We start from the raw sequence: 55934 nt of genomic DNA, 5'->3' as shown, positions 1-55934 counted from the left end.
TGGGCCGGGACGCCGGTTATTCGGCGTCGGTGTAGGTGCGCAGCAGTTCGGCGCGGGTCGGGTGACGCAGCTTGCGCAGGGCCTTGGCCTCGATCTGGCGGATGCGCTCGCGGGTGACGTCGAACTGCTTGCCGACCTCCTCGAGGGTGTGGTCGGTGTTCATGTCGATGCCGAAGCGCATGCGCAGGACCTTGGCCTCGCGCGGGGTCAGCGTGGACAGGATCTCGCGGGTGGCCTCGGTGAGGCTTTCCTGCGCGGCGGAGTCCGACGGCGAGGCGACCTTTTCGTCCTCGATGAAGTCGCCCAGGTGGGAGTCTTCGTCGTCGCCGATCGGGGTCTCCATGGAGATCGGTTCCTTGGAGATCTTCAGCACCTTGCGGATCTTGTCCTCGGGCATCTCCATGCGCTCGGCGAGTTCTTCCGGCGTGGCCTCGCGGCCCATCTCCTGCAGCATCTGGCGGGAGACGCGGTTGAGCTTGTTGATGGTCTCGATCATGTGCACCGGGATACGGATGGTCCGGGCCTGGTCCGCGATGGAGCGGGTGATGGCCTGACGAATCCACCAGGTGGCATAGGTCGAGAACTTGTAGCCGCGACGGTATTCGAATTTGTCCACGGCCTTCATCAGGCCGATGTTGCCTTCCTGGATCAGGTCAAGGAACTGCAGGCCGCGGTTGGTGTACTTCTTGGCGATGGAGATCACCAGGCGCAGGTTGGCCTCGACCATCTCCTTCTTGGCGCGGCGGGCCTTGGCCTCGCCGATGGACATGCGGCGGTTGATGTCCTTGATCTCGGAGATGCTCAGGCTGGCGTCGTGTTCGATCTCGGCGAGCTTTTTCTGCAGGCGTACGATCTCGTCCTCGTGTTCGGCGAGGGCGTTGGTGTACTTGCCCTTGGCCTTGCAGGCCTCCTTGATCCAGCCAAGGTTGGTTTCGTTCTTCGGGAAGCTGTCGATGAACGCCTTGCGCGGCATCTGTGCCTGTTCCACGGCCAGGTCCATGATGCGGCGCTCATGGCGACGGATCTGGTCGATGCGGCCGTGCAGCTGGGTGGTCAGCTGGTCGACCATGCGCGGCACCAGCTTGAACTCCATGAAATACTTGGCCGTGGCCTCGCGTGCGGTGGCGTAGGCCTCGCGGTTGCCCTTCTCGAAGGCCTTGTGGGCCTTGGCGTGCAGCTTGCGCAGCTTGTCGAAGCGTTCGCGGGCCTCTTCCGGGTCCGGGCCGGTGTCCACCGGCTCGGCGGCTTCCTCGTCTTCCTCGGCGTCCTCGACCTCGTCCGCGATGGCGTCGATGTCCGCGTTGGCCTGCTGCTCGGCGGCGGCCGCGGCGGCGGCTTTCAGCTCGTCCTGGGCCTTCTGGGCCTGTTCGGGGGTCACCAGGCCGCGGGCGACCGCCTCGCCGTCGGCGTGGTTGTCGGGGTCGATGAAGGACACGACCAGGTCGGTCAGGCGGCCGTTGTTCTCGACGATGCGGTCATATTCCCGGATCAGCTGTTCGATCGCGCCCGGGTGATGGGCGAGCGCGAACAGGACCTGCATCAGGCCCTCTTCGATGCGCTTGGCGATGCGGATCTCGCCTTCGCGGGTCAGCAGCTCGACCGTGCCCATCTCGCGCATGTACATGCGCACGGGGTCGGTGGTGCGGCCAAAGTCGGAGTCGGCCGAGGCCAGCGCGGCCACGGCATCTTCGGCGTCCTCGTCGGCGGAGACGGAGCCGTCGGACAGCAGAAGGCTGTCGGCGTCCGGGGCCTGCTCGTGCACCGCGATGCCCATGTCGTTGATCATCGCGATGATGTCTTCGACCTGATCGGAGTCGATGATCGAGTCGGGCAGGTGGTCGTTCACCTCGGTATACGTGAGGTATCCCTGCTCCTTGCCCTTGGCAATCAGTTCCTTGAGCTGGGATTGCTGCTCTTCACGATTCATTGCGGTAGTACTCCGAGGGAAGTCGAGTCGGCCAAAAAATAATCCTACATTGTAGCAGAAGATTCTTATATTGCTGGTTGCCTGACCGATTTTCCGGTCAACGGCACCTGACCGCCGCCGTGGCGAAGGCGACAGGCATGTCTCCAGAATGCGGGCAAATGCCGGCGCTTCAAGGGTCGGGGGGCTGGCTGTGGTCCCTACTCGACGTTCTCCTGGCGCGGCGCATCGAATTTCTGCAATTGCTGGGTTAGACGAGCCAGCTCGGCGCGTTGTTCCGTTCCCAGTTCGGCGCCAGGGCGGGTGAGTTCGCGAATCCGTGCACGATAGTGCTGGCGCAGCAGCTGGCGGGCGCAGTCGACGGCGGTCTGACGGGTTACGGCCTCTTCGCGATCGCCCAGCTCCTGGTGGGCCAGCGCCATCAGGCGCTGGAAATGGCGCTGGTCGCGAAACCGTTCCAGCAGCCCGGCGGTATGCCGTGCAGGGTGCTCGCGCAGGGCCTCGAGCAGTTCGCGCAGTGTGGCCGCCGCCACGCCGTGCAGCTCGGCCAGCTGGACGATCTCGGACTGCGACCAGTCCAGGTCGGGGTGCTGCAGTATGCGCGCCAGCAGGGCCCCCCACAGGGCGGGGGGCGTCTCGCCGCCGGCGGCGCGGGCCTGTGCAGGCGGCCCGCCGCGCGGCTCGTCCCGGACATCGTGCGCGGAGGGTGCCGGCGCCGGTTCGGTCAGGGCCTGTTCCAGGCGCTCGCGGCTGAGATGGGTCTCCTCGGCGATGCGTTCGACCAACTGGTCGCGGAACAGGGGATCGCGGGTGGTGGCCACCAGCTTCATCGCGGCATGTGCGAAGCGGGTGCGGCCCTCGGCGGTGTCGGTCGGGTGTTCCTCGCGCAGCAGCCGCACAAGCGTCTCGGACAGGGGCAGGGCGCCGGCCAGGCGTTCCTCCCAGCCGGCGAGGCCGTCGCGCAGCACCAGGCTGTCGGGGTCGTCGCCTTCGGGCAGGAACAGCACGCGCACCTCGCGCAGGCCCTGGATCGCGGGCAGCGCCTCGGCCAGCGAGCGCCAGGCCGCGCGGCGGCCCGCGGCATCGCCGTCGAAGCACAGGGTGATGCGCGAGACCTGGCGGAACAGGCTGTCCAGGTGGGCGCGGGTCAGGGCGGTGCCCATGCAGGCCACCGCGCGGCGAAAACCGGCGCGCGCCAGCCCGACCACGTCCATGTAGCCCTCGACCACCACGATGTCATCCAGCCGGGTACCGGCCTTGCGCGCCTCGAACAGGCCGTAGATGGTCTGTCCCTTGTGGAAGACCTCACTCTCCGGGCTGTTCAGGTATTTCGGCTCGCCGTCTTCGATCAGGCGCCCGCCGAAGCCGGTGATGCGCCCGCGCCGGTCGCGGATCGGGAACATGATGCGCGCGCGGAAACGCTCGCGGATGCCGCCGTCGTCGCGGCGCGCGGCCAGGCCCGCATCCACCAGCTGCTGCGGGGTGAAGCGTGGCTTGAGGGCCTCGATCAGGCCCGAGGGCGGGGCCCAGCCGATCTGGTAGTCGCGGGCGGTGGTGCCGTCGATGCCGCGGTTCTTCAGGTACTCGACGGCCTTCGGCGTCTGGCGCAGTTGCTGCACGTAGTAGTCGGCCGCCGCGTTCAGGGCCTCGTACAGCGGTGCGTGGGCCTCGCGCTTGTCATCGCCCCCGGCCTCGCGCGGGACCTCCAGTCCGGCCAGCTCGGCCAGCTGCTCGACCGCCTCGGGGAAGCTCAGGTTCTCGTACTCCATCAGGAAGCTGATGGCCGTACCGTGCGCCCCGCAGCCGAAGCAGTGATAGAACTGCTTTTGCGGGGAGACGTAGAACGACGGTGTCTTCTCGCCGTGGAACGGGCAGCAGGCGGCGAACTCGCGCCCGGCCTTCTTCAGGCTCACGCGGCGCTGGATCACCTCGACGATGTCGCTGCGCTCGAGCAGCTCGTCGATGAATGCCTGTGGAATGAGACCTGCCATGGGGGTGCCGCGTGCTCCTCGGGTCGTGCCGGTGATCAGCTTCGCATGATAGCCCGGAGCCGTAGGTGGTCGTCAGGGTGCGCGTGCTGCCATCACAGGTTCTGTGGGGCTGCAAATGAAACGGGCCCCGTGAGGGGCCCGTTTCAACGTTCCGCCGAAGGGTGGGGCGGGTCAGGCGGCCTGGCGCAGGTTGGCCAGCAGGCCCCGCAGTTCGGAGGCCTTGGGCTTCACCAGCCAGAACGAGCCCTGGTAGTCGTCGAAACGTTCCAGGATCTCGCGGCCCCAGGCGCTGTCCGTCTCGTGCACGAACTCGGTGATGAGTTCCTCGAGATAGTTGCGGTGCGCCTCCATCTCCTCGGTGTCGAGGCGGTGCAGGTCGATCAGCTCGTTGTTGATGCGGTCCGGGAAGTCGTTCTCCCGGTCCAGCACGAACGCGAAGCCGCCGGTCATGCCCGCGCCGAAGTTGATGCCGGTGTTGCCCAGCACCACCATCACGCCGCCGGTCATGTACTCGCAGCCGTGGTCGCCGATGCCTTCCACCACGGCGATCGCGCCGGAGTTGCGCACCCCGAAGCGTTCGCCGCACTGGCCGGCGGCGAACAGCTTGCCGCCGGTTGCCCCATACAGGCAGGTGTTGCCCATGATGGTGGTGTCCTGGCTGGCGAAGCCCGAGCCTTCCGGTGGGCGGATCACCAGCTTGCCGCCGGTCATGCCCTTGCCGACGTAGTCGTTGGCGTCACCTTCCAGGTACAGGTGCAGGCCACCGGCGTTCCAGACGCCGAAGCTCTGCCCGGCCGTGCCCTTCATGCGCACGGTGATCGGGGCATCGGACATGCCCTGGTTGCCGTGGCGTTTGGCGATCTCGCCGGACAGCCGCGCGCCGATCGAGCGGTCGGTATTGGCGACGTCGAAACGGTATTCGCCACCGGCCTTGTTCTCGATCGTCTCGATCATCTCGGCGACCATCTTCTCGGCCAGCTCGCCCTTGTCGAACGGCTCGTTCTTCGGCTCCTTGCAGAAGCGCGGCTTGTCGTCGAGATCGCCACTGGCCAGCAGGCCGTTCAGGTCCAGGTGCTGCTGCTTCGGCGTCTCGCCCGGCAGGATCTCCAGCAGATCGGTACGGCCGATCAGATCCGTCAGGCTGCGCACGCCCAGCTTCGCCATCCACTCGCGGGTCTCGCGGGCGACGAACTGGAAATAGTGCATGACCATCTCGGGCAGGCCGATGAAGTGGTTCATGCGCAGCACCTTGTCCTGCGTGGCGACACCCGTTGCGCAGTTGTTCAGGTGGCAGATCCGCAGGTACTTGCAGCCGAGCGCGACCATGGGGCCGGTCCCGAAGCCGAAGCTCTCCGCACCCAGGATCGCCGCCTTGATCACGTCGAGGCCGGTCTTCAGGCCGCCGTCGGTCTGCAGGCGTACCTTGTCGCGCAGGTCGTTGCCGCGCAGGGTCGCGTGGGTCTCGGTCAGGCCCAGTTCCCACGGGGTGCCGGCGTACTTCACCGAGGTCAGCGGGCTGGCGCCGGTGCCGCCGTCATAGCCGGAGATGGTGATCAGGTCGGCGTAGGCCTTGGCCACGCCAGCGGCGATGGTGCCGACGCCGGCCTCGGAGACCAGCTTTACCGAGACCAGCGCATCCGGGTTGACCTGCTTGAGGTCGAAGATCAGCTGCGCCAGGTCCTCGATGGAGTAGATGTCGTGGTGCGGCGGCGGCGAGATCAGGGCCACGCCCGGATTCGAGTAGCGCAGCTCCGCGATCATCTTGTTGACCTTGTGGCCGGGAAGCTGGCCGCCTTCACCGGGCTTCGCGCCCTGGGCGACCTTGATCTGCAGCACCTCGGCGTTGACCAGGTAGTGCGGGGTCACGCCGAAGCGGCCGGAGGCCACCTGCTTGATCTTGGACATGCGCTCGGTGCCGTAGCGGGAGACGGCCTCGCCGCCCTCGCCGGAGTTGGAGCGCCCGCCGAGGCGGTTCATCGCGGTGGCCAGGGCCTCGTGGGCCTCCGGCGACAGCGCGCCCAGGCTCATGCCGGCGGAGTCGAAGCGCGGCAGGATCTCGGCCTCGGACTCGACCTCGTCCAGCGCGATCGGCTCGATGTCGTCGCGGACCTTCAGCAGGTCGCGCAGCACGGTCACCGGGCGCTCGTTCACCAGGTCCGCATATTCCTTGTACACGCCGTAGTCGCCGGACTGCACCGCGCGGTGCAGGGTCTGGATCACGTCCGGGTTGTAGGCGTGGTACTCGCCACCGTGGACGTACTTTAGCAGGCCACCCTGGCCGGCGCTCTTGCGCGGGTTCCAGGCGCGCCTGGACAGCGTCTCCAGGTCCGCCTCGATATCGGCGAAGCGGGTGCCCTTGATGCGGCTGGTAGTGCCGGTGAAGCAGGTGTCCACGACCTCGTCGGCCAGGCCGACGATCTCGAACAGCTGCGCGCCGCGGTAGCTGGCGATGGTGGAGATGCCCATCTTCGACAGGATCTTGAACAGGCCCTTGTTGATGCCGCGGCGGTAGTTCTGCGCCAGGGTCAGCGGGTCGGCGTTCGGGATCTCGCCGGATTCGCACATGCCGTGCAGCGCGGAGTAGGCCAGGTACGGGTAGATCGCGGTGGCCCCAAAGCCGAGCAGGACCGCGAAGTGGTGCGGGTCGCGCACGGTGGCGGTCTCGGCGACGATGTTCGCGTCGGTGCGCAGCTTGGCGCGGATCAGGGCGTGATGCACCGCGCCCACGGCCAGCGCGGCCGGGATCGGGCGGCGTTCCGGGTCGATGCCGCGGTCCGACAGCACCAGAACCACGGCACCGCCGCGCACGGCCTCTACCGCGTTGTCGGTCAGGGCCTTCACGGCGTCTTCCAGGGAGCCGGCATGGACGTCGTAGTTCAGGTCCATGCGCTCGACGCGGAAGGCGTCTTCGGTCTGGTTGCACAGTTCGCGGAACTTGGCCTCGGACAGCACCGGGGAGTCGGATACCAGGCGGTGGGCGTGGTCCGGGGTCTCCTCGAACAGGTTCTGCTCGCGGCCGAAGCAGGTCTCCAGCGACATCACGATGCTCTCGCGCAGCGGGTCGATCGCCGGGTTGGTGACCTGGGCGAACTGCTGGCGGAAGTAGTCGAACAGCGAGCGGGTGTGGCTGGAGAGCACGGCGAACGGGGTGTCGTCCCCCATCGAGCCCACGGCCTCCTGACCGGCCTCGGCCAGCACGCGCAGGATCTGGTCGCGCTCCTCGAAGGTGACGTCGAACAGCTTTTCGTAGGTCTCCAGGCGCTCGGCCGGCATCGGCTCGCCGGAGAACAGCTGGTTGTCGTCCAGCTGGCTCTTCAGGTGCTTCACGTGGGCGCGCAGCCACTGGCGGTAGGGCTGGCGCGTGCGGTTGATGCGGTCGACGTCCTCGGGCTGCAGCAGCTCGCCGGACTCGGTATCCACGGCCAGCATCTGCCCGGGCTTCAGGCGGCCCTTGGCGACCACGTCCTCCGGGGCGTAGTCGTACACGCCGATCTCGGAGGCCAGGGTAATGTGGCGGTCCCTGGTGATCACGTAGCGTGCCGGGCGCAGGCCGTTGCGGTCCAGGGTGCAGGCGGCGTAGCGGCCGTCGGTCAGCACGATCCCGGCCGGGCCGTCCCAGGGCTCCATGTGCATGGAGTTGTATTCGTAGAAGGCGCGCAGGTCGGAGTCCATGTGCGCGACGTTCTGCCACGCCGGCGGGACCAGCAGGCGCATCGCGCGGAACAGGTCCATACCGCCTGCCAGCAGGACCTCGAGCATGTTGTCCAGGCTCTGCGAGTCGGAGCCTTCCAGGTTGACCAGCGGCTCCAGCTCGGCCAGCTCCGGCAGCTTCTCGGTGGCGAACTTGTGCTGGCGCGCGACCGCCCAGTTGCGGTTGCCCTGCACAGTGTTGATCTCGCCGTTGTGGGCGAGGAAGCGGAACGGCTGCGCCAGGCCCCACTGCGGGAAGGTGTTGGTGGAGAAGCGCTGGTGGAACACGCAGATCGCGGTCTCCAGCTCCGGGCGCTGTAGATCGCGGTAGAACACCGGCAGGTTCTCCGGCATCACCAGACCCTTGTAGGAGACCACGCGCGCGGACAGGCTCGGCACATAGAACACCGGGTCGTCGCCCATTGCGATCTCGGCGCGGCGGCGCACCACGAACAGTGCGCGCTCGAAGGCGTCGCCGTCCATGTCGGCCGGGGCATTGATGAACACCTGCAGGATGTGCGGCTGGCTCTGCATCGCCTCGGCGCCGCAGGCGTCTTCCGGATTGACCGGGACTTCGCGCCAGCCGGCAAGCTTCAGCGGGCCGCGCTCGATCGCGGCCTCCACGGTGGCGCGCGTCTCGGCGATCTTGTCCGGGTTGATGAACACCATGCCGGCGGCGAAGCGCTCGGCCAGTTCGATGCTGGCCTCTCCGGCCAGTGTGCGCAGGAAGGCCACCGGGGTCTTCATCAGCAGCCCGCAGCCATCGCCGGTCTTGCCGTCCGCGGCGATCGCGCCGCGGTGAGTCATGCGTTCCAGGGCCTTGATCGCCGTGTCCACCACCCAGTGGCTGGCCACCCCGTCCATGTGCGCGATCAGGCCGAAGCCGCAGTTGTCGCGCTCGAATTCGGGGCGGTACAGGGTGCCGTTCAGTTGGTTCTGTCGCATCGGTGAACTCCGGTCACGGCGCGCAGGATGGTGCGCGGGCGCGGTACGTTGGTCAGGGCCGTCCCTGGAAACATGAACACGGAAAAAGGCGCAGGAATATAGCCGAATCGCCATTCTCCCGGCAAACCGGGCCCGGTCAAATAGGCACGACACCCGCGCAGGTTAAGTTCGGGCGGTACGCGGCCGTGTGCCGCGGGCAAGGCCCGGTCGAAACGCCCGAAGGGTCGCGACCGGAAGATCGGAAGCGATGGAGGGCGGTTGTGGCCGGCCCTGATCCATGTGCAGGGTGTGCGGCGCATTCAGGGGGGCGATGGTGTTTACCCTGTGATCTTCCTGCCTTCAGGACTTCCTGTTAGGCGCTTTGCGGGCGCTCCTGTGCCTCGCACGGGGCGATCAGTCGCGGACGACGTTCTGCACGGAGCCGATGGAGCGAACCCACGGCCCGTCGTTACGTACCGCGGCCGGCAGATCCTCCACCGCCCGCTGGGCGGCCTCGCGATCCGCGAAGGCCCCGGCCAGGATGACCACGAAGTCGCGACCATTGACCCGGGTCGGGATGTAGCGGATCCCGCCCAGCTCGTGCCGGTCGGCGTAGGCGCGGGCGGTGGACAGGTTTGGCGCGGCCAGCAGCTGGATGGTGGTGGCGCCGCTGTCCTGATTGTTCAGCCAGGCGCGGTCATTGCTCAGGCGCTCCGCGTCGGCTTCGTCCGCGGCGGTCGTCGCCGGTTCCGGTTCCGGCTCCGGTTCCGGTGTGGACTCCGGTTCGGGTTCGGGTTCGGGTTCCGGCGCGGGTTCGGGGTCCGCGGGCTGTGCCGGGGGGTCCGGTTCCGGTTCCGGGGCGGGTTCCGGGTCGCGCGCGGGCGCCGAGGGTGCCTCGGTCGGTGCCGTGGTCGGTTCCGGCGCGGATTCCGTAGGCGCGGGCAGGTCCAGGGGATCGCCGAGGGCGAGCGTGTCGTCCGTCGCGGGTTCCGGTTCGACAGCGGGCTCGGCCTCGGTGATGCGGGGTTCGGGCAGGGGCAGTTCGATGATCTCGCTGTCGGCCGGAACGGATTCGGTTTCCAGTAGCTGCCAGGCGACGGGTGCCGCGATGCCGACGGCCACGGTCAGGGCGACCGCGGGCACGAACCAGCGCTGGTTCCAGAATGCGGTGCTCTCCGTGGCCGGCGGTTGCGGTATGCGGGTGTCGGCCTCGATGCCCTCGAAGCCTTCGGGGGGCTCCGGCGGCGCTGGCCGCTGGTCGCCGGTCGCCAGGGCCTCGGCGGCCGGGGTGAAGTCGCTGCGGCTGGTGTCGCGGGTGGCGGCCAGGGCCACGTCCGGCTCGGGGGCGTCGCTGACCGCCTCGTCGCGGGTCGCGGAGAACGTGGGTTCCAGGGGTTCCTGCGGGGTCGGCGCGTCGCGGGGCGTGTCCGCGGCCTCGGCCGCTGCCCCTGTGGCCACGCCCGCGCCGGCGGTTGCCGCGGCCACGGTATTGCGTCGCTCGCTGCGGCACTGGCGTTCCAGGAGGCTGTTGGCCTCGCGGTTGAGGTTGCCGGGCAGGCCCTGGCTGGTGGTCTGCAGGTGGTGGACGCTATCGGCGTCGAGCAGGCGCTCGGGATCGGCCAGGCCGGCGGCCTGCAGGCGGTGCCGCAGGTAGGCGGCCGTCTGTTCGAGGTTGAAGGCGCGCAGCCCGACACGGGTTACCTGGTCCTCGTCGGATGGGTCCGGCAGGTACAGGCGCCGGCGCAGCAGTCCGTTGGAGCCGACCAGGATGATGCGCGGCGCCCGCCCGTGCCGGGCGAGGATCTCGCTGCGCATGCGCATCAGGTTGTTGACGATGTCGGTGCCGACCAGGTGGGCGTCGTCCATTGCGATCACCGGGTCCGCGCCGTCGGCCACGCGGTTGCCCAGGAGCTCGGTCAGCGCGCGATCGGGGTCGTCGGCGTTCTGCGAGCGCAGGTAGCTGCGAATGGTGTTGTCCACCGATTCGAACTGGGTGTTGATGCGGGCACGAAACGCGATCAGCTCGAACGGCTCGGGCAGCATGGCCAGCAGCCGCATCAGCTGAAGACTGCGCCCGGAGCCGTTCTCGCCAGTCATCAGGACCACTGCCCCCGGCCCGTTCAGGGCGGCGCGGGCGGACTCGAGCAGGCCGTCCAGCAGCGGGTCGCTGTAGATGAAGGTCTCGTCGGGGGCATCCTCGAACGGCGGGGCATGCAGGCCGAGCTGTTCCAGGCATTGTTCGGAGAGCGCCATCGGTCGGTTTCTCAGGTCAGCGTGCCCAGGTCGAACAGGCGGTGGTGTTCGCGGATGGCATGGCGATCGGTCATGCCGGCGATGTAGTCGGCGATGGCGCGTTGCGGCCCGTGCGGGTCGTTCGCGCTCATGGCGTCGGCGTGGCGCTGGTAGTGCTCGGGCATCAGGCGCAGATCCGACTCGAATGCGGCGAACAGGTCCTGAATGAGCTGGCGGGCCTTGTGCATCACGCCGTGCACCTGGTGATGATGGTAGAGGTTCTCGCGCAGGAAGGTCTTGAGCTCGCGTGCCTGCTCGGCCATTTCCGGGCTGAACCGGATCAGCGCGGATTCGGCCTGGCGCACGGCGTCCGGGTCTTGCGGGCGGTGCCGGTCGATGGCCGCGCGGCTGGTCTCGATCAGGTCGCCCACGAGGGCATCGATCATGCGGCGCACGGTCTCGTGCTGGACCCTCCTGGGTTCCAGCCCGGGATACCGCGCCTGCACCGCCTTGTGGCAGTCGCGGAACAGTGTGACCTCGGAGAGCCGGTCCATCGAGAGGAGTCCGGAGCGCAGGCCGTCATCGACATCATGGTTGTTGTAGGCGATCTCGTCGGCGACGTTGGCGAGCTGGGCCTCCAGGCTTGGCTGCTCCTTCTGCAGGAAGCGCACGCCGATCTCGCCGAGCTGGCGCGCGTTGTCGGGCGAGCAGTGCTTGAGGATGCCCTCGCGGGTCTCGAAGGTCAGGTTGAGTCCGTCGAAGTCGGCGTAGTGGCACTCGAGCAGGTCGACGATGCGCAGCGACTGCAGGTTGTGCTCGAAGCCGCCGTGCGTGCGCATGCAGGCATTCAGTGCGTGCTGGCCGGCATGCCCGAACGGTGTATGGCCCAGGTCATGGGCGAGGGCGATGGCTTCGACCAGGTCTTCGTTCAGGCGCAGGGCGCGCGCGATCGAGCGCCCGATCTGCGCGACCTCCAGCGAATGGGTCAGGCGATTGCGAAACAGATCGCCCTCGTGGCTGATGAACACCTGGGTCTTGTATTCGAGGCGGCGAAAGGCGCTGGAATGCACGATGCGATCGCGGTCGCGCTGGAAGTCGCTGCGGTGCTGCGGCGCGGGTTCGCTGCGGGCGCGCCCGCGTGAGCGCGCAGGGTCGGAGGCGTACGCGGCCAGCCCCGGTGCGGCGACGCTGGGGGTGGCCAGGGCCTCAGGCGACACGGGCATGCTCGCGCAGGGTGTGGTCCAGTGCCGCGTCTTCGAACTGGTCGGTCAGCACCGCGTTGCCAATGCCGCGCAGCAGCACCAGACGCAGGCGACCGGCGGCGACTTTCTTGTCGATCGCCATCAGTTCGCGGAAGCGCTCGGGTGTGACGGCGTCCGGCGGTTCCAGGGCCAGCCCGGCGCGTGCGATCAGGGCCTCCGCGCGCTCGCGCTCAGCCGAGGTCATCCACCCCATGTGCTCGGACATGCGCGCGGCCATCGCCATGCCGGTGCCGACGGCCTCGCCGTGCAGCCAGGCGCCATAGCCCATGCCGGCCTCGATCGCGTGGCCGAAGGTATGCCCAAGATTGAGCAGGGCGCGGATGCCGCCTTCGCGTTCATCGGCGGCGACGATCTCGGCCTTGCAGGCACAGGAGCGCTGGATGGCATGGGCCAGGGCCGCCGGTTCCAGGGCACGCAGCTCGTCGATGTGTGCTTCCAGCCAGGCAAAGAAGTCGGGGTCGCGGATCAGTCCGTACTTGATGACCTCGGCCAGTCCGGCCTGCAGCTCGCGTTCGGGCAGGGTCTTCAGGGTGTCGGTGTCGATCAGGACCGCGCGCGGCTGATGGAAGGCGCCGATCATGTTCTTGCCCAGCGGGTGATTGACCCCGGTCTTGCCGCCCACCGAGGAGTCGACCTGCGCCAGCAGGGTGGTCGGAATCTGCACGAAGTCGATCCCGCGCTGGTAGATCGCGGCAGCGAACCCGGCAATGTCTCCGACCACGCCGCCGCCGAGCGCAACAATGCGGCTGCCCCGGTCCAGTCGCGCCTCGAGCAGTCGGGTCAGGATGGTCTCGACCGTGGCCAGAGTCTTGTGCTGCTCGCCGTCGGGCAGCTCGATCCACAGTGGCTCGCCACTGATCCCGCAGGCGGCCAGGCTGCGGCGCAGGCGCTCGCCGTACAGGGGCGCTACGGTGGTGTTGCTGATCACCGCGACGCGGCGGCCCTCCAGCGCGGGGCGCAGCTGCTGCGCCTGGTCGAGCAGCCCGGGGCCGATGTAAATCGGATAGCTGCGTTCACCGAGTTCTACGTTCAGACTTTCCATACCGGCCATCATAGCGTGCGCCCCGGCGGTGGCGTAAGCCGATCCCTTCACGGCCTGCGGATCGCTTCACGGACTTTTGCATTCGGCGCGGGTTGGATTACCATAGGGAGTTCTGCATGGTCGCCTGCTGTGTTTGGCGGCCGGTTTTGTCGTTTTTGATCGAGATGATCTGCATCTGATTCGGAGATTGTATGCCGCACGTACGAGTTCGCGAGAATGAGCCCTTCGAGGTTGCCCTGCGCCGTTTCAAGCGCACCTGCGAGAAGGCCGGCGTGGTCGCGGAAGTCCGCCGCCGCGAGTACTACGAAAAGCCGACCACCGAGCGCAAGCGCAAGGCGGCCGCGGCGGTGAAGCGCCAGCTGAAGAAAAACTCCCGCGACATGACCCGCCGGGTGCGTCTGTACTGAACCCCTGTCCGGGCCACTGGCCCGGAACCGAGGACCTCAAGATGTCACTCAAGGCCCGGCTGCAGGACGACGTGAAGCAGGCCATGCGTGCCCGGGAGAAAGACCGGCTGGGTGCGCTGCGCATGATTCAGGCCGAGATCTCTCAGTTCGAGGTGGACGAGCGCCGCGACGCCGACGACGATGCGGTCCTCGCGATCCTCAACCGCATGCTCAAGCAGCGGCGCGACTCCATCGACCAGTTCCGCAAGGGCGGTCGCGAAGATCTGGCCGAGCGCGAGGCGGCCGAGATCACGGTGATCGAGGCCTACATGCCCGAACCGCTGGGCGATGCCGAACTGGAGCAGATGATCGCCGAGGCGATTGCCGAGACCGGCGCCACCGCTCCGGGCGACATGGGCAAGGTGATGGGCATACTCAAGTCCCGGGTCTTCGGGCGCGCCGACCTGGGCGTTGTCAGTCAGAAGGTCCGCACCGCACTGGGGATTTCTTGACCGTTACGCTCGGGTGAGCGAAACGTTCCTTTCCTGAACGCAACAACGGGGAACCCGTGGCGTCCGCGCCTGCGAGTGTTCGCCGGAGCGAGTGATCCATGGCTTCCAATCCGATGCAGTTCCTGGACCTGCCGCGCCAGGACCCCCAGAAGACCCCGGCCGAGATCCGGATCCACGAATTCGGCGAGATCATCGGCCAGTTTGACCCGGCGACCGCGGGCCAGCAGGCGGGGCGCTGCCTGGCCTGCGGCAACCCCTATTGCGAATGGAAGTGCCCGGTCCACAACTTCATCCCGAACTGGCTGAAGCTGGTGGACGAGGGCAACTTGTTTGCCGCCGCCGAACTCTCGCACAAGACCAACTCCCTGCCCGAGGTCTGCGGCCGCGTCTGCCCGCAGGATCGCCTGTGCGAGGGTGCCTGTACGCTGAACGACGGTTTCGGCGCGGTCACCATCGGCTCGGTGGAGAAATACATCACTGACGAGGCGCTGAAGGCCGGCTGGCGGCCGGATCTGTCCGATGTGGTCGCCACCGGCAAGCGCGTGGCCGTGATCGGCGCGGGGCCGGCCGGGCTTGGCTGCGCCGATATCCTGGCGCGCAACGGCGTGCAGGCCGTGGTGTTTGACCGCTATCCGGAGATCGGCGGCCTGCTGACTTTCGGCATCCCGCCGTTCAAGCTCGAAAAGCAGGTGATCCGCACCCGCCGCGAGATCCTGGAGGGCATGGGCGTGGAGTTCCGCCTGAACACCGAGATCGGCCGCGACATCCAGATGGAAGCGCTGCTGGAGGAATACGACGCCGTGTTCCTCGGCATGGGGACGTACACCGCGATGCAGGGCGGCTTCCCCGGCGAGGACCTGCCGGGCGTGTACCCGGCGCTGCCGTTCCTGATCTCCAACATCCGCCAGGTGATGGGCTGGGAGCACGATGAAGGCGGCTTCGTCGACATGGCCGGGCAGCGGGTGGTGGTCCTCGGCGGTGGCGATACCGCGATGGACTGCAACCGCACATCGATTCGCCAGGGTGCGGCCTCGGTGACCTGCGCCTATCGCCGCGACGAAGAGAACATGCCCGGCTCGCGTAAGGAAGTGGTGCATGCCCGCGAAGAGGGCGTGCAGTTCGAATTCAACGTGCAGCCGGTCGAGATCGTCGGCGACGGCAAGGTCGAGGGCGTGAAGGTGGTGCGTACCCAGATGGGCGCGCCCGACGAACGCGGCCGCCGGCGTCCGGAGCCGGTGCCCGGCTCCGAACATGTGATCCCGGCCGACCGTGTACTGATCGCCTTCGGGTTCCGCCCGTCGCCGTCGGACTGGTTTGCCGACTACAAGATCGGCGTGGACGAGGGCGGGCGCGTGCAGACCGTCGGTGAACATGCCTTCCAGACCGGGAATCCCAAAGTGTTCGCCGGTGGCGACATGGTGCGCGGCTCGGACCTGGTGGTGACCGCTGTCTTCGAGGGCCGCGAAGCGGCCGAAGGCATTCTTGAATATCTCGGCGTTTGAGTCTCCTCTCCCATGTCCCAGACCCTGAAGAATGACCGCCTCCTGCGTGCCCAGCTGCGCGAGCCGGTGGACCGCCCGCCGATCTGGATCATGCGGCAGGCCGGGCGCTACCTGCCGGAATACCGCGAGACCCGCGCCCAGGCCGGCAGTTTCATGAACCTGTGCCAGAACCCGGAGCTGGCCTGCGAAGTCACGATGCAGCCGCTGCGGCGCTTCGCGCTGGACGCGGCGATCCTGTTCTCGGACATCCTGACCATCCCCGATGCGATGGGGCTGGGGCTGTACTTCGAGACTGGCGAGGGCCCGCGTTTCCGTGATCCCGTGCGTTCGCTCGAGGCGATCGAGAACCTGCCGGTGCCGGATCCGGAGCAGGAACTGCGCTATGTGATGGACGCCGTGCGCCTGATCCGCCGCGAGCTCAATGGCGAAGTGCCGCTGATCGGCTTTGCCGGCAGCCCGTGGACGCTGGCCACCTACATGGTCGAAGGCCAGGGCTCGCGCGACTTCGCCGAGACCAAGCGCCTGATGTACGGCGAGCCGCAGGCGATGCATGCGCTGCTGCAGAAGGTCGCCGATTCGGTGACCGCATACCTGAATGCCCAGATCCGTGCCGGTGCGCAGTCGGTGATGGTGTTCGACACCTGGGGCGGCTCGCTGACGCCACGGGCCTACCGCGAGTTCTCGCTGGCCTACATGCAGCGGATTGTCGATGGCCTGATCCGCGAGAACGATGGCCGCCGCGTGCCGGTTACCCTGTTCACCAAGGGTGGCGGGGCCTGGCTGGAGTCGATGGCGGACACCGGGGCCGATGCCCTCGGCCTCGACTGGACCATCGAGATTGCCGACGCCAGCCGCCGGGTTGGCGACCGGGTCGCTCTGCAGGGCAATCTCGACCCCTCCGTGCTGTATGCCCCGGAGGCCGTGGTCCGCGAGGAGACGCGCCGGGTGCTGGACGGTTTCGACCGTGACACCGGGCATGTCTTCAACCTCGGCCACGGCATCCACCCCGGCATCGACCCCGAGCGCGTCGCCGCGATGGTGGATACGGTCACGAGCTACCGTCGCTAATGGCTGCCGCCCGGCGATCGCCGGGGCGCGCGCTGCGTAGCTTGCGATGACGGTTTGCCGGGGGCTCGGCTCCCCGCTGCCTGTTTGCGCTCAGTCCGCCGCGGCGGACAACCCGGCGCTCTGCGCGGCATCCTCCAGCATCCGCTCCACTTCGTGGCGGGCCGCACGCGCCATCGGGCGCCCATCCACCGGGGAAGGCGGGGCCTGGCGTATCCCGTCCAGCGGGAATATGGTCAGTTCCACATCGGTATCGTCCGGGCCGCGAAACGCCAGAAAGGGGACGCGCTGTTCACGGCCCTGGCGGCTGCGGTAGCGGTGTTCCCCGGTCTCGCAGTGGATGCCGCGCTCGCCCAGTTCCAGGATGACTTCCTCGACCGTCTCGGCGAAGCCGTGCAGGTTGATCAGCGGCTGCGATTCCACCAGCCCCTGCAGCAACGGCCCCACCAGACGTGGTTCCAGGTGCCTCAGACGTTCCATGACCACCAGCGCGGCCGCTAGCCGGCTGCGATAGGCGGCCTGGCTGTCGGCATCGGCGAACAGGCGGCTGCGTTCGATCGCGGCGTCCTGGATCTCGAGGTTGCCGGGCATCTCGTGGCGGGCATCGACGCCGAGGTGTTCCGCCGCCTTGCGCTTGGCCAGGCCGAAGTCACGGATGCCGTCATCCAGCATAATGCGGGCCGCCTCCTGAGCGAGCTCCTGGCGTACGCGTGACGGGGCCGGCATCAGAACACCAGTTCGGGCTGCTCGGCGCCACCGCCGTTGTCGCCGCCGCCGGGGATGGCGTGTCCACGCTCGGGGATCTGGTGCGGCAGCAGCCACTGGTTGCGGGCGCCCGGGGTGTCGTCGCTGGGCGCGCGCCGCCCGTTAGGCAGGATCGCGACACGCACCAGGTCGTCCGGCCGTTCCACCGGCCGTTCCGGGCGATCGGCGAGGACGCTGCCCATGAAACGGGTCCAGATCGGCAGGGCGGCACGGCCGCCGCTCTCGCGCCGTCCCAGTTCGCGGTTGTCGTCAAAGCCGATCCAGGCAGTCGCGACCAGCTCGGCGTTGAATCCGGCGAACCAGGCGTCGCGGTAGCTATTGGTCGTGCCGGTTTTGCCGGCCAGGTCGGAGCGACCGAGTTCGAGGGCGCGGCGCCCGGTGCCGGCGGTGATGACGCTGCGCAGCATGTCGCTCATCTGCCAGGCGACCCCGGGATCGAGCACCGGAACCGGGTCGGTGTACTGCAGCGGACCGCCACTCGCCACCAGCGGCAGGTCCTGGCCGCGCGGGTTTTCACAGGGTGCGGCGCAGGCCCGCTCCGCCGCTGCCTCGTACAGTACCTCGCCGTCCACGGTTTCGATGCGGGCGATGATCCAGGGGCTGTTCAGGCGGCCGCCGCTGGCGAATACCCCGTAGGCATTGTTCAGCTGCAGCGGGGTGAGGGTGCCGGTGCCCAGCACCATGGACAGGTTGTTGGGCTGGTGGTCCAGGTCGAGCCCGAAGCGCGCGAGCTGTTCGTGGACGTTGCCGGTGCCGAGCGCGTCCAGCAGGCGGATGGAGGCCAGGTTGCGCGAATTGGCCAGGGCCTCGCGCAGCGTCGTCTCGCCGTGAAAGCGGCGGGTGTAGTTCTGGGGCCGCCATTCCGCGCCCAGCGCGGGATCATCGAACACCATGGGGGCGTCGATGACCATGCCGTCCGGGCGCTGGCCCTCGCGCAGCGCCATCGAGTAGACCAGTGGTTTGAATGCGGAGCCGGGCTGGCGCTGCGCCTGGGTGGTCCGGTCGTAGCGGTTGTCGAAAAAGTCGAAGCCCCCAGCGAGTGCGAGTATCGCGCCATCCTCCGGGGCCTGTGCGATCACTGCTCCGGTGACCTCGGGCTTTTGCGCCAGGCGCCAGCGTCCGTCGGTGTACGGACGTACGCGGATGACGTCGCCGGCCTCGAACGACGGCGAGCCAGCCCATTCCGTGTCGTCTGGCAGGATCTCCTGCTCGCCGATGCGGCCGCCGTCGACGCGCAGCGCCCCGGCCTCGGTCTGTCCGAGCACGACCGCGGGGAACAGCAGGCGCCCGTGCACGCCGATCGCGGTCAGGGCCCGTTCGCGGGCCTCGGTGTCGTCAAGGGTGGCCGTCGGCAGCCGCAGTTCCGGCCCGCGAAAACCGTGACGTTCGTCATATTCCAGCAATCCTTCACGCAGGGCGTGGTTCGCGGCCTCCTGCTGGCGCGAGTCGATGGTGGTGTGTACCTGGAGTCCGCGCCGATAGGCCTCGTCGCCCCACAGGTTTACGACCATCTGGCGGGCCATCTCGGCGACCCAGTGGGCATCGATCTCGGTGGCGGCGGTGTGTCGTTCCGAAAGGACCGGGCGGGCGAGCGCGGTCTCGAAGGCCTCCTCGTCGATGGCGCCAGTCTCCAGCATGCGCCGCAGCACGTAGTTGCGGCGAATCTCGGCGCGCTGGGCATTGGTCACCGGGTTGGTAGTCGACGGGGCCTTGGGCAGGGCCGCGAGCGTGGCGATCTCGTCCAGTTCCAGCGCGTCCAGGGAGCGCCCGAAATAGACGCGGGAGGCGGCCTCGATGCCGTAGGCGCGCTGCCCCAGGTAGATCTTGTTCAGGTACAGCTCAAGGATCTCGTCCTTGCTCATCTCCTGTTCCATGCGGATGGCCAGGAAGATCTCGCGCAGCTTGCGCTCGTAGGTGCGGTCGCGGGTGAGGAACACATTCCGGGCGAGCTGCATGGTGATGGTGCTGCCGCCCTGGGTGCGCTCGCCACCGGTGGAGATCACGTTCAGCGCGGCGCGCGCCAGGCCGAGGACATCCACGCCGGGGTGTTCATAGAAGCGTTCGTCTTCCGCGGCAATAAAGGCATCCCGAACCTGTTGGGGGATCGAGTCGATCGGGACGGGGATGCGGCGTTCTTCGGCGAATTCGCCCATAAGACGCCCGTCTGCGCTGCGCACCTGCAAGGGGGTTTGCAGGCGCACATCGCGCACCGCATCGGCCTCGGGCAGGGTGGGCGCGTAGTGGATATACAGCGCGGCCACGGCGATGGACAGGCCAATCCCGGCTGCAAGGATCAAGGCCAGCAGCGCCGCAACAATCTTAAGTACGGGGTTCATGACAGCAAAAAAAGTGAGGCCAAGATGAGAAGTCGCTTTCAATGCGACTTGCAACCTTGAAGTCGCGGTGTATATTGTGAACGAGCTAGCATACGTGATTGTAACGCTACCAGTTACTTGCGTCGGGGTATACAGGGGGATGTGTGCTGAGTCTCGGAAAATCCAAACAGGGGGTCCTGGGCGTGGACATCAGCTCGGCAGCCGTAAAGGTGCTGGAGCTGGCGCGACAGGGTAAGGGGTACCGGGTCGAGGCCTTTGCCGTCGAGCCACTGCCCGACGGTGTGATGGTCGACAAGGTCTGCCAGGACACCGAGGCCGTGGGCAATGCCCTCGCCCGGGCGGTCAAGCGCTCCGGCACCCGGCTGAAGCACTGCGCGATGGCGGTGCCATCGTCCGCGGTAATCACCAAGACCATCCAGATGTCGGCCGCGCTGGGCGATGCGGAACTCGAGGGCCAGGTCTTCGTGGAGGCGGATCAATACATCCCCTACACGCTCGAGGAGGTCAACCTGGACTTCCAGGTCCTCGGCAAGAATGAAAAGAACCCGCAGATGGTCGATGTCCTCGTGGTGGCCTCGCGCCGGGAGAATGTTGATTCCCGAGTGGCCATCGCCGAGGCCGCCAAGCTGACCCCGGAGCTGGTGGACGTGGAGGCCTACGCCATCGAGCACACCGCGGAACGGCTGATGGAGCAGATCCCGGACCGCGAGAGCAAGCCGATCGTCGCGGTGGTCGACGTCGGTTCCTCGGTGACCGCGGTGTATGTGGTCAGCCAGAGCGAAGGGGTGGTCTACACCCGCGAACAAAACTTCGGTGGGCGTATGCTTACCGAGGAGATCATGCGCCGCTACAGCATGAATTATCAGGAGGCCGGGTCCGCCAAGATGAGTGGCGATCTGCCGGCCGATTACGCCAGCTCCATCCTCGAGCCGTTCAAGCAGACCATGGTCGACCAGATCCAGCGCCTGCTGCAGTACTTCTACGTGACGCGCCCGCAGGACACCATCGACCACATCCTGCTCGGTGGTGGTTGCGCGGCCATCCCCGGCGTGGACGAATTGCTCGAACAGGCAGCCGGAACGCCGGTATCCATCGCCAACCCGTTCCGGGGCATGGCCCTCGCCAAGCGGGTCAACCAGGAACGCTTTGCCAATGATGCCCCGGCGCTGATGACGGCCTGTGGCCTGGCCCTGCGGGGGTACGCGTCATGATCAACATCAATCTGCTTCCCTGGCGCGAAAAGGCCCGCGAACAGCGGCGCAAGCAGTTTTTCACCGCCGTCGGGGGGGCTGCGGTGGTCGGGGTCCTGCTAGCCTTTGCCGGCTATAGCTTCATGGGCGCCTTGATCGATCATCAGCAGTCGCGCAACCAGATGCTTGAACGCGAGATCCGCGAGCTGGATCGCCAGATCGCGCGCATCCGCGATCTCGACGAACAGCGCTCAGCCCTGATTGCCCGCATGGAGGTCATCCAGACCCTGCAGGCGCGCCGCCCCGAGGCCGTGCATCTGTTCGACCAGCTGGTCGAGACCCTGCCGGACGGGACCTACCTGAGCGAGATCCGCCAGGAGGGCGAGAATGTCCGCCTGGTGGGGCGTTCCGAGTCGAACACGCGGATCTCTGCATTGATGCGGCAGATTGACGCCTCGCCGTGGCTGGGCAGCTCCAACCTGCAGATCATCGAGACCCGCGAGGAGGGTCGCCTCCAGGTGCGTGACTTCCGTCTGGATGCCACGCAGACCCGGCCGGATGCCGAAGAGGGGGATTCCTGATGGATCTCAAGGAACTCAACCAGATTGATTTCAACAACATCGGCGAGGCCTCCTGGGGCGTTAAGGGCCTGATCCTGGTCGTGATCGTCCTGCTCATCCTGGGCCTGTCCTACTACCTGTTCATTGGCGATCAGCGCACCGATCTGGAGCGTGCCGAGAACCGCGAGATGCAGCTACGGGACGAGTTCGAAGACAAGCAGCAGCGGGCGGCCAACCTCGGTGCCTACGAGGACCAGCTGGAAGAAATGGAGCGCATGTTTGCCTCGCTGCTCGAGCTGCTCCCGAGCAGCGCCGAGATCCCGAGCCTCCTGGTGGATATCTCCCAGACCGGTCTTCAGGCCGGCCTGGAGATCGAGCTGTTCGAGCCGCGTGGAGAGACTCGGCGCGACTTCTATGCCGAGGTGCCGATCCGGCTGCGCGTGCGCGGCGACTACGAGGAGCTCGCCGAGTTCGTCAGCGGGGTCTCGGCCTTGCCGCGCGTGGTCACCATGCACAACATGCATATCCGTCCCGGGGATGCCGACAGCGACCTGCTGATGGACGCCGTCGCTCGCACCTACCGTTACCTGGAGGAGAACTGATGAAGCATTCTTCCATGCGAACGGTATGGCCCGGACTGGCCGTGGCCCTGGTGGGCGGCATCCTGCTGACGGGCTGCACCCAGGACACGCGCGATCTGGAACAGTACATCGCCGAGGTCAACGAGCGGCCCGGCAGCGGGATCGAACCGATCCCGACGCTGGAGCCTCACGAGCCATATCTTTATCCGGGGCATACGCGGTCGCCTTTTGACTCCTCGGTCATCGCCCAGCCGGAACTGGCTGCGGCCGAAGGCCAGCCGGGTGACGCCGAGATCGATCGCGACCGCCCGCGGGAATTCCTGGAAGGCTTTCCGCTGGATTCGCTGCGGATGGTCGGTTCCCTGGAGCAGGCAGGGGTGCGCTTTGCCCTGATCCGGACTCCGGATCGTGGCATCCAGCGTGTGACCGAAGGGAACTACATGGGGCAGAACCACGGCGAGATCGTCGAGATCACGCCCACGCGGATTCGCCTCGTCGAGGTGGTCCCGGATGCGTTCGGCGGTCACGTGGAACGCGAGAATTCGGTGGCGCTGACCGACTAGCGGTTTGGGGGAGAAGAACATGATCACGAGCATTCGCCGCAAGATCGGCACAACCAACAGGGGATTCAACATGGGTTCTTCCATGCGCGCTTTTGCAGGCACCGTTGTGGCCGGCCTGCTGTTCATGGTGTCCCAGGGAGTGGGTGCCACCGAACTGGAAGAGATTCGGGCCGGTAGCCTGAGTGGTGACCGGGTGCAGGTGAACCTGCGCTTCTCGGACGCCCCGCCCGCGGACGTGCGCGCATTTGCGATCGATTCGCCACCCCGTATCGCACTGGACCTGCCGGAGGTTGGCAATGCCCTGCCGCAGCGTGAAACCGATCTGAACGTCGGCCCGATCCTGCGTGCCAGCACTGTCGAGGCGGGCAATCGCACCCGTGTGGTCCTGAGCCTGACCCAGGCTTCCGAATACACCACGCGGGTCGAGGGCAACAATCTGATCCTGACGCTGGGGCGTGGTGTCTCCGAGGCGGATGCCCAGGTTGACCAGGTGGTTGAGCGTGTGGGTGCTACCCCGGCCACAACGCGCAGCGCGCGTCCGATGGAGATCACCGGCATCGATTTCCGCCGGGGCGAGGAAGGCGAGGGCCGCGTGGAGGTCGATCTGTCCCGCTCCGGGGCCGAGATCAACGTCCGTGAACAGGCGGGCCGTATCGAGATGACCTTCCCGCGCGCGATGATCGACGAGCAGCTCGAGCGCCGCCTGGACGTCGTCGACTTCGCCACGCCGGTGCATACCATCGATACGGTTGCCGAACGCGACCGGGTCCGTATGGAGGTCGAGGCGCGTGGCGAGTACGAGATCCTTTCCTATCAGAGTGATCGCCAGTTCGTACTCGAGGTTGCGCCGATCTCCGAGGCCGAGCGCCGTGCCCGTGCCCAGGAAGAAGAGGAATACCAGGGCGAGCGCCTGTCGCTGAACTTCCAGGACATCGAGGTGCGGTCCGTACTGCAGCTGCTGGCCGATTTCACCGACCTGAATATCGTTGTCAGCGACACCGTGGGCGGCAACATCACCCTGCGCCTGAACAACGTCCCCTGGGATCAAGCGCTGGACATCATCCTGCAGGCCCGCGGCCTCGACAAGCGCATGCAGGGTAATGTGCTGTACGTCGCCCCGAGCCAGGAAATCGCCGCGCGCGAGCGCCAGGAAATGGAGGCGCAGCGCGACCGCCAGGAACTGGAGCCCCTGCGCACGGAGTTTGTGCAGATCAACTTCGCCCAGGCGGAACAGATCGCGTCCCTGATCCGCGGCGGTGACGGCGGTGAGTTCCTGTCCGAGCGCGGCAGTATCACCATCGACAGCCGGACCAACACCCTGCTGATCCAGGATACCCAGAGCCGCATCGAAGACGTGCGTCGTCTGGTCTCGACGCTGGACGTTCCGGTACAGCAGGTCCTGATCGAGACCCGGATCGTCATCGCCGAGGACACCTTCAACCGTGAACTGGGTGCCCGCTTCGGCATCAGTGCCACCCGCGGCGATCGCCGTACCCGGGCAGGTGCGTCCGGCTCGCTCGAAGGCGCCGATGGTGCTCGCGCCAGTTCGACGGGCGCCCTGGGCGGTCTTGCGATCGGCGACCGTCTGAACAGCTCGCTGCCGGCAGGAGGCAATGCCGGCCAGGCGGGCCTGAGCATCCTGCGCAGTGGTGTGCTGCTGGATCTCGAGCTCTCGGCCCTCCAGGTCGAGGGACGCGGCGAGATCATCTCAAGCCCGCGGGTCATTACGGCCAATGGCCAGACCGCCACGATCAAGCAGGGTGAAGAGATCCCGTTCCAGGAGGCGACCGCATCGGGTGCGACCTCGACCCAGTTCATCGAGGCCGTGCTTTCCACGGAGGTCACGCCGCAGATCACGCCGAATGGCAACGTGATCCTGGATATCAAGGTGACCAAGGACGAGCCCAGCCAGCGTGTGGTGCTGGGTGTGCCCGGGATCAACAAGCGCGAGGTGGAGACCCAGGTCTTTGTCGGCAACGGCGAGACCGTGGTGCTCGGCGGCGTCTACGAGATCGACAGCCGCACCAATCTGGAGAAGGTCCCGTTCTTCGGCGACATCCCGTTCCTCGGCAACCTGTTCCGCAATCGCTCCACGGAAAATACCAAGGCCGAACTGCTGATCTTCGTGACCCCGCGCGTGCTTGACTGAGTCCGCGTGATATCCCGGCTGCCGCAGGCACCGGGAGTTGATCCGAAAAGCCGGGGCCAGTCCCCGGCTTTTCTTTGTCGGGCCCAGCCAGTAGCCTTGCCCCCATGCAGAACATCGTACTGGTAGGCCCGATGGGGGCCGGCAAGAGCACAATCGGCCGCGGCCTGGCCGGCCTGCTGCGGCGCCCCTTCTTTGACACCGATCAGGAGATCCAGCGCCGGACCGGCGTGGATATCCCGACGATTTTCGAGTTCGAGGGCGAGGCGGGTTTTCGCAAGCGCGAGACGGCGATGCTGCAGTCCCTGTTGCAACAGGAGGGGGCGGTGATCGCCACGGGGGGCGGGATCGTGGAGCGCCCGGAGAACCGCGAGTTGCTGCGCGACCAATTCGTGATCTACCTGCGGGTCCCGGTGGAGGAGCAGTTCCGCCGCACCCGCCGCAACCGCAAACGCCCGCTACTGGCAGAGGCAGCCGATCCTCGGGCGCGGCTGCAGGAGCTGTTCGAGGCGCGCGATCCCCTCTACCGGGAGGTAGCGAGCCTGACGCTGGAGGGCAAGGGTCGACGGGTGCGTGACGCAGTCAAAGGGGTCTGCTCGGCCCTGCAGGTCCAGCGTCCTGACCTGTGCCAGCCCCGCTCCGGCGGCTAGCTTGCTCAACCTCCTGGGGAGACAGGACAAAAGCAGTCACAGGAAGTCTGGAAGAGCGGAAGAGTTATTTTGCCAGTGAAGCGCAAGCGCACCGGGCCCTGACCCAGCTTCCCGTCTTCCAGCCTTCCTGCGATCTGCTTTTGTCTTTCTGTGTGCGGTTCCCGCTGGGTTATCCAGTTCGTTGTCAGTGGCGGGTACTGCCGCCGCCATCGGGGACGAACATGCCGTCCTGGGAGGGCGGCGAGCGGCGCCCGTGCGAGGCGTGATGGAATTGCAGGCGCCAGCCCGCATCCTGGCGGCACCAGGTCTGGCTGATCAGGATGGTTCCGGTCGGTGCCACGTCTCCCGGCCGGGTGATGGCTTCTTCAATGACCAGGCCGAGGACCTCGGCGGTCTCCTGGCGCGCCACGACTCGCGGATCGATCCCGATGTTCAGCTCTCGCGCGAAGACCAGGAGCCAGCTCTCCATGACCTCGGCGACACCGCGGTGCGCCCGCGGGCTGCCCGGGTGGATGCAGACGATGTCGGGGCGCTCCGCCCACAGCGCCATCATCTGTTCGATGTCGGCGGCGCGGAAGGCCGCGTAATACGCCGCGAGGCAGCGGTCGCCATCCGCGGGCATCAGTGCATGCCTCCGACGGGGAATTCCGGGACCGGCTCCGGGTCCGGGCTCGCGTGGTGCAGGACCATGCGCCAGCTCTCCCCGTCGTGCCGGTAGCCGTTGGTCGCCAGCATCACGCCGCGGCGTTCGCCCTGTACGTAGAGATTCTCGCGCAGCACATGCAGGACCAGGTCTTGTCCCCCGATCACCGTGACCTGTGCGCGGTGTACGATTACGCCGCGCATGCCCGGCAGGATGTCTTCCCAGCTCTCGAGGATCACGTCCGTCCCCTGCAGGCGCTCACCGCCGGGATGGATGCACACGCACTCCGCGCTGTCGTGCCAGATCTCGCGCATGCCGTCGGCGTCTCCGGCCTGAAAGGCCTCGTAGAAGGCGGTTTCGACGGAATCGGGGGAGGGAAAGGTGGCCATGGGCAAAGCTGCGCTTGGGCGGAACGGGTATTGTCGCAGGCCCGGCCCGTGCTGACGAATGTGCCGGGCCTGTGGATGCAGTGATCATTCATCAGCGTGTCCACAGGAGCGTGACCTGGCGGGTCGGAACCGCCAGAATGGTGTGCCCCCACGCTCAGGAGTCGGCATGGCGCGTATTCTCGCCACTGGCATCGTCACGCTCGACCACACCCTCGATATCGCCGGCTACCCGCCGGAAGATGCCGAGATCCGGGCCCGGGCGAGCAGCACGCAACCGGGTGGCAACGCCACCAATACCGCCACCATTCTCGCGCAGTTCGGGCATCGGGCCGGACTGGCGGCGGTGATCGCGGAGGACGCATCCGGGAACGCCCTGGTCGATCGCCTGCAGGGGCTGGGGCTGGAACTGGATGCCTGCGTGCGGCACCCGGGCGCCACCCCGACCTCCCATATCCTGCGCTCGCAGGAAACCGGCAGCCGCACTATCGTCCATCACCGTGATCTGCCGGAGCTGTCAGCGACCGATCTGGCAGCCGTCCCGTGGCCCGAATACGACTGGCTGCACTTCGAGGGCCGCAACCCCCCGGAGCTGGCCAGGATCCTCGCCAGTGCACGAGCGGAGATTGTCGATCAGCCAATTTCTCTGGAGCTGGAGAAGCCGCGCGCGGGCCTCGACGCCTGTATGCGGTACGCCGACGTGATCATGCTCTCGCGTGCATGGGCCGCGACCATCGCGGACACCCCGGCATCCGCCGTGACCGCCCTCGCGGAGCGTTTTCCGGATCGCATCCTGACGGTGACTGCGGGCGCGGCCGGGGCCTGGCTGGTGGCGCGCGGGCAGCTGCATCACTGCCCGCCGACGCCCGGATTACGGGTGGTCGACAGTGTGGGGGCGGGCGATACCTTCAACGCCGGCCTGATCCATGCCCTGGTGTCCGGGGGGCCGCCGGAGCAGGCCTTGCGGAGCGCCGTGCGGCTGGCCGAGCGCAAGCTCGAGCAGACTGGACTCGCGGGATTGGGATCGGTGCCGGGGTAAAGCGGGCAGGGCGGGGCGGGTTCGTGCGGTGACCCGGAACCGGGCCGGGCGGCTCAGGCCTCTTCGCCGAAGCGGTCTCCGACCAGTTCGGTGAGGGCCTCGAGCGCCTCCTGCGCATCCGCGCCTTCGGTGGTGATGGTGACCTCGCTGCCCTGGGCGGCGGCCAGCATCATCACGCCCATGATGCTCTTGCCGTTCACTTCCTGCTGGTTCCGGGAGACGGTCACATCCGCGGCATACTGGCTGGCCAGTCCCACGAACTTGGCCGCCGCGCGAGCATGCATCCCCAGACGATTAACGATGGGGACTACGCGCTGCGGCATCGCTGCACTCCTGGTCGCAGAGAAGGATTCCGTCATGCCCGCCGGACAGGGCCTTGTTGACCAGTTCGGTCAGCGGGAGGTGCTGATAGTTGAGCACGCGGACCAGCATCGGCAGGTTGATCCCGGCGATCACGCGCGCGTTGGCGCCGCGAGCCACTCGGCTGGCAACATTGGAGGGGGTAGAGCCGAACATATCGGTCAGGATCAGCACTCCGGAGCCACTGTCCAGGGTCGTCAGGCGCTCGCGGGCGCGGGCCAGGACCTCGTCGGGGTCGTCGTTCTGGGACATCGCCATGGACTCGCAGTCATCGGGCAGGGCGCCAAGCATGCTGTGCGCGGTCTGCAAGAGGGTGTCGCCCAGATTTTGATGCGTGATCAGGATGAGACCAACGCCCATGGATCTGCTCCAATTGCGGGTTTCGTAGGGACTTGTGCCCGCATTCCGTGGTTACTGCTTGCCCAGCTCGCGGTGACGGGTGCTAACAGTAACATGTTCCCGGTCCCGCCACGCCCCCGCAAGGCGTTCGACCAGGTATACCGAACGGTGTCGGCCACCGGTGCAGCCGATCGAGACCGTTACGTAACTGCGATGGTCCTCCAGCAGACGAGGCAGCCACTGCGCGAGGAAACCCTGGATACTGTCGAACATTGCCGCGACCTCCGCATGTCCTTCGAGGAACTCGCAAACCGGCTGGTCGCGGCCGGTCAGGTCGGCCAGTTCGCGCTCGTAATAGGGGTTGGGCAGGCAGCGCACGTCGAAGACGAAGTCGGAATCCATCGGGGCGCCATGCTTGAAGCCGAAGGACTGGAACAGCAGGGACAGCTCGTGCTCGCCGCGCTCGCCCATGCGGTCGCGCAGGGTTCGCGCCAGGTCGTGCATCGAAAGGCGCGAGGTATCCACGGTCAGGTCGGCCTCGGCCGCCACATGCCCCAGCCACTCGCGTTCGCGATCGATGGCCTCCACCAGCGGAAGGCCATCCCGCGCCAGCGGATGGCGGCGTCGCGTGAGGTGATAGCGGCGCAGCAGGACGTCGCTGGCCGCCTGCAGGAACAGGACCTCCACCTGGAGCCCTTCCGCGCGCAGCACGCGCAACAGGTCGCCAAAGCCGCGCAGGGCCTCCAGGCCCGAGCGTACATCCACGCCCACGGCGAGGTGGCGATCGCCTTCGGTATCGTAGTGGCCGTGGCGGACCTGCTCGATCAGATCCCGCAGCAGGGGCAGCGGGAGGTTGTCCACGCAGAAGTAGCCGGCATCCTCGAGGGTATGCAGGGCGACGGTCTTGCCGGAGCCGGACAGGCCACTGACGATCAACAGACGCATCGGGCGTTCAGCCCTCCGGATCGGGGTTGGGGACGGTCGTGGTGGGTATCGCGCGATGGTAGGGTGGTTCTTCCGCCGCACCGCTCATCTGGCGTCGCTGACGCGCCCGCAGATCGTCGCCGGCGATGTAGCCTTGCATGTGCAACATGTGGTTGCGTACCGCGGCCTCGATCATCACCGCGATGTTGCGTCCGGGGGCAACCGGCAGGCTGATCAGCGGGATGCGCAGCCCGAGGATGGCGATCTCGCCGCGCCGGCCGTTCAGGCGATCGTCCGGCACCGGCGACGGCTCGCCATGATCGCGCAGGTCGATGATCAGGCGCAGGTACTTGCCGCCCTTGATCGCCGAATCGCCGTACATCGCGCGGATGTTGAGCACCCCCAGGCCGCGCACCTCGAGCAGGTCCTGAAGCAGGGCCGGGCAGTGTCCGCGCACGATATCCGGGGCGATACGCGCGAATTCCGGGGCATCGTCGGCGATCAGCCGATGCCCGCGCGAAACCAGTTCCAGGGCGACTTCGCTCTTGCCGACGCTGGAGGCCCCGCTGATCAGCACCCCGATCCCGAGGATCTCCATGAACACGCCATGGCGAACCTCGAAGTGCGCCAGCCGCTGCTGCAGGAAGTAGCGCAGCAGCGCGATGATCTCGTGGCTGCTGGTGCTGGAGCACAGGATCAGCGGCAGGGCCGCCTGCGGGGCGTCGGGCATCTCCGAGAACGGGCAGGTGTCCTCCGCGAAAATCACCGCGGTGGTACCAGTGCGGGACATCTCGAGAATCAGGTCGAGGCGTTGCTGCTGACCCAGGCTGTTGATGTAGCGGGCCTCGAAGTCCCCGATGACCTGGATACGATTGGGGCGGATCAGGTTGAGGTGGCCGGCCAGCGGCAGGTCGTCGCCGTCCTCGCCGACCAGCTTGCGATCGGGTGCAGTGCGTTCGCCATGCACGAAGCGCAGATCCAGACGACTGCCCATTGCCTGGATCAGGCTGTCCACGGTGATGTCGCGGGCGATCCCGCCTTCTCCCAGGGACTCGTTCATGGTTGTGCCGGTACGGTGTTTGCCGGGTCCGCGGGGCGGCGGGTTCGGCGGGGGGCGACGATCACGGGCTCAACCTGCGCTGAAGCCGCGGACGAGTTCCTGTTCCAGCGCCGTAACGTCCTCGGCCCGGCGCAGGGCGGCGATGGTGTCCGGCTGGGACAGGCCGCGGGCCAGTTGTGCCAGCAGCTCGAGGTGGTCGCCGGTGGCGTCCTCCGGCACGAGGAGCGCGATCAGGATATCCACGGGCTCGTGGTCCATGGCATCGAAATCGACCCCGCTTTCCAGACGCAGCACGGCGACGCGTGGCGCTCCCAGCCCCGCCAGGCGGCCATGGGGTATCGCAACCCCGTGGCCGAGTCCGGTGGAGCCCAGTTTTTCGCGGGCGGACAGGGCTTCGAAGATCGCACCGCTGCCCGGTTCTGCGGTGTCACCGCCGGTGGCGAGGAGCTCCGCAAGGGTTTCCAGCGCCCGCTTCTGGCTGGAGCATTCGGGCTCCAGGCGGATGCGTTCGGCGGTGATCAGCTCGGCAATCGACATGGATCAGGAGGCCTGCTCGCGGTTGCGCTGGGCGCCTTCGGCGCGGTGGTGATCCTTGATCTTTTCCTTGTGCTTGATCAGCTGGCGATCGACCTTGTCGATCAGCCCGTCAATCGCGGCGTACATGTCTTCGTGGGAGGCCTCGGCGTGGATGTGGTTGCCGCTGACCTGCAGATTCGCCTCGGCCTTGTTGTGCTGGGTCTGGTTCCTCTCGTGGGTCAGCACGACGTGCACGTCGATGACCTTGTCGAAGTGGCGTTCCAGCTTCGCGAACTTCTCGTTGACGTAGTCGCGCAGGGCATCGGTGAGGTCCACATGGTGGCCGGTCAGGTTGATCTGCATGGTCAAGGCTCCTTGGTTACTTGTGGCCGGTGGGCATGGAGGCCATCTGCCGGCGTTCGCTGGATGAAGGTATGTGCATGGCCTCGCGGTACTTGGCTACGGTGCGTCGTGCGACGTTGATGCCCCGATCCGCAAGGATCTGGGCGAGCCGGGCATCGCTCAGCGGCTTGGTCGGTGGTTCGTCGCCGATCAATTCGCGAATCATGGCACGGATGGCGGTGGCGGAACACTCGCCACCATCGTGAGTGCCGACGTGGCTGGAGAAGAAATACTTGAATTCGAACACCCCGCGCGGGGTATGCATGTACTTCTGTGTGGTCACGCGGGATATGGTCGACTCGTGCATTTCCAGGATCTCCGCGATGTCGCGCAGGATCAGTGGCTGCATCGCGACCTCGCCGTGTTCGAAGAAGCCCTGCTGGCGCTGGACGATGGCCTCGGCGACGCGCAGCAGGGTGTCGTTGCGGCTGTGCAGGCTCTTCAGGAACCAGCGTGCCTCCTGCAGCTGGTCGCGCATAAAGGCGCTGTCGCGGGCATCCGCAACCTGGCGGACCATGCCGGCGTAGAGATCGTTGATGCGGATGCGCGGGGCGATATCCGGGTTCAGTTCCACCCGCCAGCCGTCCTGGCTGTGGCGCACGTAGACATCGGGCACCACGTATTCCGAGGTGTTGGTGCTGATCTGGGCGCCCGGGCGCGGATTAAGGGTGCGGATCAGGTCCAGGGCGCGTGCGAGCTCGTTCGGGTCACGCACCCCGGACTGGCGCTGCAGGGCCTTGTAGTCGCGCTTGCCCAGGCTGTCCATGCCGTGTTTCAGGATCGCCCGGGCGGCCTCGCGGGCGGGGGCGTCCGGGGTCAGTTCGCGCAGCTGGATCTCCAGACACTCGCGCAGGTTGCGCGCGCCCACGCCCAGCGGGTCGCATTGCTGGATCCAGTGCAGGACCGCCTCGACCTCGTCCGCGCCGACGGGTTCTTCCTCGCCGCGGCTGATGGTCTCGGCCAGGGTCTCGAGGTCGCCTTCGAGATAGCCATCGGGGCTGATCGCGTCGATCAGGGCCGCGCCGATACGCTGGTCGCGTGGTGTCAGGTGGCTCAGATGCAGCTGCCACAGAAGGTGGTCCTGCAAGCCTTCGCCGTCGTCGTCGCTGGTGTTTTCCAGCGGGTCGCGGTCATCCACGCCCTTGGGGGCGGGCGGCGGTTCGTAGATGTCGTCCCAGCGGCTGTCGGTGGTCAGTTCCTCGGGGATTACGTCATCGCTGGTGGTGGTGGCCTCCATGCGGTCGCCTTCTACCACCTCGCCCTCCGCGTCCAGGCGCTCGGTCGCGGCCATGTCGTCCTCGTCCTCCACCTGTTCGAGCATGGGGTTGCTCTCCAGCGCCTGCTGGATCTCCGCCTGCAGTTCAAGGGTGGACAGCTGCAGCAGGCGGATGGCCTGTTGCAGCTGTGGGGTCATGGTGAGCGTCTGACCCAGCTGTAGATTGAGGCCGGGTTTCAGCATCGCGTATTGGGGCCCTGGGTGACCATGATTGGAATCCTAATGCCTGTCCCGGGTCTTGTGCAGTGGCGGGAGGGCGAACGGGCCGACATCACAGCCGGAAGTTCTCGCCGAGATAGACCCGGCGCACCTGGGGATCGGCCAGCAGCTCTTCCGGTGTCCCGGCGGCCAGCAGGCGTCCCTCGCTCAGAATATAGGCCCTGTGGCAGATGCCGAGGGTCTCGCGGACGTTGTGATCGGAAATCAGCACGCCGATCCCGCGGGCGGCGAGGTGGCCGATCACTGCCTGGATGTCGCCCACCGAGATCGGGTCCACGCCGGCGAAGGGCTCGTCCAGACAGATAAAGCGCGGGTCTCCGGCCAGGGCGCGGGCGATCTCCGCACGCCGGCGCTCGCCGCCGGACAGGGCGATCCCGGGGCTGTGACGTACGGTCTCCAGCTGGAACTCCTCGATCAGGGCATCGCCGATGCGGCGGCGCTCGTGACGGTCCAGTCCGGGCCGCAGCTCCAGCACCGCCTGCAGGTTGTCCCATACGCTCAGGCGCCGGAAGATCGAGGCCTCCTGCGGCAGGTAACCGAGACCGGCGCGGGCGCGCACATGTATGGGCGCGCGGGTGATGTCGTGCTCGCCCAGGGTGATGCGGCCGGCGTTGGGGCGGATCAGCCCGACCAGGCTGTAGAAGCAGGTGGTCTTGCCGGCACCGTTCGGGCCCAGCAGGCCGACCACCTCTCCGGGTGCCAGATCCACATCCACGCGGTCCAGCACGGTGCGCTGACCATAACGCTTGGTCAGTTCGCGCCCGGTCAGGCGGCCATCCGCGGGTGCGCTGGCGGGAGGAGCAGCCGTGGCGGTCATTCCTGGTCGCGGGGCTGGATGGTGATGCGCACGCGTTCGCCTTCCCCTTCGCCGCGTTCGGCCTCGATCACGTCGGTGTTGAGGTCATAGGTGATGCGCTTGCCGCGAGCCTCCTCGCTGGGGGTCACCACATGGGCCTGGTCGGTGAGGATCATGCGGTCCTCGTCCAGCAGGTAGTCGATGCGCAGGGCGGTGGCGATGCGCATGGCGCCGGTTTCCGGGTCCGGGGACTCCAGGCGCGCGGGCTCGCCGTGGGCCTCCATCTCGTAGGGCCGCCGGTCGCGGGTGCGCACGTAGACGGTATCCGCCTCCAGCGTCATGTCGCCGCGGATCACGATGACATCGCCGGTGTAAGTTCCGATCCCTCGGCGTTCGTCCATTTCCGCGCGATCCGCGGTGATCTCCACCGGCAGCGCCGTACCGGTGCTCTGCTGCGCCGCCACTGGCGCCGCGAGGAAGCCCAGCCACAGGCTGGCCGCCACGGCCATCATGGCAGGGCGTGTCCGGCGCCTAACGCGGGTCGACATCATGCGGGCGGTCCTCCTCGCTCGTCTCGCTGTAGAGCGAGTACACGTCATGGAACAGCTCTATGGTATCCGCTCGCGAGTCCACGCGCAGGCCGGTGCCGCGCTGGAACAGCCCGGGCTGGGTCAGGGTCGAGCGCGCCTCCGAGGTCGCGACCATGGTCTCGGTGGCGATGCGCACATCGCTGGAGTCGATCACGGTTTCCACCCGTTCACCGTGGGCCGGCTGCCGGCCGCGGGTCGGCCCGACGGTGTCGAGGGTCTGCGCGTCCGGCTGGTGCAGCGCGGCGGGCGCGGTCCAGTGCCACTGGATCGTGCCCTCGGCGTACAGATCCAGCTCGGGATCATCGATCCACTGCGGGCCGTCGCGCCCGAATTCGCGCAGGCGCGAACCGCGCAGGCGGTGGGTCGGCTCGCCGTCGGCGCCGGTGGCGTGCAGGGTGAAGCCGTCGATCTGCAGGGTCACCGTGTCCGCGGGCGGTTCGATACGGGCCACGGCTTCCTCCGTTTCCGCCTGCGCCGGGGCCGCGAGCACGGCCAGGGTGGTCAGCGCGGCGAGGACCGGGCGGCGCAATCCCCTGCTCATCCGTTCAGGTAGGTGTCGAGCAGCGCGTCCAGTTGGCCCTGCGCGGCCAGCAGGGCCTCGCAGGCCTCGCGCACGGCGCCGCGGCCGCCGCTGGCGGTGGTCACCCACTGCGCGTGCTGGCGCACCAGCGGATGGGCATCCGCTACCGCGATCCCCAGCCCGACACGCTGCATGGCCGGCAGGTCAACGATGTCGTCGCCCATGAAGGCGGCTGCGGCCGGGTCGTGGCCGGTGCGCTGCAGCAGTTCGTGCAGCGCCTCGCCCTTGTCCCGCCGGCCCTGGATCAGGTGTTCCACGCCGAGGTCACGCATGCGGTGTTCGACCACGCCGGAGGTGCGGCCGGTCAGGATGGCGATGTCGAGGCCGCCGTCCAGGGCCAGGCGGATACCGTGACCGTCGCGGCTGTTGAAGGCCTTGTACTGCTCGCCGCCATCACCCAGGAACAGGCTGCCGTCGGTGAGCACGCCGTCCACGTCCAGGATCAGCAGGCGCACGGCCTGCTGGCGGATGCGCAGGGTGGCCGCGTCGAGGTTCATCAGGCCACCCCCGCGCGCAGCAGATCGTGCATGTTGATGACGCCGACCAGGCGCTGGTCGCCGTCGGTGACGGGCAGGGCGTTGATGCGGCGGCTCTCCATGGTCTCGAGTGCCGTGACCGCCAGCCAGTCGGGCTGCGCGGTGTGGCCGCCGGTGGTCATGGCGGCGCCGATGGTCAGGCCATCCAGGCTGTGTCCGGCGTCCAGGGTGCGGCGCAGATCGCCATCGGTGAACACGCCCTGGATGCGGTCGTCGTCGCCCGTCACGATCACCAGCCCGAGCCCCTTGCGGGTGATCTCGAACAGGGCGTCCTTCAGTGCGGCGTCCGGTCCAATGCGCGGGATCGCGGTGCCGGTGTGCATGATGTCGGCGACGTGCACCAGCAGCCGGCGTCCGAGGCGGCCACCGGGGTGCGAGCGGGCAAAGTCGTTGGCGGTGAAGCCGCGCGCGTCCAGCACCGCGACGGCAAGGGCGTCGCCCATCGCCAGCGCGGCGGTCGTGCTTGAGGTGGGGGCGAGACCCAGCGGGCAGGCCTCGCGTTCGACGCTGACGTCCAGGTGCGCGGTGGCATCGGCGCCCAGGCGCGAGCCGGGGTTGCCGGTCATCGCGATCAGCGGCACGCCCAGGCGCCGGATCAGCGGCAGGATGGTCAGGATCTCGTCGGTCTCCCCGGAGTTCGACAGCGCGATGACTACGTCCTCGCGGGTGATCATCCCGAGGTCGCCGTGGCTGGCCTCCCCGGGGTGCACGAAGAACGCGGGGGTGCCGGTGGAGGCGAGGGTCGCGGCCAGCTTGCTGCCGATATGGCCGGACTTGCCCATGCCGGTCACGATCACGCGGCCCTTGCACTCGAGGATGTGGCGGCAGGCATCGAGGAAGCTGTCGTCGATACGCTGGGCGAGATTGCGCACGGCCTCGGCCTCGTCATTGAGGACGGCCAGTGCCAGGTTGCGGGTGGTTTCAGGGTTGAAGTTCATGCCGTTACTGTAATTCCCAAATAAACAAGGTAGCCCGCGAAGGCTGTGAGGAGAAGGGCGCCCTGCCAGCGCAGGATCTGCCCGCGCCGGCCCAGGGCGATCAGAAACAGGATCACCGTCAGCGCCAGCATCACCGGATAGTCGCGCGCCAGAACCTCGGCGTCGATTGCCAGCGGCGCGATCAGGGCCGGTACCGCCAGCACGGCCAGCAGGTTGAACAGGTTGGACCCGACCACGTTGCCGATGGCCAGTCCGGCCTCGCGGCGGAACGCGGCGACCACCGAGGTGGCGAGTTCGGGCAGGCTGGTGCCGACCGCGACGATGGTCAGGCCGATGACCAGGTCGCTGACCCCCAGCTGTCCGGCGATCTCCACCGCACCCCAGACCAGCATCTGGCTGCTGACCAGCAGAAGCAGCAGACCCAGGACCATCCAGGCCACCGCCGGTCCCGTTCGGGTCGTGTCCGGGATGGTCTCGACCATGCCGCGTACCACCTCCGGGGTGTCGTCTCCGGGCGGTGGTGCGCGCCGCGCGCTGATCGCCATCCAGGCGGTGAAGGCCACGAGCCCCGCCAGCAGGGCAGAGCCCTCCAGCCGTCCCAGCTCGCCATCGGCCAGCAATAGCAGTACGCCAAAGCTGGCCAGCAGCAGGATCGGCAGTTCGCGCCGGACCATGCCGCGCCCGATCGCCAGCGGTGTGACCAGTGCCGCAGCCCCCAGCACCAGGGCGATATTGGCGATATTCGAGCCGATCGCATTGCCGACCGCGAGGCCAGGATTGCCCTGCACGCTGGCGAGTACCGAGACCACGATCTCCGGGGACGAAGTGCCGAAGGCGACGATGGTCAGGCCGATGATCAGCGGGCTGACCCCGACACCGCGGGCAAAGGCGGACGCCCCGAACACGAAGCGGTCGGCGCTCCAGGTCAGCAGGATCAGGCCGACGATGACGGCGGCGATGGGTAGTGCCATGGGGCAGACGGGTCCCGGAACGGTCAGGTCGCGATTGTAGCGGATCGGGACACTGTTTCAGCGGCGCAGCCGCTCCAGGCATTCGGCGGTGGTGACCGCGGGCGTCCAGCCAAAGGCCGCGCGTGCCCGGCTGCAGTCCAGCACCAGGGGGCCATCCAGGCCGCGGACCCAGCCGGGGTCGCCGGCACCTGCGCTCAAACGCCACGCCAGGGGGTGCAGCCCGCGGATCAGCCCGAGCGGGACCGGGATGCCCCAGCGTCGCCCGTGGCGAGCCATTGCGCGCAGTGTCCAGGCCGGTTCTGCACCCAGATTGAAGACCCCCGCAGCCCGGGTGATCACGCTGCCCACGATGGCGGCGGCGGCATCTTCTTCCCACAGGATCTGCACCGGCTGTTCCGCCCCCGCGGGGTACAGCCGACCGCGGGCGATACGCTGCAGCAGCGGGTGGGCGTGCGGACCCACGATGGCGGGCGGGCGCAGGATGGTCACGCGGCATTCGGGGTGGTCGCGGCCGACGGCCAGCAGGGCCTGTTCCACCGCCACCTTGTCCTCGGCATAGGGGAAGCGGGGGCGCGTCGGGTGGTCCTCGGACAGTGGTTGCGGACTGTCCGGCCAGGGGCCATAGACGGCGGCGCTGGACAGGAACACCAGGTGTCGGACACCGGCGGCCACGGCGGTCCGGAAGACCCGTTCACTGACGGCGACGTTCTGTTCGCGTACCCAGGCGCGGTCATGCCGACGGCGTCCGCCGTGACCGCCCATCAGTTGAAAGGCGAGATGAATCAGGGTATCCGCCGCGTCCAGATCCGCGGCCTCGACCCGGCTCAGCTCGAGGACGCGGGCGCTGCAGTGAGCACTCGCGTCCGGGGCGGGCAGTGTCGGGGCGGTGCGGTCGAGGGCGTGGACTTCCCGGATTTCGGGTGTGCGCGCAAGGGCGGGCAGCAGCGCCTGCCCAAGGCGCCCCGCGGCGCCGGTCACGATGACGCGCATGGATCTAGGTGGCAACGCGGGCGGGCGCGATGACGGGGTCGGAGAAGGTCGGCATGACCTCCTCGGCAAAACACTGCATGGATTCCACGGCCAACTCGTGGGGTACGGCCCCGGCCCCGAAGGCCAGCAGGACCTGATCGACGCCAGCCGCGCGCAGCTTCTCGATGCGCTCGCGGCACTCGGCGGGCGTGCCGACCAGCGTCATGCCCAGCATGTCGAGGATCTTCAGGTTGATCCCGGCCTTGACCAGGTGGCGGAAACGGCCCAGCGAACGGTAATAGTCGTAGCCCTCGATCAGGCGCTCCAGCACCGGCAGGGTCTGCTGGAACATATGGCGATAGAACCATTCGAACGCGGGCTTGGCCTCGCGCCGTGCGCGCTTGCCGTCGGGCAGGCACAGCACCCCGAGGGTCATCCCGACGCGCGGCGGGTGGGCGATGTCGGTGCGCGATGTGTCCCAGGCTTCGTGGTACAGGCGGATGTCCTCGCGGATCATCTGCCACGGCTTGAACGGACCCGCCAGCGCCCCGATACCCTGCTCGGCGGCCCAGGTGAAGGACTCCGGACTGACCGCCGCGGTCCAGATCGGCGGGTGCGGGTCCTGCAGCGGGCGCGGCATCACCGGCACGTCGTCCAGATGATGGAACGGGCCGTCCTGGGTGATCCGGCCGGTGGCGAAGGCCTGGCGCAGCGCATCCAGTCCGGCGTCGACCCGCGCGCGGGACTCGCTCATTTCGGCGCCGAATGTGGCATATTCGCGCGGCGAAAAACCGCGCCCGATGCCCACGTCCAGGCGCCCGCCGGAGAGCTGGTCGAGCATGCCGACCCGCTGCGCGACCCGCAGTGGATGATGGTAGGGCAGGGGCACCACGCCCAGCCCCAGACGCAGCCGTTCGGTGCGCTGGCTGGCCGCGGCCAGGACCAGATCCGGCGCGGTGCTGTGGGAGAATTCCGGCATCAGGTGGTGTTCCACCAGCCAGGCGGTGCCGTAGCCGAGACGGTCGGCCTGTTCCCACAGGCGCAGGGTGTTCTCCAGCACCTCCGATTCGGAGGTCTGCAGGAAGTCCGGCACCGAGAGTTCATGGAACAGGTCAAAACGCATGGCGCCAACTGTGCCGCGCGCCCGGGCGCGATACAAGCGACCCGGACCGCGGTTGTGGGGACAACGGAGGACGCATGACCCAGGCAGCAACAATATCTTCCCGGTTGCAGGCAGCCGGTGTGGCCGCGCCCGGCGAAGACTGGTGGGAGGGGTTCTTCCCCGAGGACCTGCCGCAGGACTGGCAGCTGGAGTACTACACCCATTATCACAGTCGCCTGCTGTTGCCGGCTGCGGTCTGGACTTCGCCCGATCCGATATTCGGGGACTGGGCCGAGGCGGTGCCTTCGAAGCTGCGGCTGACCGTCGATTGGCCGCAGGATCTGGCGCCCGAGGCGGGTGCGGCGCAGGTGCAGGCGCTGGCTGATGCCGTGGGTGAGTGCCTGCAGGCGGTCGCGCCGGGGCCGATGGAGCCGGCGCAGGTGGTGGCGATCCGCGACGCGCTCGAGTGTGCCGGACTCGGACGCCTGATCGTGTACGGCGCGGGCGAGGCGCGATCGCTGGCACGCGCGGAGACGGCCTGGTTTCACGCGCCCATGGGCGCGGCGGGCGGCGGGGCGTGGCAGGTCACGCCGGAAAGCGGGCTGGATGCGCCCGGCTGGCGGGCGCTGGTCGAGGCCCTGATCGAGGCCTCGGGGCGCGCAGACGGAGCCGGCGAAACCCCGGTGTTTCTGCGGGCGCGGCCGGAGCGGCTGTCCGACTTTCGCACCATTGCCGCGTTGCTGGGGAACGGGTGATTCCGTGGTTTTCTCCGGCGCCGCGATCGGTCGCGCCCTGACGACCCGCTGTATGCCGCGCCCCGGCCCGGACACCTGCGGTCCGGAAGTTTGACGGGCCCACGGGCGGGCGCCAGACTCCATGGTCCCGAATTTTGAACGCCGAGGAGCGCGCGTGGCCGAGTCGCCCGTCGCAGACAGTCCGCACATTGTTATCGAGAACCTGTGTTTTCGGCGCGGGCGCAAGGTGATCTTCGACGACCTGTCGATGCGTATCCCGCGCGGTCAGGTGACGACCGTGATGGGCCCCAGCGGCAGCGGCAAGACGACCCTGCTGCGCCTGATCGGGGGACAGTTGCGCCCGGACCGGGGGCGCATCTGGGTCGATGGCCAGGAGGTGGCCAGGCTCTCCACCCGCCGCCTGTACGCGCTGCGCAAGCGCATGGGCATGCTGTTCCAGAGTGGCGCGCTGCTGACCGACCTGTCGGTGTTCGAGAATGTGGCCTTCCCGCTGCGCGAGCACACCGATCTGCCGGAAGACGTGCTGCAGACCCTGGTGCTGCTGAAGCTGGAGGCGGTGGGCCTGCGCGCCGCGCGGGATCTGGACCCGGCCTCGCTGTCCGGTGGCATGGCCCGGCGGGTGGCGCTGGCGCGCGCGATCGCTCTGGACCCGGATCTGATCATGTACGACGAGCCCTTCACCGGGCTGGACCCGATCACCATGGGGCAGATCGTGAGCCTGATCCGTCGGACCAACCAGAGCCTGGGATTGACCAGCGTGCTGGTGTCGCACGATGTTGCGGAGGCCATGGCCATCTCCGATCAGGTGGTGCTGATCGCGGGCGGACAGGTGGTGGACGCCGGGGCGCCGGACGAGCTGGAGGCACGCGCTTCCGACTGGAGCGCCCAGTTCCTGCAGGGCCGTCCGGATGGGCCGGTGCCGTTCCACTATCCCGGGTCCTCCTACCGCGACGACCTGCTGGGGCAGCGCCGCGATGATTGACGCGATTGCCTCCCTCGGCCGCAGTTCGCTGAACGCGCTGGAGGTGTTCGGCCGCGCGTTCGTGTTCCTGCTGCGGGTGCTGGCCAGCCTCGATGTGGTGCTGCGCCGGTTCGGGCTGACCGTGGTCCAGATTCACTCGGTGGGCGTGCGTTCGCTGCTGATTATCGTGGTCTCCGGCCTGTTCGTGGGGATGGTGCTGGGCTACCAGGGCTACATCACGCTGGTGAATTTCGGTGCGGCCGAGGCCCTGGGGGGTGTGGTGGCGCTGTCGCTGGTGCGCGAGCTCGGCCCGGTGGTGACCGCGCTGCTGTTCGCCGGGCGTGCCGGGTCCGCGCTGACCGCGGAGCTGGGCCTGATGAAGACCACCGAACAGCTGTCGGCGATGGAGATGATGGCGGTGAACCCGTACCGCCGGATCTTTGCCCCGCGCTTCGTTGCCGGGTTCGTGTCCATGCCGCTGCTGGCGGCGATCTTCAGCGCGGTGGGCGTGATGGGTGGCTATCTGGTCGGGGTGGGCCTGCTGGGGGTCGACAGCGGGGCCTATTTCTCGCAGATGCAGGCGGTGACTGACTGGAACGAGGATGTCCTCTCCGGCGTCATCAAGAGCATCGTGTTCGGTTTCGTCGTGACCTGGATCGCGGTGTTCCAGGGCTTCAATGCCCAGCCGACCTCGGAGGGCATCTCGCGCGCGACCACCCAGACCGTCGTGATCTCTTCGCTGGCGGTCCTGGGCCTCGACTTCATCCTGACCGGCCTGATGTTCGGTACGGGCTGATCCAACCGGTGCTTCCCCGGGGAAGCACTGAAATCGGAGTTCCCTAGCAGGTGGCAAGAATGAAGATGCGTTTCTTCGAGCTGGCGGTCGGTGTGTTCGTGCTTCTGGGCATTGGCGCGCTGTTCTATCTGGCCGTCCAGGTCAGCAACGTGACGGACTACCACGACCGCGACACCTACACGGTGACAGGCTATTTCGACAACATTGGCGGGCTCAAGGCGCGCGCGCCGGTGACCGTCTCCGGCGTGCGCATCGGGCGTGTGGCGGATATCCGCTACGACCCGGATCGTTTCCGTGCCGAGGTGGTTCTGGCGATTCGCTCCGAGCACGACTACCTGCCGCTGGACACCCAGGCGGCGATCCACACCGCGGGGCTGCTGGGCGAGCAGTACATTGCCCTGGAGCCGGGCGGGGACTATGACACCCTGCGCGATGGTGACGAGCTGATGTTTACCCAGTCCGCGCTGGTGCTGGAGAACCTCATCGGCCGCTTCTTGACCAACATGGGGAGTGACTGATGGTCCTCAACCCGGAGCAAAGAGACATGAAATGGTTGCGTGAATCGATGCGAATCCTGCCGCTGGCGCTGCTGGCCCTGTTGCTGGTGATGTCGGCGAAGGTACAGGCGGGCAGTCCGTCCGAACTCATCCAGCAGTCGATCGACGAGGTCTACGAGATCCTGCGCGCCGACGAGACGCGCGCCCAGGAGGATCCCGAGTTCGTGATCGGTGTGATCAAGGACAAGATCCTGCCCAACGTGGATGTGGATGGCATGGCCCGTCTGGTGCTGGCCCGCCACTGGCGCGAGGCCTCCAGCGAGCAGCGCACCCGTTTTACCGAGGCCTTTACGGAGACCCTGCTCAAGGCCTATGGCGTGCAGCTGGGCGATCACCTCGACAAGGACGTGCGCGTGATCGAGCGCCGTTCGCGGCAGGACGACCGCATGGCGGTGGTGGCCACCGAGGTGGTCATGGGGTCCGGGCAGTCGAACATCCAGGTGAACTATCGCCTGCGTCCGGTCAATGGCGAATGGAAGGTGTTTGATGTCGAGGCCGAGGGGCTGAGCTTTGTCGGCAACTTCCGTACCCGCTTCAACGAGGAGATCAATCGGGGCGGCCTGGATGCCCTGATCGAGCGCCTGGAAGATGGCGACGAAGACCTGATCGAAGACGCGGTGGGCGACATCAACGCCGCCAGCAACGGGCAGGAGCGGTGAGCGACGCCCGCATCCGGGCGGATGCCGGGGGACTGGTGCTGGAAGGTCCTCTGAATTTCACGACCGTGGCCGCGCTGGATGCGCGGGCGCGCGAACTGACCGCTGCGCTCCCGGAACATGCGCGGGTGGATCTGGAGCAGGTCGGCCGCATCGACAGCGCCGGGGTCGCGTTTCTGGTGATCCTGTGGCGCCGGGCTCGCGAGCAGGGGCGGACCCTGGTCTTCGAGCCGATCCCGGACGCCCTGCGGCCGCTGCTCGAGCTGTATGACCTCGAAAACATCGTCACCGACTCGGCCGCCCGAGCGCTGGCCTGACCCCCTCCGGGCGGCGCTGCGGCCAGCCGGGCGGGCGTGTGGCGCGCGGATTCGTTATCATGGCGCGTTTCGCCGGACCACGGTCGGTCCGGCGGTGAATCCGGGCACCCCATGGACAAGCTGATCATCACCGGAGGCGGCCGACTCGAGGGTCAGGTCTGGATCTCCGGCGCCAAGAACGCCGTGTTGCCGATCCTGTCCGCCACCCTGCTGGCGGACGGGCCAATGACCATTGGCAACGTCCCGCACCTGCAGGACGTCACTACGACCATGGAGCTGCTCGGGCGCATGGGCGTAAGCCTGACGGTCAACGAGCGCATGCGCATCGAGGTCGACCCGACCACGCTGACCCAGTGCGTGGCGCCGTACGACTTGGTGAAGACCATGCGCGCCTCCATCCTGGTGCTTGGGCCGCTACTGGCGCGCTTCGGCGAGGCCGAGGTGTCGCTGCCGGGCGGCTGTGCGATCGGCTCGCGACCGGTCAACCTGCACCTGCGGGGCCTTGAGGCCCTGGGCGCCGAGATCGATGTCGACGGCGGCTACATCCATGCGCGCGCGGATCGCCTGAAGGGCGCGCGGGTGGTGTTCGACCAGGTCACCGTGACCGGTACCGAGAACCTGCTGATGGCCGCGACCCTGGCCGAAGGCGAGACCCTGATCGAGAACGCCGCGCGCGAGCCGGAAGTGATCGATCTGGCGGACTGCCTGACGGCGATGGGGGCGAAGATCCAGGGCGCCGGCACCGACACTATCCGGGTGCAGGGTGTGGAACGCCTGCACGGCTGCGAATACGACGTGATGCCGGACCGGATCGAGACCGGCACGTTCCTGGTCGCGGCGGCCGTGACCCGCGGGCGCGTGCGCTGCCGCAACACCCGCCCGGAGCTACTGGACGCGGTCCTGGCCAAGCTGGTCGAGGCGGGTGCCCGCGTGGATACCGGGCCCGACTGGATCGAACTGGACATGGAAGGCCGCCGGCCGAAGGCGTTGAACCTGCGTACCGCGCCGTTCCCGGCCTTCCCGACCGACATGCAGGCCCAGATGATGGTGCTGAACACGGTCGCCGAGGGCACCGGCTCGGTGGTGGAGACGGTCTTCGAGAACCGTTTCATGCATGCGCTGGAGCTGCAGCGCATGGGTGCGCACATCACGATCGAGGGCAATACCGCGATCGTCGAGGGTGTGGAACGGCTGGTCGGCGCGCCGGTGATGGCGACCGACCTGCGGGCCTCGGCCAGCCTGATCATCGCCGGCCTGGTGGCCGAGGGCGAGACCGAGGTGGACCGCATCTACCATATCGACCGCGGCTACGAGTGCATCGAGGAAAAACTGAGCCAGATCGGCGCGACCATCCGTCGCGAGCCGGTCTGATACGCGACTCACACGGAACCGGACGAACGCCTGACCCATGATGGACCCCAATGCCCTGACCATCGCCCTGTCCAAGGGCCGCATCCTCAAGGACACCCTGCCGCTGCTGGCCAGCGCCGGGATTGAACTGCTGGAGGATCCGGACAAGACGCGCAAGCTGATCCTCGACACCAACCGCGAGGACGTGAAGATCGTGGTGGTGCGCGCGACCGACGTGCCGACCTATGTGCAGCACGGGGCGGCATCCATTGGCGTGGCCGGCAAGGACGTCCTGATGGAGCATGGGGCCGCGGGGCTGTACGAGCCGCTGGACCTGCACATCGCCCAGTGCCGCCTGATGCTGGCGGGGCGCCCGGGCCAGCAGCCGGACCCGCAGCAGCGCCTGCGCATCGCCACCAAGTTTGTGAACATCACGCAGAACTATTTCGCCCAGCAGGGCCGCCAGGTGGAGATCATCAAGCTCTACGGCTCGATGGAACTGGCGCCGCTGGTCGGACTGGCCGACTACATCGTGGACCTGGTCGATACCGGCAACACCCTCAAGGCCAACGGCCTGGAGCCGCTGGAACTGATTACCCCAATCAGCTCCCGGTTGATCGTGAACCAGGCAGCCATGAAGATGAGACATAGAACCATTCAAAATCTGATCGAGGGCCTGCGCGACGCCGTCACGCCCGCGACGACGTAACGAGAACACCATGACCGCCGATACCGACGACCTCCGAATCCGCGATATCCAGGAGGTGTCCGCCCCGGACACCGTCCGCGAGGAGCTGCCGATCACCGACGCGGCCGCCGACACCGTGTTCGAGGCACGCCAGGCCTGCCATCGCATCCTGCACGGCGAGGACGACCGCCTGCAGGTGATCGTCGGCCCCTGCTCGATCCACGACGTGGATGCCGCGCTGGAGTACGCCGAACGCCTGAAGGGCCTGCGCGAGGAGCTCTCCGACGCCCTGCACATCGTGATGCGGGTGTACTTCGAGAAGCCGCGCACCACGGTGGGCTGGAAGGGCCTGATCAACGACCCGGACCTGGACGGCAGCTTTCACATCAACAAGGGCCTCCGCGTCGCGCGCGGGCTGCTGCGGGATCTGGCGATCAAGGGCATGCCGGCCGCCACCGAATACCTCGACCTGATCAGCCCGCAGTACATCGCGGACCTGGTCGCCTGGGGGGCCATCGGCGCGCGCACCACCGAGAGCCAGGTGCACCGCGAACTGGCCTCCGGGCTTTCCTGCCCGGTGGGCTTCAAGAACTCTACGGATGGCAGCCTGCGGGTGGCGATCGACGCGATCCGCTCCGCCTCGCGCCCGCACCACTTCCTGTCGGTGACCAAGGCCGGGCGCTCGGCGATCTTCTCCACCACCGGCAACGACGACTGCCACATCATCCTGCGCGGCGGCAAGCAGCCGAACTACGATGCCGCGAGCATCGAACAGGCCTGCAAGGAGCTGCGCATGGCCGAGCTGCCAGAGATGGTGATGGTCGACTGCAGCCACGCCAACAGCCGCAAGGATCCGAAGCGCCAGGTGGACGTGGCCCGCTCGCTCGCCGAACAGATCAGCGGCGGCGATCGTCGCATCATGGGCGCGATGCTGGAGAGCCACCTGGTCGGCGGCCGCCAGGACATCCTGCCCGGCAAGCCGCTGAAATACGGCCAGAGCATTACCGATGCCTGCATGGGCTGGGACGACACCGATACCAGCCTGAACCTGCTGGCGGACGCCGTACGCGCACGCCGCAAGACCGCCGTACCGGCCTAGGGAAAACGCCCAGAGGACCCCGATCATGCCCTCCATTGCCCGACTTGATACCCAGCAGCCCGATTTCGATCAGGCCCTGGAGCACCTGCTGTCCTGGGAGTCCGTTGCCGACACCGGCGTGCGTGATGCGGTGGACGAGATCCTGGGCGCGGTGCGCGCCGAGGGCGATGCGGCCGTGCTGCGTTACACCGCCAAGTTCGACCGTCTCGAGCGCACTGCGGTCGCGGACCTGGAGATCCCGCACGAGCGCCTGCAGGCCGCGCTGGAGTCGATCCCGCCGGAGCAGCGCGCGGCATTGGAGACCGCCGCCGCACGCATCCGCCAGTACGCCGAACACCAGAAGATGCAGGACTGGGACTTCACCGACGAAGACGGCACGGTCCTCGGTCAGCGCGTGACCGCGCTGGATTCCGTCGGGCTGTACGTGCCCGGCGGCAAGGCGGCCTACCCGTCCTCCGTGCTGATGAACGCCGTTCCGGCCAAGGTCGCCGGCGTCGAGTTGCTGGTGATGGTCGTGCCCGCGCCGGGTGGCGAACTGAATGACCTGGTCCTGGCCGCGGCCGCCGTGGCCGGGGTGGACCGCGTGTTCACCGTGGGCGGCGCCCAGGCGGTGGCGGCCCTGGCCTATGGCACCGATACCATCCCGGCAGTGGACAAGATCGTCGGCCCCGGCAACATCTTCGTGGCCGCGGCCAAGCGCGAGGTGTTCGGCACGGTCGGCATCGACATGATCGCCGGCCCGTCGGAGATCCTGGTGGTCTGCGACGGCGAGACCGACCCGGACTGGATCGCGGCCGACCTGTTCTCGCAGGCCGAGCATGACGAACAGGCCCAGTCCATCCTGCTGTCCTGGGACGCGGCCTTCCTCGACCGCGTCGCCGAGGCCATGGATCGCCTGCTGGCCGAGATGCCGCGCGCCGAGATCATCCGCACCAGCCTCGACAAGCGCGGGGCGCTGGTGAAGGTACGCGACTCGGCCGAGGCCGTTGCCGTCGCCAACCGCATCGCCCCGGAACACCTGGAGCTGTCCGTGGCCGATCCGCAGGCGATGCTGGACGCCGGCCTGCGTCACGCCGGCGCGATCTTCATGGGCCGCTACACCTCCGAGGCCCTGGGCGACTACTGCGCCGGGCCCAACCACGTGTTGCCGACCTCGCGTACCGCGCGCTTCTCCTCGCCGCTGGGGGTGTACGACTTCCAGAAGCGCTCGAGCATCATCCACTGCTCGGCCGCGGGCGCGGCGAAGCTCGGCACGACCGCCGCCGCGCTGGCGCACGGCGAGGGCCTGACCGCGCACGCGCGATCCGCCGAACTGCGCAGTCGATGACCGCACGCTCGACACGAACCCCGGACGCCCTGATGCGCCCGGAGGTGCTGGCGCAGCCGGCCTATCAGGTGGCCGACGCAACCGGCCTGATCAAGCTGGACGCGATGGAGAACCCGCACCCCTGGCCCGGCGCGCTGGAAGACGCTTGGCTGGAGGCTCTGCGCGACCCGCAACTGAATCGCTACCCGGATGCCCAGGCGCTGGGCCTGGCCGGGCAGGTGCGCGCCGCCCACGGCGTGCCCGAGGCCGCCGGGCTGATGTTCGGCAACGGCTCCGACGAGCTAATCCAGATCCTGATCACGGCGATCGCCGGGTCTGGTCGACCGGTGCTGGCGCCCGAACCGACCTTCGTGATGTACGGCGTGCTGGCCCGGGCGCTGGGCGTACCGTTCGTTGGTGTGCCCCTGAACGCGGACTTCACCCTGGATCTCGCGGCGATGCGCGCGGCGATGGCCGAGCACAACCCGGCCGTGGTGTTCCTGGCCTACCCCAACAACCCCACCGGGACGCTGGACGACGCCGCGACGGTGGAGGCGGTCGTCGACGCGAATTCGGGGGTTACCGTGGTCGATGAGGCCTATGCCCCGTTCGCCGCCCACAGCTTCCTCTCGCGGGTCGGCGCGGATGACGGCCTGATGGTGATGCGAACGGTCTCCAAGCTGGGGCTGGCCGGCGCTCGGCTCGGCTATCTGGCCGGCACCCCGGCCTGGATCGACGCGCTGGACCGGCTGCGCCTGCCGTACAACATCAACACCCTGACTCAGCGCTCCGTGGCCTTCGCCCTGGAGCATCGCGAGGCACTGGATGCCCAGGCGCGGGGGATCATCGACGAACGCGACCGCCTGGGCGAGCGCCTGGCGGCCACGACGGGCGTCGAACAGGTCTTTCCCAGCCAGGCGAACTTCATCCTCTTCCGGGTGCGCGAGGGACACGGGCATGCGAGCTTCGCCGCCCTGCGCAACGCCGGCATCCTGATCAAGGACGTCGGCCGCGCGCATCCCCTGCTCGCCGACTGCCTGCGCGTCACGGTCGGGCGCCCTGACGAAAACGACGCCTTCCTCGTCGCGCTGGGCCAGGCTCTCGGTTCCTGACGTCTTCTTGTTGCACCACAGAGTGCACGGAGCCCACGGAGAACGTCGCAGGGTTGTCAGGGTCGGTGTCCACCTTTTCCCGCCCGGCAACGTTCCTTTGTTATCCCGGAAACCGCGTTGCGGTGATCCGGGATCTCGGCGGTGGGGTCCGTCCGAACGTCGCGGGGCGGGATGGGCCGCATAGATCCCGGCTCTCCACTCCGCTGCGGCCGGGATGACACGGGTCGTTTGAATGTCGCGCTGCGACGGATTTCGCCCAATCCTCCACAACCCGAAAGCCCTTCTTCCTGCCTTCCCACCTTCCTGTTAATCGCGCCCCGAACCTCTCCGTGTCCTCTGTGCCCTCTGTGGTGAAAAGCCCTTCCTGGCCCTTCACCCTGCCAGGTGGGTTAGTGGCGGCCGGCGGGGGGTTCCAGGCGCAGGCCGCGCACCTCGCCCAGGGCGCCGCCGGCGCGCAGCGCAGCGGCGAACGGGGACTGGCGTGCCGGTTCGCCGTTGATGCTCTCGATGGTCACGCCGCGGCGTTTCGGCAGCCAGCCGCTGGTGGCGAGCTGGCGGATCGCCTCGGTGACGAGTGCCGCGTGTGCCTCGCCGGTGTCGATGCCGGGGATCGTCTCCCAGACGAACAGCTGGCGGCCGGAGGCGGCCAGGTACAGCAGCGGCTGGCCGCCGGCCAGCGCGATCAGCGCCCCGGCGACGCGGCGCAGGCGGCCCTCGGCGGCTTCCGGCGGCTGCGGCCAGGGCAGGAGCAGGCCCCAGGGGCTGGCCGGGTCGACGCTTGTCAGCCACTGTGGTTCGGGGGTGTCGTCGGCCGCGCGTTCCAGGGCGCGCAGGCGGTCCACCGCGCCGGCGCGGGCGAACTGCGCGCCGGTCAGGCCCTCGACGAAGTGGCCGCGGCGCAGCTTGCCGGCGTCCTCCATCGCGCGGTAGACGGGATACACGCGCCCGAAGCCACCCGGCAGGCCCTCGGCGCGGGCCATCTCGCGGCTGACTACGCCGTAGCGGGCCAGCAGGTTTTCGGCCTGTTCGCGGGCGCGCTCGGTCAGCGACACGCCGGGGTCGATCAGCTCGGCGACCCGTGACCAGCGCCCGCCGGCCAGGCCCTGTCCCGGTCGCCGCCGGCCGCGCGCGGAGGTCCGGCGCTGGCCGAGGCTGCGCAGCGGCGCGAAGGTGTCGTTGGTGATCTGCCCGGCCCAGACCAGGTCCCAGATCGCGGCCTCGATCGCGTCCTGGCGGGCATCCGGCTGTGCGCTGCGGGCCGCGCGTTCCAGCTCCAGATAGAAGCAGGCGCCGCGCCGGTCCAGGGCCTCCAGGATCGCCTGCGCCAGCGGGTCGTCGCCGGCGGGGGTATCCGTGGCATCGGCCTCCGGTTCCAGCAGCACCATCGCCTGTTCGCGGCGCAGGAAGCGGATGCGTCCGTCGCGCTGGCCCAGCGCGCCACTGCCCACCCAGACGAACTCCCCGGAGGCGGTGATGCGGTCCAGCGCATCCAGCGAGAAGTCGCGCACCCGCATCGGCAGTATGTGGGTGGTCCAGGCGGACCAGGGCAGGGCGATCCCCTCCAGTTGGGTCAGCGTGTCGCGCAGGGCGCCAGCCCCGCGGCCGGGTTCGGCCAGGCCCTGCCAGGCGGGCAGGAAGCGGCCCAGCGCGCGGGCATCCACTGCGGCCGCCTCGTCGCGCAGCCGCGCCAGGGTGCGGCGCTTCAGCCGTCGCAGGATGTCCAGTTCGCACCAGTCTTCGCCCGTGCCCTGCGGGCGGATCTCGCCGCGCAGCAGCACGTCGGCGCGCTCCAGGCTCTCGAGCGCCGGCAGCAGTGCGCCGGGCGCGAGGCCGTAGCGTGCGCCAAGGTTCTCGACGCGGAACGGGCCGTGGGTGCGGGCGTAGCGGCGCAACAGCTGTTCCAGCGGACGCTGCGGCGGTTCCAGGAAGGCGGCGGGCAGGCCGGGCGGGGGCACCACACCGAGGGCATCGCGGTACAGTGCGGCGTCCTCGGCCGCGATCCAGCGCGGCTCGCCGGCGATGCGCACCTCCACCGCGCGCAGGGAGTGGGCGAGCCGGTCCAGCCACGGCCCCGGCGCCTCGGCGCAGGCGGCCGCGACCTCGTCCGGGGTCAGGTCCCCGCGCCGGCGCAGCAGGTCGTGCAGGGCGTCGGTGTCCTGCACCCGGGTCGCCTCGGTGGCGTGCGCCAGCTCGGACTCCAGCTCGGCCAGGGCCTCGGGGTCGATCAGCTCGCGCAGCTCGGCCTGGCCCAGCAGTTCGGCCAGCATGCCGCGGTCGAGCGTGAGCGCCTGGGCCTTGCGCTCGGCCATCGGCGCGTCCTGCTCGTAGATGTAGGCCGCGACATAGGCGAACACCAGGCTGCGGGCGAACGGGGAGGCCTGCGGTGTCTCCACCTCGTGTACGCGGATGCGGCGTTCCTGCACGCCGCGCAGGATCTGGCGCAGGGCGTCCAGATCGAACACGTCGGCCAGCACCTGGCGGTAGGTCTCCAGGACCACCGGGAAGCTCGCGTACTCGCGCACCGAGGCCAGCAGCTGCTGCGACTTCAGCCGCTGCGCCCACAGCGGGGTGCGCTGGCCGGGGCGGTTGCGTACCAGCAGCAGGGCGCGTGCCGCGTTCTCGCGAAAGGCGCTGGCGAACAGGGTGGAGTTGCCGAGCTCGCGGGTGACCGCCTCCTCCAGCTCCTCCGGGTCCGGGAACAAGGCGTCCAACTCGGGCAGGTCCTCGCTGTCGGCCAGGCGCAGCACGATGCCGTCGTCGGTATACATCACCTGCACCTCGAAGCCGGAGCGGCTGGTCAGTGCGCCCTGCAGGGCCAGCGCCCAGGGGGCGTGCACGCGGGCGCCGAACGGGGTCAGGATGCAGACGCGCCAGTCGCCGACCTCGTCGCGGAAGCGCTCGACCACGATGCGTTGGTCGGAGGGCAGCTGCCCGGTGGCCTCGCGCTGTTCGTCGATGTAGTCGCAGAGGGTCTCCACCGCCGCCTCCGACAGTGGCGCGTGTTCCCTGAGCCAGGCCGTGCGGTCGGCGCGGCCCATGCGTGCCAGCCGCTCGCTGGTGGCGCCGATGGCCTGGCCGAGCTGGATCGGGCGGCCGGGGCCGTCGCCATGCCAGAACGGGAGCTTGCCGACCTCGCCGGGGGCGGGGGAGACGAGCACGCGGTCGCGGGTGATCGCCTCCACATGCCAGGTGCTGGCACCCAGGGTCACGTTCTCGCCGGTCTTCAACTCGAACACCATCTCCTCGTCCAGCTCGCCGATGCGCGGCCCGCCCTCGCCGACATGCACGCCGTACAGCCCGCGGTCGGGGATGGTCCCGGCGTTCAGGCGCGCGGCCAGCGCCGCCCCCCGGCGTGGGGTCAGCTCGTCGCGGGCGCGGTCCCAGGCGAGCCAGGGGCGCAGGTCGGCGAAGTCGGTGCTCGGATAATGGCCGGAGAGCATGTCCAGCGTGGCCTCGAGCAGCGCCCGCGACAGCTCGCGCCAGGGCGCGGCGCGGCGGACCAGCGCGTGCAGCTCGTCCACCGTGCGCGGGCGTTCGCAGACCATCGCGACGAGCTGCTGGGCGAGCACGTCCAGCGGGTTGTGCGGGGCGTGGATCGGTTCCAGCGCGCCGGCCTGCATGCGCTCGCCGATTACCGCGCATTCGAGCAGGTCGCCGCGAAAGCGCGGCAGCAGCAGCGAGCGCGAGACCTGGCCCACGCCGTGCCCGGCACGCCCGGCGCGCTGCAGCCCGCGGGCGACGGCGCCGGGGGATTCGACCATGATCACCAGATCCACTGCGCCCATGTCGATGCCCAGCTCCAGCGAGCTGGTCGCGACGATGCCGCGCAGGCGCCCGGTCTTCAGCCGGCCCTCGATCTCGGCGCGGCGCTCGTGGGATACGCTGCCGTGGTGGGCGGCGACCAGGTCCTCCACCGGTTCGGCATCCTCCGGCTGCTGTTCCCGCCAGGCCTCGTTGATGCGCTGGACCAGGCGCTCGCACAGCCCGCGGCTGTTCACGAACACGATGGTGGAACGGTGCTCCAGGATCGCGGCCAGCAGGCGCGGCTCCAGCCTTGCGGCGCGGTCGCCGCCACCGGTGGGGAGCTGCCCGGTGCCGTGGCCGTACACCGCGCCGAGGATGGAGCCGGACGGGATGGGGCTTTGCGCCTCCGTGGCCTCGACGGTGGCGGGTGCGTGCTCGGCGGGCGGCTCCTCGGGGGCAAGGATCTCCAGGTCCAGGCGCGGTGGCTCGGCGGCGTCGATCACCTCCACCTCGCGGTCGCCGCCAAGGAATCCGCGCGCCACCTCCACCGGATGCACGGTGGCGGACAGCCCGATGCGCTGCGGATCCTCGCCGCAGCGCTCGGCCAGGCGTTCCAGCGACAGGGCGAGATGCGCGCCGCGCTTGTTGCCGGCCAGCGCATGTACCTCGTCGATGATCACCGTGTGGATGGATTCGAGGTTCTCCGCGGCCTTCGAGCCCAGCAGCAGGTACAGCGACTCCGGCGTGGTCACCAGGATATCGCCGGGTTCGCGCGCCTGAGCGCGGCGCTCGGCCTGCGGGGTGTCGCCGGTGCGGATGTGCACTACCGGCTCGCTCGGGGCATCACCTACAGTCTGGCCCGTGGTCTGGCCCAGGCGCGCGGCGGTCTGCGCAATGCCGGTCAGCGGGGCGCGCAGGTTGCGCTCAATGTCGGTGGCCAGCGCCTTCAGCGGCGAGATGTAGAGCACCGAGTAGCCGCGACGGGCATCCGGCGCGGGCTCGCCGGTCAGGCGGTCAATGGCGCTCAGGAACGCGGCGAGGGTCTTGCCGCTGCCGGTGGGGGCGATCAGCAGGCAGTGACGGCCGGCCCGGATCGCGGGCCAGCCGCGCGACTGGATCGTGGTCGCCTGCCCGAAGGCCTCGCCGAACCAGGTGTCGGTCGCGGGGCGAAAGGGCGTGACCGGCATCGGCTCGGGCGTAGCGGGTCAGGCGTGGCCGACGGTGGTGTCGGTGGTGGCGTGGAAGTAGTCGCTGTCGCGTGCCAGCTCGTCGATCAGCTCGTGCAGCATGGCCAGACGGCTCTCGGCGTCCGCGAACGGCGCGCAGTCCTCGCACAACGGATCGCCGCAGGGCTGGCGGCTGTAGAGCCAGAAGTGCACGGCGCCGGCCAGCAGGCCGTCGGCGACGTCGCCGGTCTCGGCGGCCTGGCCGTCATCGGCGAGCCGGTTGGCCAGCTCGATCAGGTTCTGGGCGGCGTTGTTGTAGGTCTGGTCGGCGGTGTCGTTCATGGGTTCTCGAAATCGGTTTCAGCTAGCCGCGATCCTTCGACCGCGAACGAACCCGGCAGTTTACCGCGACTGGCCGATATTCCGAAGAAACAGGGGAATATGCCGCTCCTCCGGGGACAATCCGCCGTGGGCACCGACGAAGAACGGCCCCTCGTCGTCGTCCGGCGGGTCCACCAGGTAGGCGTCCTCCGCGGGCAGCAGCAGGTAGTCGCCGGCGCGTGCCCGCAGCTCGGGGTGCTCACGGTGATGCCCTGGGGGCAGGCCCAGCGTGCCGGGCCCCAGCCAGTCGGCGGCGGGGACTGCGGCTACGTCTGCGCCGAAGGCGGCGTCCAGGGCCGTCAGGAAGTCCGTGTCGCGTCCTTCGCGCACATGGGCGATGGCCGCGCGTGGCTCGCCGGTCAGGCGGTGGCGCAGGCAGGCCTGCACCGCCGGGTGCTCGCGCAGGTCCAGCCGGCGTTCCATGGTGCGCATGCCGTGGTCGGCGGTGGTCAGGAAGATGCTTTCCGGGCGCTGGATCTGCGCGCAGGTCGCGGTGTAGGCCAGGTCCAGCTGCTTCAGGTGGCGCTCCACCTCCGGGCTTTCCGGGCCATAGGCGTGGCCCAGGTGGTCGAGCTCCGACCAGTAGACGTAGGTGAAATGCGGCCCCGGCGTCGCATTCACATGCGCGGCCACCCGCGCCGGCAGTTCGGACAGGTCCTCGAAACCGATGAATGCGGCCGAGCTATTCATCATGCGGTTGTACGGCGTGCCGCCGATCCAGTCCGGGCCGATCATGGTGGTGTGGCAGCCGAGCCGGTCGACCAGGCGATCTGGCTGTACGCGGCCGGTCAGCTCGCGGTAACCGAGTGTGGCCGGGCGGTCCTCGGCGTCGCGCTCCTGGCCCATCAGGACCGTCAGCGTGCGCTCGGCGGACGGCAGCCGGGTGTGCCAGCCGAGCAGGCCGTGCTGCGCGGGTGTGCGCCCGGTCAGGATGCTGCTGATCGCGGTGGCCGTGGTGCTGGGGAACACGGTCTCGAGGTCCGTCACGTAGTCCGCGCCCAGCAGCGGTGTATGGCGGCGATAACGGGTGGCAAAGCCGTCGATCAGCCACAGCACGATGTGGCGGTCCGGCCCCAGGTGTTCGGATACGCCCGCCAGCGGCGGGTGGCTGGCCGCCGGGTTCAGACTGGCCTCGATCTGGCCGAGCAGGTCCATCAGCCCGGGCGCTTCCAGCCGGGCACGCAGGATGTGGTCGACGGTCGATTCGGGCGCGGGGATCTCTGTTAGTGGCAAGGGATCAGGCCTTGCCGCCGTCGCCACCCATGCAGGGCGGGGAGTCGGCGACCTTGCCGGCGCGCTCGAACCACTGGTCCGGGTCCAGCGTGTGCAGCGCCAGGGCGTGGATGCCACCGGCCAGCTCGTCGGCCAGGGCCTGGTTCACCAGCCGGTGCCGCGCGATCAGCTTCTGGTCGCGAAAGGCCTCGGACACCACCGTCACCTTGAAATGCGACTCCGAGCCCGGCGGCACGTTGTGCATGTGGCTCTCGTTCACCACCTCCAGATGCTCGGGCGCAAAGCGCTCATCCAGCTTCCGGGTAATGGTCTCCTGCATGGTCATCGACGACTCCATTGCTTCGATTGACGGGACATCGCACTCAGTGTGCCGTGTCGTACCCGCATGTCCAGATCCTTGGCCAGCCGCATGGCTGCCGCTGTCCGGCGGAGCAGTCGTCAGTCTGCCTGTGTGCGTTCCTTCCAGTAATCCGGGTGGCGATGCAGGTGCATGACCGCGAGAATCAGGATGCCCCCGTCCTCTTCTGCGTAGAGAACCCCATACGGAAACCGCTTCACGAATGAGCGCCGCACTTCGCCCTCCAGAACGGTCCAGGCACGCGGGTAGGCGATGGCGCGTTGCACCGCTGCAAACACTTCAACTGCAAAATCGTTCCCGAGGCCGGGCTCGATTTCTTCTTAGTACTGAACGGCCTCGGTGAGTTCTTGCTCCGCTTCCGGGTGAAAGCGAAAACTCATCGTTCAAACCGGCTCCATATCCTCTCGAAGACCTGTTCGCTCGGAATCGCTTCGACTGTGCCCGAGCGGATCTCTTCCAGGCGTTTCCGCGAGACCTCTGCCCATTTG

The 55934-nt window shown here is 68.2% G+C and carries 52 protein-coding genes and 1 pseudogene (1 of these 53 running past the window's edge); 22 read left to right on the top strand and 31 right to left on the bottom strand.

The genetic code is table 11. The annotated features are described in order from the left end of the window. Positions 1–16 precede the first annotated feature (16 nt). From rpoD to aroB, 6 genes are all read right to left on the bottom strand, one after another. Positions 17–1927 (bottom strand): RNA polymerase sigma factor RpoD, encoded by a 1911-nt coding sequence (rpoD, locus tag D000_RS0108715; RefSeq protein WP_018873150.1) that lies wholly within the window; start codon positions 1925–1927, stop codon positions 17–19. A gap of 197 nt (positions 1928–2124) precedes the next feature. Beyond that, complete coding sequence (gene dnaG, locus D000_RS0108710) at positions 2125–3915, bottom strand: DNA primase (protein ID WP_018873149.1); 1791 nt, start codon at positions 3913–3915, stop codon at positions 2125–2127. 171 nt (positions 3916–4086) lie between these two features. After that, complete coding sequence (gene gltB, locus D000_RS0108705) at positions 4087–8550, bottom strand: glutamate synthase large subunit (RefSeq protein ID WP_018873148.1); 4464 nt, start codon at positions 8548–8550, stop codon at positions 4087–4089. Between the two features lie 393 nt (positions 8551–8943). Beyond that, positions 8944–10782: an SPOR domain-containing protein gene (locus D000_RS0108700; protein WP_018873147.1), complete on the bottom strand. Its 1839-nt coding sequence runs from the start codon at positions 10780–10782 to the stop codon at positions 8944–8946. Between the two features lie 11 nt (positions 10783–10793). Beyond that, the gene (locus D000_RS0108695) at positions 10794–11984 is read right to left on the bottom strand and encodes a deoxyguanosinetriphosphate triphosphohydrolase (RefSeq protein WP_018873146.1); all 1191 of its coding nucleotides are present in this window, start codon (positions 11982–11984) and stop codon (positions 10794–10796) included. Continuing rightward, positions 11968–13077 (bottom strand): 3-dehydroquinate synthase, encoded by a 1110-nt coding sequence (gene aroB / locus D000_RS0108690; RefSeq protein WP_018873145.1) that lies wholly within the window; start codon positions 13075–13077, stop codon positions 11968–11970. The genes D000_RS0108695 and aroB overlap by 17 nt, the downstream gene beginning before the upstream one ends. Before the next feature lie 179 nt (positions 13078–13256). Here aroB and rpsU point away from each other — a divergent pair, with 179 nt between their 5' ends. From rpsU to hemE, 4 genes are all read left to right on the top strand, one after another. After that, positions 13257–13472 carry a 30S ribosomal protein S21 gene (gene rpsU / locus D000_RS0108685; protein ID WP_012981683.1) on the top strand — a complete coding sequence of 72 codons (216 nt, stop codon included), beginning with the start codon at positions 13257–13259 and terminating at the stop codon, positions 13470–13472. 41 nt (positions 13473–13513) lie between these two features. After that, the gene (locus D000_RS0108680) at positions 13514–13963 is read left to right on the top strand and encodes a GatB/YqeY domain-containing protein (protein ID WP_018873144.1); all 450 of its coding nucleotides are present in this window, start codon (positions 13514–13516) and stop codon (positions 13961–13963) included. 98 nt (positions 13964–14061) lie between these two features. Continuing rightward, positions 14062–15465, top strand: coding sequence for an FAD-dependent oxidoreductase (locus D000_RS0108675; RefSeq protein WP_018873143.1), 1404 nt, complete (start codon positions 14062–14064; stop codon positions 15463–15465). A 12-nt stretch (positions 15466–15477) separates the two neighbouring features. Beyond that, on the top strand, positions 15478–16533 hold the full coding sequence (gene hemE, locus D000_RS0108670; RefSeq protein WP_018873142.1) for a uroporphyrinogen decarboxylase: 1056 nt from the start codon (positions 15478–15480) through the stop codon (positions 16531–16533). Between the two features lie 90 nt (positions 16534–16623). Here the strand turns inward: hemE and D000_RS0108665 are convergent, their stop codons facing one another. After that, complete coding sequence (locus D000_RS0108665; RefSeq protein ID WP_018873141.1) at positions 16624–17256, bottom strand: hypothetical protein; 633 nt, start codon at positions 17254–17256, stop codon at positions 16624–16626. Beyond that, complete coding sequence (locus D000_RS0108660) at positions 17256–19631, bottom strand: penicillin-binding protein 1A (RefSeq protein WP_018873140.1); 2376 nt, start codon at positions 19629–19631, stop codon at positions 17256–17258. The genes D000_RS0108665 and D000_RS0108660 overlap by 1 nt, the downstream gene beginning before the upstream one ends. A gap of 143 nt (positions 19632–19774) precedes the next feature. Here D000_RS0108660 and D000_RS0108655 point away from each other — a divergent pair, with 143 nt between their 5' ends. The 6 genes from D000_RS0108655 to D000_RS0108630 all read left to right on the top strand — a co-directional run bounded on the left by D000_RS0108655 (position 19775) and on the right by D000_RS0108630 (position 25321). Continuing rightward, positions 19775–20842 (top strand): pilus assembly protein PilM, encoded by a 1068-nt coding sequence (locus D000_RS0108655; RefSeq protein ID WP_018873139.1) that lies wholly within the window; start codon positions 19775–19777, stop codon positions 20840–20842. Continuing rightward, the gene (locus D000_RS0108650) at positions 20839–21402 is read left to right on the top strand and encodes a PilN domain-containing protein (protein WP_018873138.1); all 564 of its coding nucleotides are present in this window, start codon (positions 20839–20841) and stop codon (positions 21400–21402) included. The genes D000_RS0108655 and D000_RS0108650 overlap by 4 nt, the downstream gene beginning before the upstream one ends. Next, positions 21402–21983, top strand: a complete 582-nt coding sequence (locus D000_RS0108645; protein ID WP_018873137.1) for a type 4a pilus biogenesis protein PilO — start codon at positions 21402–21404, stop codon at positions 21981–21983. The genes D000_RS0108650 and D000_RS0108645 overlap by 1 nt, the downstream gene beginning before the upstream one ends. Positions 21984–21997: 14 nt before the next feature. Next, entirely contained in the window at positions 21998–22525 is a 528-nt protein-coding gene (locus D000_RS0108640; protein ID WP_369772923.1) for a pilus assembly protein PilP, read from the top strand. A 19-nt stretch (positions 22526–22544) separates the two neighbouring features. After that, entirely contained in the window at positions 22545–24674 is a 2130-nt protein-coding gene (pilQ, locus tag D000_RS0108635; RefSeq protein ID WP_018873135.1) for a type IV pilus secretin PilQ, read from the top strand. 104 nt (positions 24675–24778) lie between these two features. After that, positions 24779–25321 carry a shikimate kinase gene (locus tag D000_RS0108630; RefSeq protein WP_018873134.1) on the top strand — a complete coding sequence of 181 codons (543 nt, stop codon included), beginning with the start codon at positions 24779–24781 and terminating at the stop codon, positions 25319–25321. A gap of 184 nt (positions 25322–25505) precedes the next feature. Here D000_RS0108630 and D000_RS0108625 read toward each other — a convergent pair whose 3' ends face one another. After that, on the bottom strand, positions 25506–25943 hold the full coding sequence (locus tag D000_RS0108625; protein WP_018873133.1) for a nuclear transport factor 2 family protein: 438 nt from the start codon (positions 25941–25943) through the stop codon (positions 25506–25508). Next, complete coding sequence (locus D000_RS0108620; RefSeq protein ID WP_018873132.1) at positions 25943–26353, bottom strand: nuclear transport factor 2 family protein; 411 nt, start codon at positions 26351–26353, stop codon at positions 25943–25945. Before D000_RS0108620 ends, D000_RS0108625 begins: the two co-directional genes overlap by 1 nt. A 166-nt stretch (positions 26354–26519) precedes the next feature. On the opposite strand from D000_RS0108620, the gene D000_RS0108615 reads away from it, so the two are divergent. Further along, on the top strand, positions 26520–27389 hold the full coding sequence (locus D000_RS0108615) for a PfkB family carbohydrate kinase (RefSeq protein ID WP_018873131.1): 870 nt from the start codon (positions 26520–26522) through the stop codon (positions 27387–27389). Positions 27390–27442: 53 nt separating this feature from the next. Here D000_RS0108615 and D000_RS0108610 read toward each other — a convergent pair whose 3' ends face one another. The 15 genes from D000_RS0108610 to D000_RS0108540 form a co-directional block, all read right to left on the bottom strand. After that, positions 27443–27712 (bottom strand): HPr family phosphocarrier protein, encoded by a 270-nt coding sequence (locus tag D000_RS0108610; RefSeq protein ID WP_018873130.1) that lies wholly within the window; start codon positions 27710–27712, stop codon positions 27443–27445. Next, positions 27684–28109 carry a PTS sugar transporter subunit IIA gene (locus D000_RS0108605; protein ID WP_018873129.1) on the bottom strand — a complete coding sequence of 142 codons (426 nt, stop codon included), beginning with the start codon at positions 28107–28109 and terminating at the stop codon, positions 27684–27686. Before D000_RS0108605 ends, D000_RS0108610 begins: the two co-directional genes overlap by 29 nt. Positions 28110–28160: 51 nt before the next feature. Next, the gene (gene rapZ / locus D000_RS0108600; protein ID WP_018873128.1) at positions 28161–29033 is read right to left on the bottom strand and encodes an RNase adapter RapZ; all 873 of its coding nucleotides are present in this window, start codon (positions 29031–29033) and stop codon (positions 28161–28163) included. A gap of 7 nt (positions 29034–29040) precedes the next feature. Then, positions 29041–30072, bottom strand: coding sequence for an HPr(Ser) kinase/phosphatase (gene hprK, locus D000_RS0108595; protein WP_018873127.1), 1032 nt, complete (start codon positions 30070–30072; stop codon positions 29041–29043). 69 nt (positions 30073–30141) lie between these two features. Continuing rightward, entirely contained in the window at positions 30142–30609 is a 468-nt protein-coding gene (locus D000_RS0108590; protein WP_018873126.1) for a PTS sugar transporter subunit IIA, read from the bottom strand. A gap of 3 nt (positions 30610–30612) precedes the next feature. After that, positions 30613–30951, bottom strand: coding sequence for a ribosome hibernation-promoting factor, HPF/YfiA family (gene hpf / locus D000_RS0108585; protein ID WP_018873125.1), 339 nt, complete (start codon positions 30949–30951; stop codon positions 30613–30615). Between the two features lie 16 nt (positions 30952–30967). Continuing rightward, on the bottom strand, positions 30968–32449 hold the full coding sequence (locus D000_RS0108580; protein WP_018873124.1) for an RNA polymerase factor sigma-54: 1482 nt from the start codon (positions 32447–32449) through the stop codon (positions 30968–30970). A gap of 88 nt (positions 32450–32537) precedes the next feature. Next, the gene (lptB, locus tag D000_RS0108575; protein WP_018873123.1) at positions 32538–33302 is read right to left on the bottom strand and encodes an LPS export ABC transporter ATP-binding protein; all 765 of its coding nucleotides are present in this window, start codon (positions 33300–33302) and stop codon (positions 32538–32540) included. Next, on the bottom strand, positions 33299–33793 hold the full coding sequence (gene lptA / locus D000_RS0108570) for a lipopolysaccharide transport periplasmic protein LptA (RefSeq protein ID WP_018873122.1): 495 nt from the start codon (positions 33791–33793) through the stop codon (positions 33299–33301). Before lptA ends, lptB begins: the two co-directional genes overlap by 4 nt. Positions 33794–33812: 19 nt before the next feature. Beyond that, complete coding sequence (gene lptC / locus D000_RS0108565) at positions 33813–34412, bottom strand: LPS export ABC transporter periplasmic protein LptC (RefSeq protein ID WP_051074952.1); 600 nt, start codon at positions 34410–34412, stop codon at positions 33813–33815. After that, the gene (locus D000_RS0108560) at positions 34409–34948 is read right to left on the bottom strand and encodes an HAD family hydrolase (protein ID WP_018873120.1); all 540 of its coding nucleotides are present in this window, start codon (positions 34946–34948) and stop codon (positions 34409–34411) included. Before D000_RS0108560 ends, lptC begins: the two co-directional genes overlap by 4 nt. Next, the gene (locus D000_RS0108555; protein WP_018873119.1) at positions 34948–35925 is read right to left on the bottom strand and encodes a KpsF/GutQ family sugar-phosphate isomerase; all 978 of its coding nucleotides are present in this window, start codon (positions 35923–35925) and stop codon (positions 34948–34950) included. The genes D000_RS0108560 and D000_RS0108555 overlap by 1 nt, the downstream gene beginning before the upstream one ends. Then, positions 35922–36896, bottom strand: coding sequence for a calcium/sodium antiporter (locus D000_RS0108550; protein ID WP_018873118.1), 975 nt, complete (start codon positions 36894–36896; stop codon positions 35922–35924). Before D000_RS0108550 ends, D000_RS0108555 begins: the two co-directional genes overlap by 4 nt. Before the next feature lie 57 nt (positions 36897–36953). Then, a complete protein-coding gene (locus tag D000_RS0108545) occupies positions 36954–37886 on the bottom strand; it encodes an NAD-dependent epimerase/dehydratase family protein (RefSeq protein ID WP_018873117.1) in 933 nt (310 codons plus the stop codon). Between the two features lie 4 nt (positions 37887–37890). Further along, positions 37891–38988 (bottom strand): LLM class flavin-dependent oxidoreductase, encoded by a 1098-nt coding sequence (locus tag D000_RS0108540; protein WP_018873116.1) that lies wholly within the window; start codon positions 38986–38988, stop codon positions 37891–37893. 74 nt (positions 38989–39062) lie between these two features. On the opposite strand from D000_RS0108540, the gene D000_RS0108535 reads away from it, so the two are divergent. The 11 genes from D000_RS0108535 (at position 39063) to hisC (ending at position 48564) form a co-directional block, all read left to right on the top strand. Then, entirely contained in the window at positions 39063–39722 is a 660-nt protein-coding gene (locus D000_RS0108535) for a hypothetical protein (RefSeq protein WP_026279869.1), read from the top strand. Positions 39723–39843: 121 nt separating this feature from the next. Continuing rightward, positions 39844–40704: an ABC transporter ATP-binding protein gene (locus D000_RS0108530; protein WP_018873114.1), complete on the top strand. Its 861-nt coding sequence runs from the start codon at positions 39844–39846 to the stop codon at positions 40702–40704. Beyond that, positions 40697–41479: a lipid asymmetry maintenance ABC transporter permease subunit MlaE gene (gene mlaE / locus D000_RS0108525; protein WP_018873113.1), complete on the top strand. Its 783-nt coding sequence runs from the start codon at positions 40697–40699 to the stop codon at positions 41477–41479. Before D000_RS0108530 ends, mlaE begins: the two co-directional genes overlap by 8 nt. Positions 41480–41538: 59 nt before the next feature. Then, a complete protein-coding gene (mlaD, locus tag D000_RS0108520) occupies positions 41539–41997 on the top strand; it encodes an outer membrane lipid asymmetry maintenance protein MlaD (protein ID WP_018873112.1) in 459 nt (152 codons plus the stop codon). 26 nt (positions 41998–42023) lie between these two features. Continuing rightward, on the top strand, positions 42024–42695 hold the full coding sequence (locus D000_RS0108515; protein WP_018873111.1) for a phospholipid-binding protein MlaC: 672 nt from the start codon (positions 42024–42026) through the stop codon (positions 42693–42695). Next, on the top strand, positions 42692–43009 hold the full coding sequence (locus D000_RS0108510; protein WP_018873110.1) for a lipid asymmetry maintenance protein MlaB: 318 nt from the start codon (positions 42692–42694) through the stop codon (positions 43007–43009). Before D000_RS0108515 ends, D000_RS0108510 begins: the two co-directional genes overlap by 4 nt. Positions 43010–43120: 111 nt before the next feature. Further along, positions 43121–44380, top strand: a complete 1260-nt coding sequence (gene murA, locus D000_RS0108505; protein ID WP_018873109.1) for a UDP-N-acetylglucosamine 1-carboxyvinyltransferase — start codon at positions 43121–43123, stop codon at positions 44378–44380. A gap of 37 nt (positions 44381–44417) precedes the next feature. After that, positions 44418–45068 (top strand): ATP phosphoribosyltransferase, encoded by a 651-nt coding sequence (hisG, locus tag D000_RS0108500; protein ID WP_018873108.1) that lies wholly within the window; start codon positions 44418–44420, stop codon positions 45066–45068. A 10-nt stretch (positions 45069–45078) separates the two neighbouring features. Beyond that, positions 45079–46146: a 3-deoxy-7-phosphoheptulonate synthase gene (locus D000_RS0108495; RefSeq protein ID WP_018873107.1), complete on the top strand. Its 1068-nt coding sequence runs from the start codon at positions 45079–45081 to the stop codon at positions 46144–46146. A gap of 25 nt (positions 46147–46171) precedes the next feature. Next, positions 46172–47473, top strand: coding sequence for a histidinol dehydrogenase (hisD, locus tag D000_RS0108490; protein WP_018873106.1), 1302 nt, complete (start codon positions 46172–46174; stop codon positions 47471–47473). After that, a complete protein-coding gene (gene hisC / locus D000_RS0108485; RefSeq protein WP_026279867.1) occupies positions 47470–48564 on the top strand; it encodes a histidinol-phosphate transaminase in 1095 nt (364 codons plus the stop codon). The genes hisD and hisC overlap by 4 nt, the downstream gene beginning before the upstream one ends. Positions 48565–48953: 389 nt before the next feature. Here hisC and D000_RS0108480 read toward each other — a convergent pair whose 3' ends face one another. The 6 genes and pseudogenes from D000_RS0108480 to D000_RS0108455 form a co-directional block, all read right to left on the bottom strand. Continuing rightward, positions 48954–53495 (bottom strand): DEAD/DEAH box helicase, encoded by a 4542-nt coding sequence (locus tag D000_RS0108480; protein ID WP_018873104.1) that lies wholly within the window; start codon positions 53493–53495, stop codon positions 48954–48956. An 18-nt stretch (positions 53496–53513) separates the two neighbouring features. Continuing rightward, a complete protein-coding gene (locus D000_RS0108475; protein ID WP_018873103.1) occupies positions 53514–53816 on the bottom strand; it encodes a hypothetical protein in 303 nt (100 codons plus the stop codon). Positions 53817–53876: 60 nt separating this feature from the next. Next, positions 53877–55010, bottom strand: coding sequence for an alkaline phosphatase family protein (locus D000_RS0108470; RefSeq protein ID WP_018873102.1), 1134 nt, complete (start codon positions 55008–55010; stop codon positions 53877–53879). A gap of 82 nt (positions 55011–55092) precedes the next feature. Continuing rightward, the gene (locus D000_RS0108465) at positions 55093–55413 is read right to left on the bottom strand and encodes a BolA family transcriptional regulator (RefSeq protein WP_018873101.1); all 321 of its coding nucleotides are present in this window, start codon (positions 55411–55413) and stop codon (positions 55093–55095) included. A 113-nt stretch (positions 55414–55526) separates the two neighbouring features. Further along, positions 55527–55826: pseudogene (locus tag D000_RS14480) on the bottom strand (type II toxin-antitoxin system RelE/ParE family toxin). After that, positions 55823–55934, bottom strand: the 3' end of a protein-coding gene (locus tag D000_RS0108455; protein ID WP_018873099.1) for an addiction module protein. 113 nt of this gene lie beyond the right edge of the window; 112 of the gene's 225 nt are visible here — the last part of the coding sequence; its start codon lies beyond the right edge, outside the window; its stop codon occupies positions 55823–55825. The pseudogene D000_RS14480 and the gene D000_RS0108455 overlap by 4 nt, the downstream one beginning before the upstream one ends.

This window comes from Thioalkalivibrio sp. ALJ16 (genome assembly GCF_000377345.1).
Lineage (GTDB): Bacteria > Pseudomonadota > Gammaproteobacteria > Ectothiorhodospirales > Ectothiorhodospiraceae > Thioalkalivibrio.
This window is presented reverse-complemented; position numbering and strand designations above follow the sequence as displayed.

Excerpts from the sequence above, each read along its gene's own strand:
- rpoD (WP_018873150.1), bottom strand. The coding sequence starts at position 1,927 with ATGAATCGTGAAGAGCAGCAATCCCAGCTCAAGGAACTGATTGCCAAG.
- dnaG (WP_018873149.1), bottom strand. The coding sequence starts at position 3,915 with ATGGCAGGTCTCATTCCACAGGCATTCATCGACGAGCTGCTCGAGCGC.
- gltB (WP_018873148.1), bottom strand. The coding sequence starts at position 8,550 with ATGCGACAGAACCAACTGAACGGCACCCTGTACCGCCCCGAATTCGAG.
- D000_RS0108700 (WP_018873147.1), bottom strand. The coding sequence starts at position 10,782 with ATGGCGCTCTCCGAACAATGCCTGGAACAGCTCGGCCTGCATGCCCCG.
- D000_RS0108695 (WP_018873146.1), bottom strand. The coding sequence starts at position 11,984 with ATGCCCGTGTCGCCTGAGGCCCTGGCCACCCCCAGCGTCGCCGCACCG.
- aroB (WP_018873145.1), bottom strand. The coding sequence starts at position 13,077 with ATGATGGCCGGTATGGAAAGTCTGAACGTAGAACTCGGTGAACGCAGC.
- rpsU (WP_012981683.1), top strand. The coding sequence starts at position 13,257 with ATGCCGCACGTACGAGTTCGCGAGAATGAGCCCTTCGAGGTTGCCCTG.
- D000_RS0108680 (WP_018873144.1), top strand. The coding sequence starts at position 13,514 with ATGTCACTCAAGGCCCGGCTGCAGGACGACGTGAAGCAGGCCATGCGT.
- D000_RS0108675 (WP_018873143.1), top strand. The coding sequence starts at position 14,062 with ATGGCTTCCAATCCGATGCAGTTCCTGGACCTGCCGCGCCAGGACCCC.
- hemE (WP_018873142.1), top strand. The coding sequence starts at position 15,478 with ATGTCCCAGACCCTGAAGAATGACCGCCTCCTGCGTGCCCAGCTGCGC.
- D000_RS0108665 (WP_018873141.1), bottom strand. The coding sequence starts at position 17,256 with ATGCCGGCCCCGTCACGCGTACGCCAGGAGCTCGCTCAGGAGGCGGCC.
- D000_RS0108660 (WP_018873140.1), bottom strand. The coding sequence starts at position 19,631 with ATGAACCCCGTACTTAAGATTGTTGCGGCGCTGCTGGCCTTGATCCTT.
- D000_RS0108650 (WP_018873138.1), top strand. The coding sequence starts at position 20,839 with ATGATCAACATCAATCTGCTTCCCTGGCGCGAAAAGGCCCGCGAACAG.
- D000_RS0108645 (WP_018873137.1), top strand. The coding sequence starts at position 21,402 with ATGGATCTCAAGGAACTCAACCAGATTGATTTCAACAACATCGGCGAG.
- D000_RS0108640 (WP_369772923.1), top strand. The coding sequence starts at position 21,998 with ATGCGAACGGTATGGCCCGGACTGGCCGTGGCCCTGGTGGGCGGCATC.
- pilQ (WP_018873135.1), top strand. The coding sequence starts at position 22,545 with ATGATCACGAGCATTCGCCGCAAGATCGGCACAACCAACAGGGGATTC.
- D000_RS0108630 (WP_018873134.1), top strand. The coding sequence starts at position 24,779 with ATGCAGAACATCGTACTGGTAGGCCCGATGGGGGCCGGCAAGAGCACA.
- D000_RS0108625 (WP_018873133.1), bottom strand. The coding sequence starts at position 25,943 with ATGCCCGCGGATGGCGACCGCTGCCTCGCGGCGTATTACGCGGCCTTC.
- D000_RS0108620 (WP_018873132.1), bottom strand. The coding sequence starts at position 26,353 with ATGGCCACCTTTCCCTCCCCCGATTCCGTCGAAACCGCCTTCTACGAG.
- D000_RS0108615 (WP_018873131.1), top strand. The coding sequence starts at position 26,520 with ATGGCGCGTATTCTCGCCACTGGCATCGTCACGCTCGACCACACCCTC.
- D000_RS0108610 (WP_018873130.1), bottom strand. The coding sequence starts at position 27,712 with ATGCCGCAGCGCGTAGTCCCCATCGTTAATCGTCTGGGGATGCATGCT.
- D000_RS0108605 (WP_018873129.1), bottom strand. The coding sequence starts at position 28,109 with ATGGGCGTTGGTCTCATCCTGATCACGCATCAAAATCTGGGCGACACC.
- rapZ (WP_018873128.1), bottom strand. The coding sequence starts at position 29,033 with ATGCGTCTGTTGATCGTCAGTGGCCTGTCCGGCTCCGGCAAGACCGTC.
- hprK (WP_018873127.1), bottom strand. The coding sequence starts at position 30,072 with ATGAACGAGTCCCTGGGAGAAGGCGGGATCGCCCGCGACATCACCGTG.
- D000_RS0108590 (WP_018873126.1), bottom strand. The coding sequence starts at position 30,609 with ATGTCGATTGCCGAGCTGATCACCGCCGAACGCATCCGCCTGGAGCCC.
- hpf (WP_018873125.1), bottom strand. The coding sequence starts at position 30,951 with ATGCAGATCAACCTGACCGGCCACCATGTGGACCTCACCGATGCCCTG.
- D000_RS0108580 (WP_018873124.1), bottom strand. The coding sequence starts at position 32,449 with ATGCTGAAACCCGGCCTCAATCTACAGCTGGGTCAGACGCTCACCATG.
- lptB (WP_018873123.1), bottom strand. The coding sequence starts at position 33,302 with ATGACCGCCACGGCTGCTCCTCCCGCCAGCGCACCCGCGGATGGCCGC.
- lptA (WP_018873122.1), bottom strand. The coding sequence starts at position 33,793 with ATGATGGCCGTGGCGGCCAGCCTGTGGCTGGGCTTCCTCGCGGCGCCA.
- lptC (WP_051074952.1), bottom strand. The coding sequence starts at position 34,412 with ATGAGCAGGGGATTGCGCCGCCCGGTCCTCGCCGCGCTGACCACCCTG.
- D000_RS0108560 (WP_018873120.1), bottom strand. The coding sequence starts at position 34,948 with ATGAACCTCGACGCGGCCACCCTGCGCATCCGCCAGCAGGCCGTGCGC.
- D000_RS0108555 (WP_018873119.1), bottom strand. The coding sequence starts at position 35,925 with ATGAACTTCAACCCTGAAACCACCCGCAACCTGGCACTGGCCGTCCTC.
- D000_RS0108550 (WP_018873118.1), bottom strand. The coding sequence starts at position 36,896 with ATGGCACTACCCATCGCCGCCGTCATCGTCGGCCTGATCCTGCTGACC.
- D000_RS0108545 (WP_018873117.1), bottom strand. The coding sequence starts at position 37,886 with ATGCGCGTCATCGTGACCGGCGCCGCGGGGCGCCTTGGGCAGGCGCTG.
- D000_RS0108540 (WP_018873116.1), bottom strand. The coding sequence starts at position 38,988 with ATGCGTTTTGACCTGTTCCATGAACTCTCGGTGCCGGACTTCCTGCAG.
- D000_RS0108535 (WP_026279869.1), top strand. The coding sequence starts at position 39,063 with ATGACCCAGGCAGCAACAATATCTTCCCGGTTGCAGGCAGCCGGTGTG.
- D000_RS0108530 (WP_018873114.1), top strand. The coding sequence starts at position 39,844 with ATGGTCCCGAATTTTGAACGCCGAGGAGCGCGCGTGGCCGAGTCGCCC.
- mlaE (WP_018873113.1), top strand. The coding sequence starts at position 40,697 with ATGATTGACGCGATTGCCTCCCTCGGCCGCAGTTCGCTGAACGCGCTG.
- mlaD (WP_018873112.1), top strand. The coding sequence starts at position 41,539 with ATGAAGATGCGTTTCTTCGAGCTGGCGGTCGGTGTGTTCGTGCTTCTG.
- D000_RS0108515 (WP_018873111.1), top strand. The coding sequence starts at position 42,024 with ATGAAATGGTTGCGTGAATCGATGCGAATCCTGCCGCTGGCGCTGCTG.
- murA (WP_018873109.1), top strand. The coding sequence starts at position 43,121 with ATGGACAAGCTGATCATCACCGGAGGCGGCCGACTCGAGGGTCAGGTC.
- hisG (WP_018873108.1), top strand. The coding sequence starts at position 44,418 with ATGATGGACCCCAATGCCCTGACCATCGCCCTGTCCAAGGGCCGCATC.
- D000_RS0108495 (WP_018873107.1), top strand. The coding sequence starts at position 45,079 with ATGACCGCCGATACCGACGACCTCCGAATCCGCGATATCCAGGAGGTG.
- hisD (WP_018873106.1), top strand. The coding sequence starts at position 46,172 with ATGCCCTCCATTGCCCGACTTGATACCCAGCAGCCCGATTTCGATCAG.
- hisC (WP_026279867.1), top strand. The coding sequence starts at position 47,470 with ATGACCGCACGCTCGACACGAACCCCGGACGCCCTGATGCGCCCGGAG.
- D000_RS0108480 (WP_018873104.1), bottom strand. The coding sequence starts at position 53,495 with ATGCCGGTCACGCCCTTTCGCCCCGCGACCGACACCTGGTTCGGCGAG.
- D000_RS0108475 (WP_018873103.1), bottom strand. The coding sequence starts at position 53,816 with ATGAACGACACCGCCGACCAGACCTACAACAACGCCGCCCAGAACCTG.
- D000_RS0108470 (WP_018873102.1), bottom strand. The coding sequence starts at position 55,010 with ATGGACCTGCTCGGCCAGATCGAGGCCAGTCTGAACCCGGCGGCCAGC.
- D000_RS0108465 (WP_018873101.1), bottom strand. The coding sequence starts at position 55,413 with ATGACCATGCAGGAGACCATTACCCGGAAGCTGGATGAGCGCTTTGCG.